Source organism: Hymenobacter seoulensis (assembly GCF_054780535.1).
The window spans coordinates 56,593-114,263 of record NZ_BAAGWD010000005.1; the positions used below are offsets into that span (position 1 = coordinate 56,593).

Annotated in this window: 37 protein-coding genes (2 of these 37 only partly in view); 20 read left to right on the forward strand and 17 right to left on the reverse strand. The window is 61.0% G+C overall.

What is annotated here, in order from left to right:
- From ACYVHC_RS18225 to ACYVHC_RS18250, 6 genes are all read left to right on the forward strand, one after another.
- Nucleotides 1–722 carry the 3' end of a polynucleotide kinase-phosphatase gene (locus ACYVHC_RS18225; protein WP_460615225.1) on the forward strand. The gene continues 1,879 nt to the left of window position 1, outside the view, so the window shows 722 of its 2,601 coding nt (coding positions 1,880–2,601); its start codon lies off the left edge, out of view; its stop codon occupies nucleotides 720–722.
- The gene (locus ACYVHC_RS18230) at nucleotides 722–1,504 is read left to right on the forward strand and encodes a nucleotidyltransferase domain-containing protein (protein ID WP_460615226.1); all 783 of its coding nucleotides are present in this window, start codon (nucleotides 722–724) and stop codon (nucleotides 1,502–1,504) included. The genes ACYVHC_RS18225 and ACYVHC_RS18230 overlap by 1 nt, the downstream gene beginning before the upstream one ends.
- A 35-nt stretch (nucleotides 1,505–1,539) precedes the next feature.
- The gene (locus tag ACYVHC_RS18235) at nucleotides 1,540–2,649 is read left to right on the forward strand and encodes a DNA polymerase beta superfamily protein (RefSeq protein ID WP_460615227.1); all 1,110 of its coding nucleotides are present in this window, start codon (nucleotides 1,540–1,542) and stop codon (nucleotides 2,647–2,649) included.
- A gap of 436 nt (nucleotides 2,650–3,085) precedes the next feature.
- Nucleotides 3,086–5,530: an SBBP repeat-containing protein gene (locus tag ACYVHC_RS18240; protein ID WP_460615228.1), complete on the forward strand. Its 2,445-nt coding sequence runs from the start codon at nucleotides 3,086–3,088 to the stop codon at nucleotides 5,528–5,530.
- A gap of 978 nt (nucleotides 5,531–6,508) precedes the next feature.
- The gene (locus ACYVHC_RS18245; protein ID WP_460615229.1) at nucleotides 6,509–7,333 is read left to right on the forward strand and encodes a hypothetical protein; all 825 of its coding nucleotides are present in this window, start codon (nucleotides 6,509–6,511) and stop codon (nucleotides 7,331–7,333) included.
- A 27-nt stretch (nucleotides 7,334–7,360) separates the two neighbouring features.
- Nucleotides 7,361–8,938, forward strand: coding sequence for a hypothetical protein (locus ACYVHC_RS18250; protein WP_460615230.1), 1,578 nt, complete (start codon nucleotides 7,361–7,363; stop codon nucleotides 8,936–8,938).
- Nucleotides 8,939–9,035: 97 nt separating this feature from the next.
- Here ACYVHC_RS18250 and ACYVHC_RS18255 read toward each other — a convergent pair whose 3' ends face one another.
- Together ACYVHC_RS18255 and ACYVHC_RS18260 are read right to left on the reverse strand one after the other, a co-directional pair.
- The gene (locus ACYVHC_RS18255) at nucleotides 9,036–12,647 is read right to left on the reverse strand and encodes an ABC transporter permease/M1 family aminopeptidase (protein WP_460615231.1); all 3,612 of its coding nucleotides are present in this window, start codon (nucleotides 12,645–12,647) and stop codon (nucleotides 9,036–9,038) included.
- A complete protein-coding gene (locus tag ACYVHC_RS18260; protein ID WP_460615232.1) occupies nucleotides 12,644–13,573 on the reverse strand; it encodes an ABC transporter ATP-binding protein in 930 nt (309 codons plus the stop codon). Before ACYVHC_RS18260 ends, ACYVHC_RS18255 begins: the two co-directional genes overlap by 4 nt.
- A gap of 265 nt (nucleotides 13,574–13,838) precedes the next feature.
- On the opposite strand from ACYVHC_RS18260, the gene ACYVHC_RS18265 reads away from it, so the two are divergent.
- Nucleotides 13,839–14,864, forward strand: a complete 1,026-nt coding sequence (locus ACYVHC_RS18265) for a sensor histidine kinase (protein WP_460615233.1) — start codon at nucleotides 13,839–13,841, stop codon at nucleotides 14,862–14,864.
- On the forward strand, nucleotides 14,833–15,558 hold the full coding sequence (locus ACYVHC_RS18270) for a LytR/AlgR family response regulator transcription factor (protein ID WP_460615234.1): 726 nt from the start codon (nucleotides 14,833–14,835) through the stop codon (nucleotides 15,556–15,558). The genes ACYVHC_RS18265 and ACYVHC_RS18270 overlap by 32 nt, the downstream gene beginning before the upstream one ends.
- Nucleotides 15,559–15,736: 178 nt before the next feature.
- Here the strand turns inward: ACYVHC_RS18270 and pstB are convergent, their stop codons facing one another.
- The 5 genes from pstB to ACYVHC_RS18295 all read right to left on the reverse strand — a co-directional run bounded on the left by pstB (nucleotide 15,737) and on the right by ACYVHC_RS18295 (nucleotide 20,174).
- Nucleotides 15,737–16,489, reverse strand: a complete 753-nt coding sequence (gene pstB / locus ACYVHC_RS18275) for a phosphate ABC transporter ATP-binding protein (RefSeq protein ID WP_460615235.1) — start codon at nucleotides 16,487–16,489, stop codon at nucleotides 15,737–15,739.
- A gap of 44 nt (nucleotides 16,490–16,533) precedes the next feature.
- Nucleotides 16,534–17,403, reverse strand: a complete 870-nt coding sequence (gene pstA / locus ACYVHC_RS18280) for a phosphate ABC transporter permease PstA (protein ID WP_460615236.1) — start codon at nucleotides 17,401–17,403, stop codon at nucleotides 16,534–16,536.
- A complete protein-coding gene (gene pstC, locus ACYVHC_RS18285) occupies nucleotides 17,396–18,283 on the reverse strand; it encodes a PstC family ABC transporter permease (protein ID WP_460615237.1) in 888 nt (295 codons plus the stop codon). Before pstC ends, pstA begins: the two co-directional genes overlap by 8 nt.
- Nucleotides 18,280–19,266 (reverse strand): PstS family phosphate ABC transporter substrate-binding protein, encoded by a 987-nt coding sequence (locus ACYVHC_RS18290; protein ID WP_460615238.1) that lies wholly within the window; start codon nucleotides 19,264–19,266, stop codon nucleotides 18,280–18,282. The genes pstC and ACYVHC_RS18290 overlap by 4 nt, the downstream gene beginning before the upstream one ends.
- 89 nt (nucleotides 19,267–19,355) lie before the next feature.
- Entirely contained in the window at nucleotides 19,356–20,174 is an 819-nt protein-coding gene (locus tag ACYVHC_RS18295; RefSeq protein WP_460615239.1) for a universal stress protein, read from the reverse strand.
- A gap of 1,218 nt (nucleotides 20,175–21,392) precedes the next feature.
- Between ACYVHC_RS18295 and ACYVHC_RS18300 the strand changes: the two genes are divergently transcribed.
- The 4 genes from ACYVHC_RS18300 (at nucleotide 21,393) to ACYVHC_RS18315 (ending at nucleotide 28,984) form a co-directional block, all read left to right on the forward strand.
- Nucleotides 21,393–24,584, forward strand: a complete 3,192-nt coding sequence (locus ACYVHC_RS18300) for a SusC/RagA family TonB-linked outer membrane protein (protein ID WP_460615240.1) — start codon at nucleotides 21,393–21,395, stop codon at nucleotides 24,582–24,584.
- A gap of 24 nt (nucleotides 24,585–24,608) precedes the next feature.
- Entirely contained in the window at nucleotides 24,609–26,288 is a 1,680-nt protein-coding gene (locus tag ACYVHC_RS18305) for a RagB/SusD family nutrient uptake outer membrane protein (RefSeq protein WP_460615241.1), read from the forward strand.
- Nucleotides 26,289–26,411: 123 nt separating this feature from the next.
- Nucleotides 26,412–27,536, forward strand: coding sequence for a glycan-binding surface protein (locus tag ACYVHC_RS18310; protein ID WP_460615242.1), 1,125 nt, complete (start codon nucleotides 26,412–26,414; stop codon nucleotides 27,534–27,536).
- Between the two features lie 218 nt (nucleotides 27,537–27,754).
- Nucleotides 27,755–28,984, forward strand: a complete 1,230-nt coding sequence (locus ACYVHC_RS18315; protein ID WP_460615243.1) for a glycoside hydrolase family 27 protein — start codon at nucleotides 27,755–27,757, stop codon at nucleotides 28,982–28,984.
- Nucleotides 28,985–29,234: 250 nt separating this feature from the next.
- On the opposite strand, the gene galA is transcribed toward ACYVHC_RS18315, so the two are convergent.
- From galA to ACYVHC_RS18350, 7 genes are all read right to left on the reverse strand, one after another.
- Nucleotides 29,235–32,054: a beta-galactosidase GalA gene (gene galA / locus ACYVHC_RS18320; RefSeq protein WP_460615244.1), complete on the reverse strand. Its 2,820-nt coding sequence runs from the start codon at nucleotides 32,052–32,054 to the stop codon at nucleotides 29,235–29,237.
- Between the two features lie 94 nt (nucleotides 32,055–32,148).
- Nucleotides 32,149–34,143: a glycoside hydrolase gene (locus ACYVHC_RS18325; RefSeq protein WP_460615245.1), complete on the reverse strand. Its 1,995-nt coding sequence runs from the start codon at nucleotides 34,141–34,143 to the stop codon at nucleotides 32,149–32,151.
- A gap of 80 nt (nucleotides 34,144–34,223) precedes the next feature.
- Nucleotides 34,224–34,727 carry a cupin domain-containing protein gene (locus ACYVHC_RS18330; RefSeq protein WP_460615246.1) on the reverse strand — a complete coding sequence of 168 codons (504 nt, stop codon included), beginning with the start codon at nucleotides 34,725–34,727 and terminating at the stop codon, nucleotides 34,224–34,226.
- An 89-nt stretch (nucleotides 34,728–34,816) separates the two neighbouring features.
- A complete protein-coding gene (locus ACYVHC_RS18335; RefSeq protein WP_460615247.1) occupies nucleotides 34,817–35,872 on the reverse strand; it encodes a LacI family DNA-binding transcriptional regulator in 1,056 nt (351 codons plus the stop codon).
- Nucleotides 35,873–35,949: 77 nt separating this feature from the next.
- Nucleotides 35,950–37,242 (reverse strand): sugar MFS transporter, encoded by a 1,293-nt coding sequence (locus ACYVHC_RS18340; RefSeq protein ID WP_460615248.1) that lies wholly within the window; start codon nucleotides 37,240–37,242, stop codon nucleotides 35,950–35,952.
- Between the two features lie 54 nt (nucleotides 37,243–37,296).
- The gene (locus ACYVHC_RS18345) at nucleotides 37,297–39,717 is read right to left on the reverse strand and encodes a glycoside hydrolase family 3 protein (RefSeq protein ID WP_460615249.1); all 2,421 of its coding nucleotides are present in this window, start codon (nucleotides 39,715–39,717) and stop codon (nucleotides 37,297–37,299) included.
- A gap of 93 nt (nucleotides 39,718–39,810) precedes the next feature.
- Nucleotides 39,811–42,432, reverse strand: coding sequence for a beta-mannosidase (locus ACYVHC_RS18350; protein WP_460615250.1), 2,622 nt, complete (start codon nucleotides 42,430–42,432; stop codon nucleotides 39,811–39,813).
- Between the two features lie 804 nt (nucleotides 42,433–43,236).
- On the opposite strand from ACYVHC_RS18350, the gene ACYVHC_RS18355 reads away from it, so the two are divergent.
- The 4 genes from ACYVHC_RS18355 to ACYVHC_RS18370 all read left to right on the forward strand — a co-directional run bounded on the left by ACYVHC_RS18355 (nucleotide 43,237) and on the right by ACYVHC_RS18370 (nucleotide 47,129).
- Nucleotides 43,237–44,685 carry a sialate O-acetylesterase gene (locus ACYVHC_RS18355; RefSeq protein ID WP_460615251.1) on the forward strand — a complete coding sequence of 483 codons (1,449 nt, stop codon included), beginning with the start codon at nucleotides 43,237–43,239 and terminating at the stop codon, nucleotides 44,683–44,685.
- On the forward strand, nucleotides 44,685–44,834 hold the full coding sequence (locus tag ACYVHC_RS18360) for a hypothetical protein (protein ID WP_460615252.1): 150 nt from the start codon (nucleotides 44,685–44,687) through the stop codon (nucleotides 44,832–44,834). Before ACYVHC_RS18355 ends, ACYVHC_RS18360 begins: the two co-directional genes overlap by 1 nt.
- A gap of 63 nt (nucleotides 44,835–44,897) precedes the next feature.
- Nucleotides 44,898–45,902, forward strand: coding sequence for an ROK family protein (locus ACYVHC_RS18365; protein WP_460615253.1), 1,005 nt, complete (start codon nucleotides 44,898–44,900; stop codon nucleotides 45,900–45,902).
- 147 nt (nucleotides 45,903–46,049) lie between these two features.
- Nucleotides 46,050–47,129 (forward strand): LacI family DNA-binding transcriptional regulator, encoded by a 1,080-nt coding sequence (locus ACYVHC_RS18370; protein WP_460615254.1) that lies wholly within the window; start codon nucleotides 46,050–46,052, stop codon nucleotides 47,127–47,129.
- An 84-nt stretch (nucleotides 47,130–47,213) separates the two neighbouring features.
- Here ACYVHC_RS18370 and ACYVHC_RS18375 read toward each other — a convergent pair whose 3' ends face one another.
- Nucleotides 47,214–48,389, reverse strand: coding sequence for a glycoside hydrolase family 26 protein (locus tag ACYVHC_RS18375; protein ID WP_460615255.1), 1,176 nt, complete (start codon nucleotides 48,387–48,389; stop codon nucleotides 47,214–47,216).
- A 33-nt stretch (nucleotides 48,390–48,422) separates the two neighbouring features.
- Nucleotides 48,423–50,576 (reverse strand): glycosyl hydrolase, encoded by a 2,154-nt coding sequence (locus tag ACYVHC_RS18380; protein ID WP_460615256.1) that lies wholly within the window; start codon nucleotides 50,574–50,576, stop codon nucleotides 48,423–48,425.
- A gap of 395 nt (nucleotides 50,577–50,971) precedes the next feature.
- On the opposite strand from ACYVHC_RS18380, the gene ACYVHC_RS18385 reads away from it, so the two are divergent.
- Complete coding sequence (locus tag ACYVHC_RS18385) at nucleotides 50,972–52,771, forward strand: glycoside hydrolase family 9 protein (RefSeq protein ID WP_460615257.1); 1,800 nt, start codon at nucleotides 50,972–50,974, stop codon at nucleotides 52,769–52,771.
- A 15-nt stretch (nucleotides 52,772–52,786) separates the two neighbouring features.
- Here ACYVHC_RS18385 and ACYVHC_RS18390 read toward each other — a convergent pair whose 3' ends face one another.
- Nucleotides 52,787–53,908: an SGNH/GDSL hydrolase family protein gene (locus tag ACYVHC_RS18390; protein ID WP_460615258.1), complete on the reverse strand. Its 1,122-nt coding sequence runs from the start codon at nucleotides 53,906–53,908 to the stop codon at nucleotides 52,787–52,789.
- An 849-nt stretch (nucleotides 53,909–54,757) separates the two neighbouring features.
- Between ACYVHC_RS18390 and ACYVHC_RS18395 the strand changes: the two genes are divergently transcribed.
- The 3 genes from ACYVHC_RS18395 to ACYVHC_RS18405 all read left to right on the forward strand — a co-directional run.
- On the forward strand, nucleotides 54,758–56,419 hold the full coding sequence (locus ACYVHC_RS18395; RefSeq protein WP_460615373.1) for a GH39 family glycosyl hydrolase: 1,662 nt from the start codon (nucleotides 54,758–54,760) through the stop codon (nucleotides 56,417–56,419).
- Nucleotides 56,420–56,490: 71 nt separating this feature from the next.
- Nucleotides 56,491–57,369, forward strand: a complete 879-nt coding sequence (locus ACYVHC_RS18400) for an alpha/beta hydrolase (protein ID WP_460615259.1) — start codon at nucleotides 56,491–56,493, stop codon at nucleotides 57,367–57,369.
- Nucleotides 57,366–57,671 carry the beginning of an alpha/beta hydrolase fold domain-containing protein gene (locus ACYVHC_RS18405; RefSeq protein ID WP_460615260.1) on the forward strand. 564 nt of this gene lie beyond the right edge of the window, so only the first 306 of its 870 coding nucleotides appear in the window; the start codon lies at nucleotides 57,366–57,368; its stop codon lies beyond the right edge, outside the window. Before ACYVHC_RS18400 ends, ACYVHC_RS18405 begins: the two co-directional genes overlap by 4 nt.

The following is a 57,671-nucleotide window of genomic DNA, read 5'->3' on the forward strand; positions in this document are numbered from 1 at the left end:
TGATCAAAAACCAGTACGCCGCCGTCGCCGCGGCTGCCACGGCCGCCCTGCCCGTGGCGGCGGCCGTGCTGGCCCAGGCCGCTACGCGGGGCCTCGATGGCGTGGAGGCGCTACTGGCCCGCACCACGGCCCGGCAAGCCGCCGCCGAGCACTATGCCGAGGCCTACCGCCGCTACTGCTGGCCGGTGGAAAGCCTCGCGGATCTGCGCCTGGCTCCCTTCCATCTGCTGGCCACCGAGGGCCGCACCTACTTTGATAAGGACCACGCCTGGCACATGGAAACCCTGCGGGCTCTCTGCCTGGCCGATGAAGGCCTGCTGCGCGCTACCCCCTACCGGGTGGTAAACCTGACCGATATTCCCGAGGTGGAGGCGGCCACCCAGTGGTGGACCGACCTGACGGCCGGCGGCGGGGAAGGCATGGTGGTGAAGCCCTACGACTTTATTCCCGCCGGCCGCAAGCACCTGGTGCAGCCCGCCCTCAAGTGCCGGGGCCGCGAATACCTGCGCATCATCTACGGCCCCGACTACCTGCTGCCGGGCAACCTGGAGCGCCTGCGCGAGCGGGCCGTCAAAACCAAGCGCAACCTGGCCCTGCGGGAATTTGCCCTGGGCGTGGAAGGCCTGGAGCGCTTCGTGGCGGGAGCCCCCCTGCGCGAGGTACACCAGTGCGTGTTTGGCGTGCTGGCCCTGGAAAGTGAAGCCATTGACCCCCGCCTCTGATGCACGACGCCCTATATACCCGCATTCAGATCGCTCTGCAGGAAGTAGAAGACACCCACGGAGTGCGGGTACTCTACGCCTGCGAGTCGGGGAGCCGGGCCTGGGGCTTTCCTTCTCCCGACTCGGATTATGATGTGCGCTTCATCTACTGCCATCCCACCAGCTGGTACCTAACCCTGGAAGAAGGCCCCGATACGCTCAACTTCCCGGTGGATGAACTGTTGGACCTGGGCGGCTGGGAGCTGCGCAAGGCGCTGAAACTGCTGCGAAGCTCTAATGCATCCTTGTTTGAATGGCTGCAGTCCCCGATAGTGTATCAGGAAGCACTGGACTTTCGCGCCCTACTTCAACCGCTGCTGCCCCGCACCTTCAACCTGCGGGCGGGCTTGCATCATTACCTAGGCCTAGTGCGGCGGGGGCTAGAGGCTGACTTTACTACCCCAGAAGTTCGAATCAAGCGTCTGTTTTATGCCCTGCGCTCAGGGCTGTCAGCACGCTGGATTCGGGAACGGCAGACCGTGCCGCCTATGCAATTTGCGGAGCTACTCGCGGTACTACCCCCATCTTTGCACGCAGAGGTAACCCAACTGCTGATAGAAAAAGCCCAGGCCGCCGAAAAGGCTACCGTGCTTCTTTCCCCGACCTTGCTGAGCTTTCTGCAGGAGGAGTACGCCGCCTGCCAGCAAGCCCGCGATACGCTGCCCGTGCTGGCGGGCTCCGACCCGGTGGCCGACCTGAACCAGCTGTTTCAGTACTGGCTGGCGGCCGCCTTTCCGGCCTGAGTTCCGCGCTTCCCACTTACTACTTCTTTTGTTTCGTGCTAGACATTGCCTACCTGCGTCGCCACAACCTGATTTTGCTGGAAGCCGTCAGTGGCAGCCGGGCCTACGGCACGGATTTGCCCCATTCCGATCTGGATCTGAAAGGCGTGTTTATCCTGCCGGAGCGGGACTTCTATGGCCTCGACTACGTGCCCCAGGTTGCCAATGAAACCAACGATGAGGTGTTCTATGAGCTGCGCCGGTTTGTGGAGCTGCTGCTGAAAAGCAACCCCACGGCGCTGGAAATCCTGGGAACCCCGCCAGACTGCATTCGCTACCAGCACCCGTTGTTTGCCGCGTTTCGGGTTGAGGATTTCCTCTCCAAGCTTTGCCGCCAGACGTTTGCTGAATACGCCGTGGCCCAGATCCGCAAGGCCCGGGGGCTTAATAAGAAGATCAACAACCCCGAGCCGCCGGCCCGCAAGTCAGTCCTGGATTTTTGCTACGTCACCGTGGGGGCCGGCGCCCAGCCCGTGGAGCAGTGGCTGGCCCGTCGGGGCCTAGAGGCCGCGCAGTGTGGCCTGGCCAAGGTTACGCACCTTACCGACCTTTACGCCCTGTTCGTAGACACTGACCCTGCGGCGATGAAAGGCTACCGGGGCTTGCTGCGCGACGCGGAAACATCGAATGATGTGCTGCTTTCGGCCGTGCCGAAGGGGGAGGTGCCAGCAGCCTACCTGTCCTTTAACCGCAACGGCTACTCCACCTACTGCCGCGTGTACAAGGAGTACTGGGACTGGGTGGCGCGGCGCAACACCGAGCGCTACGAAAACACGGTGCAGCACGGCAAAAACTACGATGCCAAAAACATGCTGCACGTCTTCCGCCTGCTGCGCACAGCCCTGGAAATTGCTACCACCGGCCAGCTGCACGTCCGCCGCCCCGACCGGGACTACCTGCTGCGCATCCGCCAGGGGGAGTTTGAGTACGCCGCGCTGGTAGCCGAGGCCGAGGAGCTCGTGCAGCAAGTGGATGCTGCGTTTGCCGCCTGCTCCCTGCCGGAGGCCCCGGATCGGGAGCAGGCGGAAAAACTACTGATGGAAGTGCGGCACCGCTTTTATGAGCAGCAGGGTGTGATGGCCCGGTCATTACCCCGGCCCGAGTAAGCCAGCAGGGAATTGAGACGGTCTGCTTGGTCTGTCATGGGCTAAAGTAAACCCGGGGCTACGAGGTAGACCAGGAGTTGCCGCGGGCTTCCTCCGCAGCTGTTCCCGGTAGCTGGGTTCCGCCGCGGTCAGCCAAAAAGTTGATCGCGCCAGATGACGGCAATCAACCTGTTTTTAGAAAAATAAGCATATTTTATATAAATAAATTAATTTAAGAACTACCTTCAGCCGCATAATTGGCTGGGGTTCAAGGATTGAGCTGTAGCCCGATACCGCTGGGGCACCTTATCCTTTTAACCTACCTTGGAGGTCTAACTGATCATTTTTCCCGGTGTTGGGGCGCTTTAGTGCAAAGCCGGCCCCTTCCTTCCCGCTGTAGGATGCCTGCAGTGCGCTTATGGCCCATGATACAAGTACGCCTTATTCCCCGCTGTTTATGTCCTATTGGTACGCAATTTCCCATTTATTTCCCTCCTCTATTACGCGCTGCCTGCTACTGATTGGCTGCTGCACCGGCTTGATTTACAGCGTCCAAGCCCAACAAGTTACGGAAGCCTGGGCCGTGCGGTATGCGGGCAGCAGCCCCACTACCAGTTCCGTTGAGCGGGCCGTCGCGGTAGCACTTGACAAGGCTGGCAATAGCTACGTTACGGGCATGAGCACCCCCGCGGGAAGCCAAGGCGCGGGCATGGTTACTATAAAGTATTCCCCGGCCGGCCAGCGGGTCTGGGTGGTGGAGTCAGCGTTGGTTACGCCCACCTCCCTTGCGTTGGATAACACGGGGGGCGTGTTTATTACGGGCCACGGCCCCACGGGCTTCACGACGCTGCGCCTGGACGCGGCCACGGGCCAGCAAAGCTGGCTGAGCACCCACAGCAGCACCGGTGAGGCTAACTGGCCCGTGCGCATCGCCGTCGACAACCAGGGCGGGGTCTACGTCCTGGGAACGGGGCAAAGTGTAACCGGCTATAGCCCCAACTATGAAACCATTCGATACAATGCGGCGACCGGGGCGCAAACCTGGGTTAGCTTGTTTAGCGGCGGGGAAGGCGCAACCGTGGCCAGCGCGATTGCCGTGGACAACGCCGGCGGCGTGTACGTCACGGGAACCAACAGCTACTTCCGCGGAGGTTCGGCCGTGACGGTGCGCTACGCCGCCACCACCGGGGCCCAAAGCTGGGTTAGCCGCTATAACGACAGCTATGATACCAGTGGCAGCGCGATTGCCGTGGACAACGCCGGCGGCGTGTACGTCACGGGGACCAGCGCCGTCCGGTTCTCGGGCAGCACCTACGCTACGGTACGCTACGATGCCGCCACCGGCACCCAAAGCTGGGCGAGCAGCAGCTTCGATGTTACGACAAGTCAGGCCGACGCCCGGGCGCTGGCAGTTGATCAAACCGGCTTGTACGTCACGGGAACGCACCGCGTCTTAAGCTCCGGATTAATCAGTCTGGGCACAGTACGCCTCGACGCCGCGACGGGAAACCAGAAGTGGGTGACGCTGTTTCCGGGGTCGGGCACCGGCAATGCCGTGGCGGCCGCCATTGCTGCGGATGGGCAGGGCGGCGTTTACGTAACCGGGACCAGTGACCAGGGCAGCACCAGGGAATACGTTACCCTGCGCTACCAGGCCAAGGACGGCTCCACCGTCTGGACCCAGCGGAAAGCCGGCACCAGTAACGAAGCTGCCGGGCTAGCCGTGGACGCCCAGCAAAACGTGTGGGTCACGGGCACCAGCCAGGATCCGGTTTCGGGCCTCGACCTTCTGACCGTAAAGTATACCCAGCCCTCCTGCCTGCCCGTTACCGAGCGCCCCATCACCGGGGCCTCCACGGTACCGGCGGGCACCACCCAAGCCCTGTTTGCCCTCGCGGGCAGCGGCGCCGCAACTTTTCAGTGGAGTATTACGGGCCCTCAGCCCGTTGCCTTCACCGGGCAGGGAACCGCCCAGATTACGGCCGGCTGGCCGGCGACGGGGGTGTATAAAATCCGCGTGGTGTACGGGGGGGGGGCGGGGTGCCCTCCCCAGGCCAGCGTAAAGTACGTTGCCGTCTACAATCTGAACGCGGGCTTTATCACCGGCTCCGGGGCATTTCAGTCCCCGGCAGTGGCGGGCTACGAGCTCATGAAGCAGGGGGGGGCGGCCGAGTTTGAAACCGTAGCCAAGTACTTGCCGCGTGCCACCACCGTTACCGGCACCACGAGGCTGCACGTGAAAGGTGCCTTTAGGTTCACGAGCACCGCCACCACTTCCGCCCGGCTGGTGGTCGGCGGCAACCAAGCCAGCTACGCCGGCGTGGGCACCGTGGCCGTGTACCGCGGCCTGCAAGTGGTGGCGGACCCCCGGCAGTTTAACTTCCTGGTTTCCGCCACTGATGGCCAGCACCAGCGAGCCGCCAGTGGCCCCGACCAACTGCGCCTGCAAGTGTGGGTGCGCAACCCCGACGGTAGCCCCGGCCTAGTGGTGTATGACAGCCAGGTGGGGTGTACCGGCGCCAGCCTGGACGAGAATGCGGCAGCGTGCCGCCCGATCAGCCAGGGTAACCTGGTTATTCATACCCCCGGCGGCAAGGGAAATGGCAACGGAGGAAAAGAAGCCGCCAGCCTGGGCAGCTCGGCCGGGAGTTTATCGGCCTTCCCTACGGTAGTAAGTGAGCTGGCTTCGGTCTCGTTTGTTGCTGAGCAGCAGGGCGCCTATGAACTGGCCTGCTACGATGCCCAGGGTACTCTGGTGCGCACGCTAGGCCGCGGTCAGGCCGAAATCGGCAGCGCGCAGCAGGCCGTCTTCAATGCCGCGGGGTTACGAGAGGGAGTCTATATCATTCGGCTTCAAACCAGCACCTACTCCCATATTGTACGCGTATCGGTGCAGCGGTAAAGTAAGTAAGAGCAAGGCTTGCCCCTGCGCTGCCCGGCTTGGGTAGGGCAGGGGCAAGCTGCGTTTCACCGCGGCCTGAAACTGGCTCTGCGCCAGCCCGTCAGAGCTGAAACCGCCGAGAGTCGATACGCGCTCCGCATCAGGGATCCCTGTTACGCACTGCCCCTGCTCCTCAACCCTAGACTAGGGTCGCCTCCTGATGGCCAGTTTTAAATTAAGTGGGCCCAGGCTGATGAACCTACTGATAACTCACCCGCCAGAAACCCGGGCGCGGTGACCCTACCCGTTCATCGATGCTTTTAGACAAGGTCTTCACCAGCCTCGTGCCCGGTGAGCCCTGGATAAGCCCATTGCCCCAGCGCGGTCCCGCGCTGAAAACAGCTGAAAAAAGTTGTTGCGGGCAGCACAACCGCAGTCGGCTGCGATAACCGGGGAGGTACTGGTGGCCAGGTAGTGCTCTTCGCCCGGGTTCTTCTGCGAGCCTTCGTGGGGCATAGCCTTCGTGAGCGAGGCACTACCAGCTTGGGTGCGTCGGCTTGCTTGAACTGCTCACATGCATCCTGGGCTTTTAGGCCGGGGAGGCGCTGGTACCCATTATGGGAATAAGCACGCACGAGAAGTTGTAATTTCCAGTGCTGCCACTGATGCAGCATCGGCTTGCTTGCCGCACCTTTACGTACCTCACCCGCAGTTCTACCGGCTCATCTCTCCCGCCGCATCCTACTCTGCCCGCCCCGGCAGACTCCGTACTGCACACCTATTTTTTTGGCGAACTCTGCCCCCGTGAATGTACCGCGGGCCGGGAAAGCAATTGCCTTTCCCACACCAGGCTACCCGGTAGCCCCCGCAGGGCAAGTGCGGGGTGCTTTCATCCGGGCGGGAGCGGCCCGGCTGCGCCGGGCGCCTTTTCCGCCCGCTGACCCCGCGTGACAGCGGTAATTGAAGCTATGAAGATGCTTTCCTGTAACTCTTACCGTTATGGCAGTAGAACTGGAAATTCAAGACGGAAATCCCTGGTGGATGAGCCCCGATTTGTGGGTGGTGCCCGGCCCGGATCCCGAGGGCGCTCCCGGCAGCCCGATTGTGGGGCAGCCCTGCTTTCTCTGGGCCCGCGTCCGCAACGGCGGCTCCAGCGGGGCCACGAATGCCACCGTCCGCTATTACTGGGCCAACCCCGCCGTCGGGTTTAACCGCACGAGCGCCCACCTGGTCGGCAGCTCCTTTGTCACCCTGGCGCCGGGGGAGGCGCGGGAGGTGCTGTGCCTGACTCCGTGGCACCCGGAGTTTGTCAACAACGGGCATGAATGCATTTTAGGCGAAGTATTTCTGCCGGGCGGGGACCCACTGCCCAACAGCCCGGCCTTCAACGTGCCGACCGACCGGCACGTGGCCCAGCGAAACCTGAGCGTGATTACCACCGCCCAGAGGCTGTTTTCGTTTTCATTTGCCATCCACAACACCCAGCGCCAGCCGGGCTCCTTTGGGCTAAAGCTGTCCACCGGTACCCTGGACCAGCTCAAGCCCCTGCTCCCGCAGTTGGACCGTCGGTTTCACGTCGCCGAGCTGCCGGGAAAACTGGTCCGGCACGCCTTTACTTCCTCGCCCTGTGCATCCTCCCCCCTGGAAGAGCAGCTCCGTCAGGCGTTTTCGCCCGAGTCCATCCCAGTGGCAGCGGGCCAGCGAGTAGGCCTAACCCTGGTGGGGGAGATTGCCGATGGGGCAACCCTTATTCACGTCGAGCAGCTGGCGGATAATATTCCGGTAGGGGGGCTCAGCGTGCTGGTCATCCCGGACGTCAGCTAGTGAAAACCACCCTAACCGAGCCTCGTCATGATTACTATTCCCAATCGTCCCTTTTCCACGGAAAGGATTACGGGCTTGATGTTGCCCGACGGTATTTTCGAAACTACCCTGGGCAAGCAACGCATCAACGCGCATTTCACGAACTCCGGCGCTACGGCCCTCGCGTCCTCCGAAATCTACTTGGAAAGTGTCTCCCACCCCGGGATTGTGATAACCCCCCGCACCCACTTTATCGCCAGCCTGAACGCCAACGCCTCCCGGGTACTGGCCTGGGACGCCAACTTCACGGGGGTGCCGCCCGGCACGTACTACGTAAGCTTTATCGTAAAATCGGCCGCGGGGGAAAGGCGCATTATCAAGAAAATATTCGTTACCCAGGTTCAGTTTGATCCGGCAACGGGCACGATTTCCGCCGTGGTGCCCGAAGGCACGTTGCAGGTGAAGTTCACTGATTTAGTGCAGTCCCGGGGCACCTGTTGCGGCGGGGCAAAGCGGCGCCCGGAGCCCGACCACGAGACGGCGACCCCGAATACGCCGCGAAACAACGCCAAAGAATCACTGCAGGAGTTTGCCCGCGCCTTTAACCGGTTTGGGGAGCTGTTTACCGGGCACACCCCGGACTTCACTTTCTGCCCCGTTGGCTACCTGCCCCTGCGCGTGGATGCCTCCCTGACCCCCAACCCGGCTTTTTCGGGTCAGTACGGGGACCTGCCGTTTCAGGATCCCTGGTGGAAAGCGGTCCTGGCCATCGTGGCCGCGCTGCTGCTGATCGGGGCCGCGATTGCCGAGGCCGCGGGCGGGAGTGGGGACGTGTCCCCGGGGGCGGGGGGCACCTTCGATGAGACAAGCGGTGATGTGGACTGCTGCGGCGTAGCCGCCTCCGGGGGAGGATCCAGCTACGTGGCGGCGGGGCTGGTGGCGGCGGCGGCCACCGTGGCTACGATCGCCGCCGCGTCCGACGTGCGCGACCCTTTCCGGCGCGGGCAGGATAATACCGTGCCGGCTCCCGGGGAAATGACCCTCACCGAGTCAGTGAACATGCTGTTTAAGTACCCGGAGCCGGTCGCCCTGGGCCGCCCGTTCACCACGGGCCTTGACTGGACTTACACCCGGGTAACGACGGGTAGTACCTACACCTTCAGTGCCAGCGACAGCAACCAGAACCTGCACGTCCTGTCCGAGTACAAAATCTCAGCGCCGGAAGTCGTGCGCACCTACAAGCGTGAGCCCTTTCGGGTGGAAGCCCGGTTTTTTGATCAGGGGGGAGAGCAGCTGCGAGGCAGTGCCCTGCTTGTTCAGTGCTTTCTGATCGGCCCGCAGGGGCAGTACGAAAGCTTTGTGTTGCAGGATGACGGCGCCAGTCCCGACTCCGCTTCCTCGGATGGAGTCTATACCGGGGAGTTTTACTTTACCCGAAAACAGGAGCCCCAAGGCCTGTGGACCTATTTTGTGATTGCCCAGGACGTGAACAACGCCCAACCGGACCTGGCTCCGGAAGACGCCGCCCAAATTATCGGGGGCCTGGTGGTAACCCATCAGCTTACCCTGACTTTTACCAATGAAGAGTGTGCGTTCGTGCCCGATGGGCACGTGCAAGTTATCTGATGATGGCAGTTGCTGGGTTCCCCAGCCGGGCTGCCGCCGGGCTCCTGGGGCAGCTATGGCGCCAAAAGGGCGCCATAGCTGCCTCCGCGTTAGGAGTTTACTTTACCGCCTGGTAATTATCCTCGGTTTTCCAGTCGATCAGCAAATGCCGGGGATCCACCCCCGCGGTAGCAGGCCGGGTGGCTACCGTGACGACGATCGTCTGCTGGCTGGCGGTCAGCCGGTGCATCTGCCGGTACAGGGTCCGGCCAGCTTGCTTTCCCGCGGCAGCCGGGGCGAAGACGCCGATTTCCACCCATTCCTGCAGGGGCAGTTTCGTTTCGGTACCGGCGCTGTCCACTGCCTGCTTGCTGGCCTGCACGCGGAGCGTCACCTGCCACTGGCCGCCGGGAAGGCGCTGGGCGGAGGCGGCTTTGGTCGTCAGCTCCCAAAAGGTGTTGACCTCAAACAAGTCGCGGAGCAGGGGGTGGAGTGAGTCCGGCGTGGCAGCCTTCAGCTCCCGGTAGAGGTCCAGCGACGTGGGCCGGGGCAGGGTGCCAGGGCGGTGGTGGGCCAGCAGCTGCCGGAGCGCCCCGTTTACCCGGTCGCGGCCCATGTACTGGCTGAGCGCGTACAGGGCAAAGGGCCCTTTGCGGTAGTTCTGGTAAAAGTCGTCGGCCTGCAGCAGGGGCTTGGCGGCCCGGCTGCGCGGGATTTCGTTTTCTTCCCGCAGAAATCGCAGCAGCGCCGGCAGGTGCTCCGGGCCGTAGTACTCTTCCAGCACCCCCATGGCCGAGTACCAGGCCAGGCTTTCGGTTATCAGGCCGGCGCCCTCCACGTAGGCTTGCTTGAGCTGGTTGCCCCACCACTGGTGGGCTACTTCGTGGGCCACCACGGCCGTCACCAAATCAAAGCCCCGCTCGTCCGCCGCGGGGTTCAAGAGGAAAAAGCCCTCCTCCGCCGTAATGTTGCTGGGGGCGGCGTGGTGACCGAAGGCGTAGCTGGGATGGGCCACAAAACGGAGCTGCCGGTGGGGATAAGGCCTAAACTGCTGGGAGTAGTAAGCCAGCGACGCCCGGGCACTGCGGACCATGCGTTCCGGGTTTAAGGACTGCCCCGGGGGATAGTACACCTGAATGGCCACGTCCTGGCCCGGGCCGGTGGACGGGTGGTGCCAGGTGCCTTCCTGCACGGCGTAGCGGGCCGAGAAAAAGGTGTATTCATTGCGGATGGGCGCCTCCGTGGTGTACTGAAAGTAGCGGCGGCCGCCCTTAATCCAGGTCCGGCGCAGGGTGCCGGGGGCCACTACGGTCTGGCCGGCGTCGGTGCCCACGACGGCCTCGAAGCGGATTTGCTCAGGAAACGGGGCGTAGCGACGGGCCGCACTGTCGTAGAGCGAATAGGTGGCGGGCCGGGCGGGCAGGCCATGGGCTTTGCGGGCGCCGGCCTCGTCCAGCTCCCGGTAGGGCTGGTAGCCTAATACGGGCAGCCATTCCATATTCCGGAAGCTGGTGCCGTTGGCCAGCACCGACGCGGCGGCCCCGTGGTTGGCAAACCCCCGCGCCTGGTGGTTTACTTGAAAGCGCAGGCGCACGGAGTCGCCCGGTGGCAGGGGCCGGGCCAGGGCGTACATGTGGTAGCCGTGCTCCTCGTTTTGATGCACCTGCCGGAAGGGGACGTCAAAGCTTACCGCGGTGGTTTCCACGCCCGCCCCCGTGGCCAGGTGAATGGTGTCAATGGGAACCGGGCTGTTGTTTACCAGCCGGTACGTGCCCTGAATCTCTACCGCCCGCTGCTGGGGATAGATTTCCACCTGCAGATTCACGGCGGTCAGTAGGGGCTGGGGGGCGTCATGGTACCGGCGGTAGCGCTGCTCGTAGGCGGCCCGTTGGGCCGTGGCCCCGGCGGGGCTCAGGTACCAATTCAACACGTTGGTGTTGTAAAAGATAAAACCGCCCAGGATGAAAATGCCTCCCGCGGCCACCACCGCAATCAGGGCCGTGGAACGGGTGAAGCGCCGGCGGGCTAGCTGCAGCCGGGCGGCCGGGCTGCCCTCCCGGCCCCGGACCCAGAACAGCCGCGCCCCCACCGCCAGCAGCAGTGCCCAGGCCATCCAATATCCTTTAAACCACAACCAGGGGCCCAGCGTGGGCCCAAAGCCCGCCATGTCGGTATACGTCCAGCCCGGGCTGCCGCCAAAGATGAGCAGCTGGTGCTCGATGCCGAGAGTGGAAGCGAAGGCGATGCCGCCATAGGCTACCAGCGCTACCAGGTGCCCCAGGAATTTCTGATTCACCAGCACGTGCACCACCAGGGCCAGCAGGGCAAACAGCAGGCCGTCCACCAATTGCAGTCCGAAGAGGGTTTGCAGGTACAGCCCCAGGTCCGGGGTAGCCCCACCCAGGGCCACCTGCGCCCCCAGGCCGGCCGTCATCAGAAAACCTAGCCACACCACCAGCACCAGGCTCAAGGCCAGAAACCGGCTCAGCAGCAGCACCCATTCCGGCACCGGCGCCGCGCCCCCGATTTCGCTTAGACCCGCTTCCCGCTCCCGCCAGACCAGCTCGCCGGCGTAGAAAATGGTGAGCAGGGCGATGAGAAGCCAAAAACGCTCCGGCTGGGTTAGGGGTCCGGTCAGGTAATCCACCACAAAGTCGGTGCGGGGCAGCAGCGGCACGCCGCGGCCCTTCAGGTTGCCGGGGATGGTGAAGCCCACCACGATGGCCAGCACCGCAAGCAGGGGCAGCCCGGCTTTGCTTGTGGCCAGCTGAACGAACAATTCCCCGGTGATGCGGCGCAGCTGGTGCAGGTGGGTAACCAGGCCATACCTCCCCCGGGCGGGCGGCAGCGCTTTTCCGGTTCCCCAGCGGAGCTTCTCCCCGGCCGCCTTTGCGGCGGGTAGCGGTTTCCTGAACGGCGGTTGTTGGCCGGTTCCGGGCAGCACCAACTCAAACCGGAAGTAAGTAAAGGCGAGCAGGCCCAGGGAAAGGCCCAGCCACAGGAGGCGGTTGGCAAGAAAGGAGCCCTCCAGCAGCAGAAAGCGCGTGCTTTTTTCCTGCGGACTCCAGTCAATGGACAGGTGGCTCAGCACCGGCCCAAAACTCATGGGGTCGGCCAGATTGCCCCATTCGCTTCCTTTTTCCAGCAGCGGCCAGATTGTGTAGGACGCCGCGAACAGGGCCGCTCCCACCAGATAACTGGCCAGGGCCCGGCGGCTGAGCGCCGCCGCCGAAAATTGCATGGCCGTGGCGAAAAAAGCATTGGGCAGCGCGATAAAGAAAAAGGTAGTCAGGTAGGGCGCCACCCGAAACGGCCCCAGAATCTCGGCTTCTACCCCGGCACAGTGCATGGCCAGCAGCATCCCCACCGGGATGGCCAGCAGCTGAAAGACGCTGAGAGCCAGGGCGGCCAGGTAGCGCCCGCCCAGGTATGCCGCCTTGCTGGCGGGGGCCGCGTAGGTAAGCAAATGCATGCGGGTCTGCACATCGCGGGCCGCCGCCTCCCCCGCCACGGAGGCGCCGATCACCAGCCAGAACACGCAGCAGATAACCGTGACGGCGGCCATGACGATGGGCGAATTAAGTAACATGTACCCGTCCCGCGCATCGGAGGCATAGTTGGCAATGACCACCAGAAAGGTAATAACCAAGATTACCCCGAAATAAAGCCAGGTAGCGGCCTGGCGCAGCTGGTAGGTGAATTCCAGCGCAAAAATCCGTTGGAGCTTCATAGCGCTACTTTCTCCGCTTTTGCCTGCGCCCGGGCCGCGTCAAGGCAGCCCGTCATGGCACTGAAATACACATCCTCCAGGTCCGGTTCCACTAACTCAAACCCGTTGCCGGGCCTGTCAGGGCTGTACACGTGCACCATGGTGCGGCCCGAGAGCAGTTTGGCGGAAATAACCTGATGCTCCTGCTCCAGCGCGGGCAGAGCGCTTTTATCAGTCAGCTTGCGCCAGATGCGCCCGCGGAGGTAGGCCACTGCCGCCAGGGGTTCGGCTTCGAGCAGAATTTGGCCTTTATTGATGATGGCCATATTGGTGCACAGCTCCGAAACATCGGCCACGATGTGGGTGGAGAGAATTACGACGCTGTTTTCCCCCAACTCACTGAGCAGATTCAGGAAGCGCACCCGCTCGGCGGGGTCCAGGCCCGCGGTGGGCTCATCGACAATGAGCAGGCGGGGGTTGCCCAGCAGGGCCACGGCCACGCCAAAGCGCTGCTTCATGCCGCCGGAAAAGCCCCCCAGCTTCTGCCTGCGCTTATCCCAGAGGTTGGTTTGACGGAGCAAGGCCTCAGTCGTGGCGCAGCGCTCCGCCCGATTAGTAATGCCTTTCAGCACCGCGAAGTAGTCCAGCAATTCTTCCGCGCTGGCCTTGGGGTACACCCCGAACTCCTGGGGCAGGTAGCCCAGGGTCTGGCGCACCGCTTCCTTCTGGTGCACCACGTCGAGGTCGCCTAACAAGAGGTGTCCCGCATCGGGCTCCTGCAGGGTGGCCAGGGTGCGCATCAGCGTGGACTTACCGGCGCCGTTGGGGCCGAGCAGCCCGAACATGCCCGGCGGAATGTCCAGCGATACATTCTGCAGGGCCTGCACGCCATTCGCATACCGTTTGGAGACGTTGCGGATGGTCAGGCCCAAGGGTTGCTTTTCCATTCTATCTGATTTGCTTTGGTGAATCGGTTACCCTGCGGGAAGGCCAGCATCGGAACCTAGGCCGGCTTTCACTATTGCAGGACGAAGCAACTGGTAGCAACTCGGATAACGAAACTGGATATGCGGCTGGGGAGAAGCGCTCGACCAAGCGGGGCTTTGCGTCCGCGAAAGCACTGGCAGGCTCCTTTTCCTCTTCCGTAGATTAGCCCTTGACGCTGGTCGAAACGCTAAAGTGGGCCAGCGCCGAATACCCCACCTTTGTGCCATGGAGCGCGTCAAAAAAATCTTCTGGCTGATTCACCTGGTCGTCTGGGTATTGTTTGCCTTGCTGGCCTTCCTGCAGCTGAGCAATGAAACCGATGTGCAGTGGCGTAGCACAACGGTAGGATTTTTAGCGACCTGCCTGTACGTTTTTTATAGTAATTTCTACCTGCTGACGCAGCATGCCGGTCAGCGGAAAGGACGGGACTATTGGCTTAGAGTAGCGGCCATCGTGCTGACCGGGCCGATTCCCTTCTCGCTTTTCTACCAGAAACCGTTTGATTTTGGGCACTACTCCATGCACCTGATTACGACGGTACCCATCTTTCTCTTCCTGAGCTGGCTGGCCTGGGTTACCGAGACGCTGGTGCTGAATACCATCCGGAAAGAGCAGCTGGAAAAGCAGGCCGTGGAGGCCGAACTCACCTACCTAAAATCGCAGATCAACCCCCATTTCCTGTTTAACACCCTCAACAACATCCACACGCTGGTCTACAAGCAGTCACCCGCCGCCCCGGAGGCGGTCCAGCACTTGGCTTCGTTGATGCGCTACATGATTTATGAGTCCAATGCGGCCACGGTGCCGCTAACCCGGGAGCTGGACTATTTGCGGGACTACGTGAGCTTGCAGCAGCTCCGCTACAAGAACAGCCCGGTGGTTGACCTGAAGATAGGGGGAGAAACCGAATCCTGCTTTATTCCCCCCTTGCTGTTTATCCACCTGCTGGAAAACGCCTATAAGCACAGCCCCGCCCGCCTGAAACCCGGCGACCTGCAGGTCAGGGTAGCGCTGCAAGAAGGTACGCTGGCATTCAGCGTACAAAACCCTATCGCCAAAAAAACTGCTAATTCGCTGGAAGAACCCGGCGGCATCGGGTTGCCCAATGTCCGGAAAAGGCTGGCGTTATTGTACCCGGGTCAGCACACACTCACCATTCACAGCACCGGCGATAAGTTTACGGTTTATCTTACCATCCACGGTCTACCCGTCCAGGCGCATGAAAGACAAGCTCACCTGCTACATCATTGAGGACGAGCACCTGGCCCAGGAAATACTGGAAGAGTACATCGCCAAGGTGCCATTCCTGGAGCTGAAAGGCACCTTCATGAGCCCGCTGGAAGCGGCGGCTGAAATGGCGGTTGACAAACCGGACCTGCTGTTTCTGGACATTAACATGCCGGATCTGGATGGGCTCAGCTTTATCCCGATGCTCAGCCCCAAGCCGATGATAATCCTGACCACCGCCTACGACCAGTATGCGCTCAAAGCGTATGACCTGGAGGTAAGGGACTACCTGCTCAAGCCCTTTACCTTCGAGCGGTTTTACAAAGGGGTCTTGCGCCTCTACCAGGAGCAGAGCGCCCGGCCAGCCGTGGCCAAAAAGGAAGACAAAGCCGAAGCCAGGAATGAGCAGGAGTTCATTTTTCTTAAGGTAGGCCACCGCATCCAGAAAGTAGCAACCCGCGATATTCTCTTTGTGGAGGGCATGAAGGACTATTTGCGGCTGCATACCCGGGAGGAAAAGATTATGACCCTGCTCAGCTTTGCCAAGCTGGAAGAGCTGCTGCCCGCCCAGGACTTTGTTCGCGTGCACCGGTCCTTTCTGGTGGCGCTAAACAAAATTGACCACATCGAGAGAAACCGGATCCAGATAGCCGACCAAATCATCCCCATCAGTGACACCTATGCCGAAGCATTTTATAAGCTGCTGAAGGGGTGTTAAGCAGGGGGGTGCCGGGGGCAGCCCAAAACAACTCTCCGCTAGTTGCCACCGGGGAAATGCGGCTACCAGCCAGCCGCTGGATTGCTTGGTTAAGGTAACCGGGGGCCTACTAGCTTGATGGGGAATGTGCCCTGGCCGGTGATGCCCTCCTGAAAGCATGCCGGTTGACCGGGGGCTGTCAGCCGAATTTCCCCGCTACGTAGCGCTTGGTCAGCTCGTGGGTCGGGGCCTGAAATATGGCCGGCGTCGGCGCATACTCGATCAGCTGTCCAAAGTTGAAAAATGCCGTGTGGTCACTCACGCGCGCGGCCTGGGCCAGGTTGTGGGTGACGATAACGATGGTGTAGCGCTGCTTTAGCTCGGCGATCAGCTCCTCAATTTTGGCAGTGGAAATCGGATCCAGCGCGGAGGCCGGCTCGTCCATCAAAATGATGGCCGGGGCCACGGCCAGGGTTCTGGCCAGGCACAGGCGCTGCTGCTGCCCGCCGGAGAGGGCCAGGGCCGACTTGCCTAAATCCTGCTTGACTTCGTCCCACAGGGCCGCCTGTTTCAGGGCCGTTTCGGTGGCCTCGGCCAGCTCGTGCCGGCTGGTGATGCCCTGCAGCTTAAGGCCGTAGACCACATTCTCGGCAATGCTTTTGGGAAACGGGTTCGGTTTCTGAAACACCATGCCCACCCGCTGGCGCAGCTCTTCCACCCGCAGCCCGGGGCTGTAGATGTCGGTGCCATCCACCAGCACCTGCCCCTCGTGGCGGAAGCCGGCAATGAAGTCGTTCATGCGGTTAAACAGCCGCAGCAGCGTGGACTTGCCACAGCCCGAAGGCCCGATAAACGCCGTTACGGTCCGGGGCGCCAGGGCCAGGTTTACGTCGCGCAGCACGGGCAGGGCCCCGTAGTAAGCGTGAACCTTTCTGGCTTCCAGAGCATACATAAGCAGCAAGTAAAGGGAGAAAGAATAGGCAGCGGGAAGGGGGCTTAGCGTACTTCCTTCTGCCAGCGGTTTCGCAGCAGGATGGCGGTTCCGTTCAGCAGGAAGGTAATTGCCAGCAGCACGAGGATGGCCGCCGCCGCATTGGTGGCAAAGCCCGCCTGGGGCCGGGAAATCCAATTGAAAATCTGCACCGGCAACGCAGAATACTCGTCCCGGGGGCTGGTAGGCGCAAAGGGCACGTAGGCCAGCACCCCAATCACGATGAGCGGGGCAGTTTCGCCCACTGCCCGGGCCAGGGCCAGAATGATGCCCGTCATGATGCCGGCGGCGGCGGCCGGCAGCACCTGGTAGCGGGTGGTCTGCCACTGCGTCGCCCCCAGCCCGTAGGAGGCATCGCGGTAGGAGCTGGGCACGGCCCGCAAGGCTTCGCGGGTGGCCACGATAATGACGGGCAAAATCAGCAGCGCCAGCGTCACGGCCGCCGTGAGCACGCTTTCGCCCCAGTGCAGCAGCCGCACGAAAATGTCCAGGCCCATCAGCCCGTAGATGATGGAAGGTACCCCGGCCAGGTTGCTGATGTTGATTTCCAGCCCGTAGGCCCAGCGCGACTTGCGGGCATATTCTTCCAGGTATATACCCGCCCCGACCCCCACCGGGATGGCCACCACGGCCGTGAGCCCCAGAATCCATAGGGTGCCCAGCAGGGCGGTGTAAATGCCGGCCTTGGCCGGAAAACGCGAGGGCAGGCTGGTGAAGAACGCCGGCGAAAGCCGGCCCAGCCCGTCCTGCAGGATGCCCAGCAGAAAGATGGCCAGCAGCCCCAGCCCCAGCAGCGTGGTGCCCAGGCCCAGGGCTTGAAACACGCGGTCTTGGCGGGCATTACGGCGGGAGTGATTAACAGCGGGCTTATTCATAGCGTTCCTGGTATTTCCGGCGAAGCCAGAAGCCCAAGTTGTTGAGCAGGAAGGTGAACACAAACAGGGTGATGCCCGCCGCGTAGATGGTGCGGAACTCCAGCGAGTCCAGCGGCACGTCCCCCTGGCTGACTTGCACAATATAGGTGGTTATGGTTTCCACGGGCACCAGCGGGTTAAGGGTAAGCCGCGGCTCCTGGCCGGCGGCTACGGCCACAATCATCGTTTCCCCCACGGCCCGCGACACGGCCAGGATAACCGAGACGGTGATGCCCGAAAAGGCGGCGGGCACCATGACTCGGAGGGCCGTCTGCAGGCGGGTGGCGCCCAGCCCGTAGGAGGCTTCCCACAGCGAGCGGGGAACGGCGAAAAGTGCGTCTTCGCTTAGCGAGGTTATCAGCGGAATAATCATCACCCCCATCACCAGCCCGGCCGATAGGGCGTTGAAACCGGCCAGCCCGGGGATAAAGCCCTGCAGAAAGGGTGTGACTACCACCAGGGCGAAAAAGCCGTAAACTACCGTCGGTACGGCGGCCAGCAGTTCCAGCAGGGGCTTGACCACGCGCCGAAAGCCGGGGGCGGCGTACTCGCTCAGGTAAATGGCTATCGTCAGCCCTACGGGCAGGGCCACGGCAATGGCGATACAGGTGGTAAGCAGCGTGCCAGCCAGCAGGGGCAGAATACCGAAGTGCTTGTCGGCGAAGAGCGGGGTCCATTGCGTATCGGTCAGAAAGTCGCCCAGGGGTACTTCCCGGAAGAAGGCCAGGGCCTGGCTGACCAGAATCCACAGAATGCTGGCGGTGGTGAGAATTGTCAAGCCGGCGCAGGCGCCCAGCCCCAGCTCTATCAACTTCTCGCGCCGGCGTTGGGCAGGTCTCATGGGCGGGCGGGGAATGGCGTGGAAGCCAGGGTGGAATCGGCAGCGAAGCGGTCAAACTCCGCCCGTTGCTGGCGGTATTCGTCCCGGGTCAGGGCCACGTAGCCCACTTCCCGGGCCAGGGCTCCGGCGTGGGCCAGGTAAAAGCGCACCAGCGTTTGCACCGGCGCGCGCCGGGCCGCCGCCTGCGACACGTACAGGAACAGGGGCCGGGCCAGGGGGGCGTACGTCTTGTTTGTAATGGTGGCCGGGGAAGGCAGAATAGGCCCCGCGCCGTTATCAGCCCGTTCGTCATCCACGGGCACGAGGTGGAGCCGGGCTTTGTTTTCCTCGTAGTAGGCCAGGCCGAAAAACCCCAGGGCCAGCTGGTCGGTGGCAATGCCCTGGACCAGTACGTTGTCGTCTTCACTGGCGGTGTAGTCGCCCCGGCTCGCGTGGGCCGTACCGACAATAGCCTGGGTGAAATAATCATACGTGCCAGAGGCCGTGCCCGCCCCGAACAAGTGGATTTCCTTGTCGGGCCAGCCGGCGCGCACCTGGCTCCAGCGTTTGATGCGCCCCTGGGCGGCGGGTTCCCACAGCTTCTTCAACTCGGCGACGGTAATGCTGGTGGCCCAGGTGTTGCGCGGGTTCACCACCACGGCCAGCCCATCGTAGGCCACGGCCATTTCGTCGTAGCGGATTCCCTGCCGGGCACAGGCCACCGCTTCCGAAGGGGTAATGGGGCGCGAGGCATTGGCCAGGTCGATGTCCCCCCGACTGAATTTCTTGAAGCCGCCGCCCGTGCCCGACAACCCCACGGTTACCTTGATGCCGGGATGGGTGCGGGCAAATTCCTCCACCACCGCCTCGGTAATCGGAAACACCGTGCTCGAACCGTCAAAACGGATTTTGTTGGGGTCCGGAGCAGCCGGGCGGCAGCCGGCCGCAAAACCGCTCAGCGCGCAACTCAGCACTCCAAGCAGGGAAGACAGGTGGAAGTACATAGACGGGAAGCGCGTGAGAAAGGCAAGCGGTTCGCCCGCTAGCGGGCAAGCAAAATCACCCGCCGCGGGCCAACGCGACGGGACGAGGCCTAGGGCTCGGCGACGATTAGCAGCGGCACTTTCAGGTGCAGGACCATGGCGGCAGTCACGCTGTGATGAAACAGGCTACCCAGCCGGCTGTGGTGCCGGGCCACGAGCAGCAGCCAGGCGTTCTGGTCCGCGGGGACGCTGGCTAGCAGCCCCGCTACCGGGTCAGCCGCCACGGGGAAAAGGGTCGGCGCGGTGGCCAGGCCTTCGAGCAAGGCGGATCCAGCCGCCAGGAATGCTTCCTCCCGGCCGGTGGCTGCTTCCTGCTCCACCACTTCCACGGGTTGCATCGTGGGCTGCCAGGTGCGCAGCAGGGCATTTATTGGCCGGGCCGTGGCGTCGAGGGCCGCCGGTTGTCCGTCCGTGGCCAGGAGCACCGTGGCCGGCAGCTGCTGGCCGGCAAACGAGTGGGGCACGATGAGCAGGGGGCAGGGCGCGTGCCGCAGCAAGCTCAGGGAGGTGCTGTCCACCATCTCATCCGGCACGTACTCCGTATCGCGCTGGCCGGCTACGGCCAGCCCAGCCGCCTGCGCGCGGGCCGTGGCGACCAAGGCGTCCGCCACGTCCCCGCGGGCGACCGTACCGGTGCAGGCAACTCCCTGGGCCTCCACCCGGGCATAACGCTCGCCCAGCAGCGCTTGCAGCTGGGCATCCGAGCGCTCCACTAGCTTGCCGGTGAAGGCCTCGGGCTCAAGCAAGGAATCCCGCCGCACGTGCAACACGACAATGCGGGCCGCAAGACGGGCCGCTACCACGGCCGCGTAACGCAGGGCGTTGTCGGCGGTGGCGGAAAAGTCGGTTAACACCACTATACATTCCATAGAAGCAGAAACGAGATGGGTGAGGGAGAAGCGGCCCGGAGCAACGGTTATTTCATACTGTCAGCAACGTAAAAATTAAAAGCCACCGGGCTTAGCCACCACTTACCCGGCTTCTGGAGAAGCGCGTTACGAAAGCCCGCACGTGCAGGCCCGGCCTGCAGCAGCAATCTTCCCTTGGCTACGGCAATGCCCCGGTAGAAGTTGTTGCGCAGCGGTAGCCGGCGGCTTAAGAAGCACAGCGCCCCGCATAGCTCGGGGCCGACGGTAGGCTGCCAAGCTGTGGCGCATGACTCCGAGCTGCGCCTTGCTCCCCAATAGTAAGCGGTTAGCCCGGGAGCTTGGCAGTGTACAGCCCCCGGTCCACTGCATGTGAATTGGCTTCAGAAGCATAATACATATTCACCGGTATGAATTTAAATATGAATTAGTAACTACCATGGCAGGCCTCCCCAAAAGGATTTTGGATTACCCCTTACTCCGAACGCTCTTCCCAGCAAAGAGTATGCATTACTCAAGTATAATTATACAGGTATTTGTTCGGCAAGAACCTGCTCCCGGAAATATTACATGGGTAACGGTAGGTGCGACGGATTACAGCAGTATTGCCATAAATGTCAGTAGGGTCCGTCCCCGGTATTTTCCTGCCCGACTAATAACTACTGTTTTCCTCCTTCTTAAGTAGTGGGAGATTCCATCATTATTTAGGAAGCATCACAGAGGATTATCTGTGGGTTCAAGTAGGAGGAGCTTTTATTTGAAAAGAGTGATTACTCACTACAGATTTTTCAAAAAGAAGAACGGGGTGAAAATTATTTTTGCTAAAACCTTTTAGTTTGCTAAATTCCCACCGCAAACGATTACAGGCACTCCCATAATAGGCTCCCACTGACGTGGCTTTTCCCTGTAGTTTCCCTAGCAAACCCCTCAAAATCCCACCAGTATGCCATTGACCTGCTTTGAGCTACTTAAACGTTTTAGTGCCCCAGGCACCTAAGCCGCCTATCGTTGGCGCCAGGGTTTATGTTCTTGCTGGCGCCCCAGAGATTCTCGCAGTGCTGATTTACGCTCAGCCGCCCGATAAATTTCTGCTTACTCCCACTGGCCTGAATGGATGAAAAATGTAACAATTCCTATTCCATATCTGTCGGGCTACCTCCACTTATTCGAGAAGGCTTCCTGAGTATTCTCACCTCAACTCCCATCTCATTCTCACCCTGTATGAAGAAGCTTTTATTCATGATGGTTCCGGTTGCCTTGGCAGCAAGGCCGGCGGAAGTTCTTGCTCAGGTAGCTATCAAAGGAACCGTTACCGATGCGGCCAACGGGGAGCCGCTACCGGGGGTAAGCGTAGTAGTAAAAGGCACCAGCACGGGTGCCTCCACCGGCAACGATGGTACGTTTGCCCTTTCTGTGCCCAGTGACAATGCCATTTTGGTATTTTCCTACGTAGGCTTTCAGCCGCAGGAGGTAGCCTTAAAAGGCCAGACAACCATCAACGTCGGCCTGAAGACGGACCAGAAAGCCCTGGACGAAGTAGTGGTTATCGGCTACGGCTCAGTAAAGAAGAGCGATGTGACCGGCGCCGTTGCCTCGGTGAAGACCGACGATTTGCTGAAAACGATTCCGACCAGCATTAATCAGGGCCTGCAGGGCCAGGTAGCGGGCGTAAACGTCAACCGCAGCGACGGAGCTCCCGGCGCAGGCATCAGCCTCACGATCCGGGGTGCCAACTCCTTTAGCGGCGGCACTGAGCCATTGTATGTTATTGATGGCATCCCCTTTACTTCACCGGCGCCCACCGGGTCTTCCTCGGAGGCCCAACGCCAGACAACCAATGCCCTTTCCTACATCAACCCCCAGGACATTGAGTCCATCGAGGTGTTGAAGGATGCTTCTGCCACGGCCATCTACGGCTCGCGGGGAGCAAATGGGGTAGTGCTGATTACTACCAAGAAAGGCAAAGCCGGCCAGGACCGCATTGAGCTGATTGCCAACACAAGCATCTCGGAGATATCCAAGCGAGTGAAGGTACTGGATGCGTATAACTACGCCTTGTTCCAGAACGAGGCGTATGAGAATGCCATAACCTATAACGGCGTAGCACCTACCATTGCTCCTTTTCCCGGAGTAGTGGCGCTGGATCAGGTAACGGGGCAGATGATGCGCCAGCCGGCTCCCGAAGACTTTCTGACCGGGTTGCAGGGCACGTCTTTCCCGGATGGCTTTAAGGGTACCGATTGGCAGGATGAGATTTTCCAGCGGGCAGTAACCAAAGATTACACCCTGCGAATGTCGGGGGGTAATGACAAGGGAACGTACTCCGTGTCGGGCAACATGCTGGACCAGCAAGGTATCATCTATAACTCGGGCTTTAAGCGCTACGGTCTGCAGGCTAACATTGCCCGCAAGGTGCATAAGTGGATTGAAATCGGCTCGAACAACAACGTCACGTTCAGTAACTATAACCTGGGCAAAACCAACTCGGCCGGCAACGAAGCCAGCCTGGTGAGCTCAGCGTTGACTTTCCCACCGACCTACCCTCGGGAAGATCCCAACCAGCAGGCCCGCGAAAACTCTATTTCGTGGTATGCGGCAGCTAACCCGTATCTGTATACCCGCACGGCCAAGGACAAAACCAGCTCGACCAGCATCTACTCGGCCTCCTACGCCCAGCTTAACTTCACTGACTACCTGAGCTTCCGCCAGAACCTGGGCGTAAACTACAACGTGAACAACCGGGAGGTATACTACAACCGCCGCCTGCAGGAAGGCCGCAGTCCCCGCAATGGCTACGCGGCCGTGAATGACGACACGTGGCGTGGTATTACGCTGGAATCCATCCTGAACTTCAACAAAACGTTTGCGCAAAACCACAGCATCAATGCCGTAGTGGCGGCTACGCGGGAAACGGGCTACTCCTACTACCGGGGGGTTTCGGTGCAGAATTTCCCCGATGATTTGCTGGAAAACAACAACATCGCCGCGGGCCTCGATCAGAAAAACCTGTTAAGCGGTAAAGGTGAGAACAGCCTGGCCTCGTTCCTGGGTCGGGTAAACTACGGCTACAAAGGCAAATACCTGGCAACCGCGTCCTTCCGCCGGGATGGGTCCAGCCGCTTTACTACTGCCAATAAGTGGGCGAACTTCGCCTCGTTTGCCCTGGCCTGGAATGCTTCGGATGAAGTTTTCATCCAGAACCTTAACCTGTTCAGCAACCTGAAGTTCCGGGTGGGCTACGGCCAAACGGGTAACCAGGGCATTGGCTCGTACGAAACGCTGAACATACTTTCTACGGCCAACTCACCGGTAGGAGGGGTGCTGCAAAGTGGCTATGCGAACCCGCAGTACCGTGGCTACCCCGATCCGAATTTGCGGTGGGAAACCACAGACCAGTACAACGCCGGGGTGGACATGGGCTTTATGCAGAACCGGTTCAGCGTAACCATCGACGTGTACAAGAAGCGCACGTTCGACTTGCTGCAGCGCATCACGACGCCGGGCAGCTCCGGCTTCGGCGCGACCCGCACCAACTTTGGAGCCATCGAAAACAAGGGCCTGGAAATTTCCGGTATCGGAGCCCTGCTGACCACCCCCCAGTTTAAGTGGGATGTGAACGCCAACATTTCCTTTAACCGCAACCGGATTGCCGAACTGCCCGGTGACCAGTTTGCCGAGCGCCTCTATTTCAACGCTGACCAGTTTTTCCTGCAGCGGAACGGCCAGCCCATCGGCGTGATTTACGGCTACCAGGAAGACGGCTTCTACGATAACCTGGCCGAGGTAATTGCTGACCCGCAGTATGCCAGCCAGTCGGAAGCAGTGCAGCGGTCCATGATCGGGGAGATCAAGTACAAAAATCTGGACGACGACCCTTCCAGCATCAGCCTCAACGACCGCACCATCATCGGCAATACCAACCCCGACTACACCTTCGGTATCACCAACAACTTTACCTTCAAGAACTTCAACCTGAGCGTGTTCGTGCAGGGGGTGCAGGGCAATGACATTGTCAACACCAACCTCTACCAGATCCGGATGGGCAAGGTGGCCAACATTCCCCAGTTCGTATATGACGGCCGCTGGACCCCGGAAAATGCGGCCAACGCCACGTGGCCCAAGTCCCTGGCAGCGGATACGCGCCTGATGCGCCTGTCCGACCGCCTGGTGGAAGACGGCTCCTATGTGCGGCTCAAGAACATCAACGTGGGCTACGTCTTTAAAAACCCCGCCAAGTTCATTGAAGCCATTAATGTGTACGCCAGTGTGAGCAACGTGCTGACCTTCACAAATTACAAGTGGTTTGACCCGGACGTGAATGCCTTCGGCAGTGACGCGTCCCGTCGGGGAGTTGATATGAACTCCTATCCTAATAGCCGCACCTTCACGGTAGGCGTGCGCGCCGGATTCTAACCTTCCAAAAGAGTACTCTCTTTTATGAAAAAAATAAAACTTTTCGCCCTTCTCTTTGCCGCTTCGCTTGCCACTACGGCCTGCAAAGACTTCCTGGAAGAGAAACCCCTGGACTTTGTGGGCCCCACCCAGGTGACAGATGCCAACACCTACGTGAATGGCGCTCTGAATGCGCTGGTGTCAGACCCCATGTTTCGCTACGGCCCCTTCCCAAACCTGTGGGACTACGACTCGGATGACTCCACCGGCCCCAGCTGGGCGTATGGGGACGTGGGCTCGGGTAACTTTCAGGCTTATTGGGGAATTGACTACGCCTGGAACGGCCCTTACACCCTGATTCACCGCTGCAACTTCGGCATCGCGCGTATTGAGGAGATGACGATGGATGAGGCGACCAAGAAAAACGCCCTCGGCCAACTGCATTTCCTGCGGGGGTGGGCCTATTTCATGCTGGTGCGCGCTTATGGCGCGGTTCCACTGCTGCCCAAGGCGGTGACCGATGGCACCTCGCCGCAAAACCCGCGCACCCCGGTAAAAGACGTCTACAGCTTTGTTATCGAGGATCTAAAGCTGGCCGAAACCAGCCTGCCGTCAACTAAAGGGGCTGGCTACCAGGCGGGCCGCATCAGCAAAGGTACCGCCAGCAGCCTGCTGGCTAAGGTCTACCTGACCATGGCCTCCGGCTCCTTGAGCGGTGGCCAGGTAACGGTACTGGGGGGGCGCGCAACCCAAATGGTGAATGGCAAGCCGGTGCTGCTGAAGCCCCAGCCTATTACCCACCCTAAAACAGTAGTAGCGGGCCTGGAAGGGCTGAACTCGGCCGAGTACTTTAAGCTGGCCCGGGACAAGGCGCAGGAAGTAATGCAAAGCGGCGAGTATGAGTTGTTTGCCAGTCACGCGGACGTATGGAAGGTAAGCAACCAAAACACGGGCGAGCATATCTGGTCCCTGCAAACGCTGTCCAACCACCCCGAGTTTGGCAATGAGATGTCGCTTTTCCGCATTGGGCGAATTCAAACCAATGGTGAAATTGAGGGCGGCTGGATTGGCGCTTCCGACCACTGGTATAACCTGTTCGAGGAAAACGACCAGCGCATCACCGAGGGAGTGCTGCACCGCTGGAAAATGTGGGGCGGCACGCACTACTACCCCCTGCGCGACAGCTCCGTGGTGGACGGCACTGACACCAGCCCCCTGGCCCAGGCCAAGCGGGCCCGGTACGGCTACCAGCCCACCGACCAGTCGGGCCTGGATGATGCGCACATTGCCCGGTTGCGCAAGTTTGAGGCGGTGTCGGACCGCACCGTAACCCGCTCCAATTTCAACTTCCCCTTGCTGCGCTACGCCGATGTGCTGCTGATCTTTGCTGAGGCTGACAACGAAGTTAGCGGCTCGCCTACGGCGGAGGCCAAAGAGGCGGTAAACAAAGTGCGTCGTCGGAATAGTGCTTCGGAAGTAGGATCCTTGAATCAGCAGGAATTCCGCTCGTTTGTGCTGGAAGAGCGCCGGCGGGAGCTGGCCCTGGAAGGCGACCGGCGCTGGGATTTGCTGCGCTGGGGCATCTACCTGCCCGTCATGAATGCTATTGACATCGACGAAAACAACGTGATCAAGCGCCGGCAGCAAAAGCACCTGCTGTTCCCGATTCCGGTGGCTGAGCTTAACGCCAACAAACTGATTACCGGCAACAACCCCGGCTGGTAAGGGAACGGACACCCGAATGAGGGGAGGTAGGTAGGGCCGTCAAGCTCACTGCCTCCCCAGGGGCGCCGCTTACCTGAAAGCTGCCAAACGCAGCGTCACGCAAATTCCCACAAGGCACTAGCAATGAACGTACATCCGCATTTAACCAAACTAGGTACCCTGGCTCTTTTCGTAAGTGCCTTCTCCTTCACCTCCTGTGAAAAGGAAAGTGATGATGTGTGTGGTGGCACCCCGAGCATTTCGCAGGTAACGCTCCCAACTGACCGTACCGCCGCGACCACTACCGGCAACCTGGCCGACTGGATCATTATCCGGGGCAACAACTTCTGCAACGTCAGCAAAGTCGTGTTCAACGATGTAGAGGCTAATCTGGCGGATGCTTACGTGACGCCCACCGAAATCACGTTGCGCATTCCGCGGGTGGCCCCCAAGGAAATCACCAATAAAATCACGGTTGTATCGGCTGGTGGCTCGGCGGAAACCAGCTATTCCATTTCCATTCCGCCCCTCTCCATTGCCGGTATGAGCAATGAGTACACCCCGGCCGGGAAAATGATGGCTATTGTCGGGCAGAATTTCGACCTGTATGAGATTACCCCCGAAAAGGGCAAGATTGAATGGGCCGGCACGCAGGTTCCCATCACCCGCGCCACCGCTGACTCCCTGTACTTTGTGGTGCCCGCCTCAGCCTCTAAAGGCGCTACCGTGAAAGTGCTGGACGCCAACCAGGTAGCGCGCCCGGTGCCCGGCCAGTATATGGATGATCGCAACATGCTCTTCAGCTACGATGCCGGGGGCAGCGTATGGGGCGGCGATACCTACATCACCGACGCGGCCACGCCCGGCGCCATCAACGGCAAATACCTGCGCATCAACCAGCCCATCGGAAGCTGGGCCTGGACGGAGTTCTCGGCCAACAACCTGGTCATCTCTAATGACATTGTGGCGAACCCCGCTAACTACGTGCTCAAATTTGAGGTCAACACGCTGAAGCCGTTCAGCACCAACGTCATCAAATTTTTGATTGATGGCGACGCCGGCAGCACCAACACCTACCAGTGGAAACCGCTGGTGCCGTTCAACACGCGGGGCAAGTGGAGCACCAAGTCCATCAAGCTCAGCGACATCATCAATACGCCGTTGCTGTCCTCGAAGGCGCAGCATGAGTTTAAATTCCTGTTTCACGGCGACGGTAACCTCGATGCTGACATCTCCTTCGACAACTTCCGGATTGTGCCCAAAGAGTAGACCCTGAAGGGAAAGGGAAGGGGCTAGCCCAAAATACCGCTGCAACGGCCAGGGGCCCCGGCGTGAAGCCCCCATTGGTAGTAGCCCGTTTGCTTTCCTGTTCACGGCCGCCCCGGACCTAGCCGTTCGGGGCGGTTTACTGTACAACTCTTTATCACGCGGCCAGGCCTGGGGTGCTACGGGCCCCGAAGTGGTTGCGCATATACATAATAAGCTGAATGAAAACTTTTTCCCTTTTGGCAGGTGGCTTGCTCGCCTCTTTTACGGCGTTAAGCCAGGGCAACAACTACGTGCAGAACTACAAGAAGTACGAAAACCTGGCCCTGACCCCGCCCATGGGCTGGAACAGCTGGAACAAGTTTGCCTGCAACGTGGATGAAAAGCTGATTCGGGAAGTGGCCGACGCCATGGTCAGCTCCGGCATGAAGGACGCGGGCTACACTTACATCAACATCGATGACTGCTGGCACGGCGACCGGGACGCCCAGGGCTTTATCCAGCCCGATCCCAAGCGCTTTCCCTCGGGCATGAAGGCCCTGGCCGACTACATTCACAGCAAAGGCCTTAAAATGGGGGTGTACTCTGATGCCGGCTCCCAGACCTGCGGGGGCCGGCCCGGCAGCCGGGGCTACGAATTTCAGGATGCCCAGATGTACGCCAGCTGGGGCGTGGATTACCTGAAGTATGACTGGTGCAACACGGAAGGCCTGAAAGCCGAGGGCGCCTATAAAACCATTACCGCGGCCCTGCGCAAGGCCGGCCGGCCCATGGTCCTGAGCATATGCGAGTGGGGCAATGACAAGCCCTGGGAGTGGGGACCCGCCGTGGGCCACCTCTGGCGCACCACCGGCGACATCTACAACTGCTTTGACTGCATCGAAGACCACGGCACCTGGAAGTCCTTCGGGGTTATGGCCATCCTGGACAAGCAGGAGGGCCTGCGCCAGTACGCCGGCCCCGGCCACTGGAACGACCCCGACATGCTGGAAGTCGGCAACGGCATGGTTGTCAACGAGGATCGCGCCCACTTTGCCATGTGGGCCATGCTGGCCGCCCCGCTGATTACGGGCAACGACATCCGCTCCATGAAAAAGGAAACGGTAGACATCCTCACCAACCGCGAGGTGCTGGCCATCAACCAGGATAAGCTGGGCGTGCAGGGCTTCCGCCACAGCGTAAAGGACAGCCTGGAAACCTGGCTTAAGCCCCTGGATGGGGGCAAGTGGGCGGTAACATTCCTGAACCGCAGCCGCCGCCCCCAGCCGGTTTCCCTGGACTGGAAAGCTACGCCCGTGGTGGATGAGCTGTCAAAAGCCGAGCTGAACGCCGCTAAAACCACCTATAAGGTGCGCAACGCGTGGGCCAAAAAGGATGCGGGCACCACCAAGAAACCGTTTCAGGCCATTATCCCGGCCCACGACGTGGTAACGCTGGTGCTCAACAAGTAAACCCTGCCCCCACCAACAAGTAAGCCGCCCCTACACCGGTGTAGGGGCGGCTTACTTGTTGGTGGGGCGCATAGCAGGGGGATTGCCCGTCGGCCCACCCTAATGGGCCGAGAACCGGAACGCGGCGGGGGCTATGCAAACCCAGGCTTCTGCAACACCAAGCGCGCCGCCTGCCCGCTCCGGTTAAAGCAGAAAAAGTCCCTGGCTTCGCAACCCGCGAAGCCAGGGACTATCCAGGACTATCCCGCTACTAGGGGGCCGGTGGCTGCGAGCGAAGTTTGAGGACGGCTTTCTTTAGCCCGGGGCCGGTCGCCGTAAGGGTTACCTCGCCCGCTTCGGCGGTGGACTGGAGAAGTACCTGGGCCAGCCCGTTAAAGGTATTGCGCTTCCAGGCCCCGGCCGGGGTGCGCAGCTGAATGGTGCCCGGATCGGTGTTGACCACATCCCAGTCGCGCTGCTTGCGAAGGGGAGTGGCGACGATATCGAGGGTGTTGACGCCCGGTTTCAGCATGGTCGCGCTGAGCTTAAACACGTTGCCCTCCGTGCTGACCGGCAGGTCCCGCGCTAGTTCGTGGCCGTTAAGGTAAATGGTTTGCTGCTGGCCAATGCTGCGGTAGAAAAACGTGACCTCCGTGCCCGGTACGCTGGCGGGCAGCTCAAAGGTGCCCCGGTGGAGGTAGGCGGCGGCCAGCTGCTGGTAGTTGCGGCCCACGAACGCCGCCTGCCACGGACTTGCGCCAGGCTGGGAGACGGCGGCCACGCCTTCGGCCAAGCTGGAAAACGCTTTTTCCTGGAGCTGAGAAAGGCCGACCACTCGGATGTCCTCCACAAACTTCTCTTTTTCCCGGGAGGTCGGGTCGCCATTTCCCACCCCAATGAGGGTGGCCGGCCCGGTTACCGAAAAGGTTATTTGCTCCTTGGCCGTGGGTACCGTGCGCTTGGTTTTATCGGTTACCGCGACGGTGACGACTGCAATATCCTGCCCTCCGGCGTGCAGGGTGGCTTTATGAGAAGTCAGCTGAATTGCGGCCGCGGCCCCGGTGGTGGTAACTTTCTCCGTCAGGATGTGGCGGCCTTTCCGGTACCCTCGGGCTTCCAGGGTGCCGGGCGCGTACCGGACCTTCCACTCCAGGTGGGAGTTCAGCGCTACGGGTTGCCGGCCCAAGCTGTGGTTGTTGAGCCGCAGCTCGACCTCATCGCAGTTGGAGTAGGCCCACACGGCTACCTCCTGGCCTTCTTGGCCCGGCCAGTTCCAGTGGGGCAGCAGGTGCAGGGTAGGCTCCGGGCGCCACCAGGATTTCAGGTAATACACGTTGTCTTTGGGAAAGCCGCACAAATCCATCATCCCGAAGTAGGACGTGACCGAGGGCCACTGGTAGGGCGTGGCTTCCCCGCGGTAGTCAAAGCCGGTCCAGATAAAGATGCCGGCCAGATTAGGACGGGTAGCATAAAAGGTCCAGCCTTCCTCGATGGAGTAAAAGGATGGTCGCGGCTTGCGGTCGTAAGCGGCCTGGTAGTGTTTCTGCGGATCCGTGACGTAGATACCACGGGTAGTAAAGGTCGAGCCTTCCTCCGTGCCCATGCCGGGCTGAGTAGGGAAGCGGCGGTAGTGGGCCGCAATGTCCCCGTTGCCCAGGTAGTTGTAGCCCATTACCTGCAGCACGTCGGAAATGCCGCTGCCAAAGCCCCCGCTGATACCTGCCGTCGTGGTACGCGTGGAGTCGAGGCTGTGGGCATAGGCCTGCATGGCGGTGGCAATGCGGGCCCCGGTGGGGCTGTTTTCGATGGCCCACTCCTCGTTGCCAATGGACCAGCTGATAATGCTTGGATGGTTGCGGTCGCGCAGGATCATGTTTCTGAGCTCCTGCTGCAGCTGGTAGCCGGTGCCCATCAGCCGGTTTTCGTCGATCACCAGCATGCCCAGCTCGTCGCAGGCCCTCAGCAGCTCAGGGGTAGGCGGGTGGTGGGAGCAGCGGTAGGCATTTGAGCCCATGGCTTTCAGGGCCTTGATGCGAAAGTACTGCAGCTCATCGGGCAGGGCCGTGCCCACCCCGGCGTGGTCCTGGTGGTTGTTGGTGCCCTTGAGCTTTACCGGCTTATCATTAAGGAAAAAGCCCTGCTGGGCATCAAACCGGATTGTTCGGATGCCGAAGGGCGTGTCGTAGCGATCTACTTCCTGCTGGCCGACGAGCAGCGTGGTGCGGAGCTGGTAGAGGTAGGGCGAGTCCAGATCCCAGCGCCGGGCCTCGGCTATGGGCAAGGCCAGCGCTATTTCCTGCTGCTGATAGGAAGCCAGCACCACGTTATCCTGCCGTTTGCTGGCGACCGGGCGGCCCTGGGCATCCAGCACCGTGTGCACCACGGAAAAGGTTTGCGGCCCCAGGCCTTCGTTGACGATGCTGGCGCGGGCGTGCACCGTCGCGCCCGTCCCGGCCACTTGGGTGGTGACGAAGGTGCCGTTGGGCGCCACGTGCAGGGGCGCGGTTTTGGTGAGCCACACGTGGCGGTAAATGCCGGCTCCTTCGTAATACCAGCCTTCGGGCATGGTTGCATCCACCCGCACGGCGACTACATTGGCTCCTCCATAATTCAGGTACTCGGTTAGATCATACCGGAAGCTGCTGTAGCCGCTGGGCTCCGTGCCCAGGTAATGGCCATTGATCCAAACCTTGGAGTTGCGGAACACCCCATCAAACTCCAGTGAAATCCGGCGGCCCAGGTCGGCGGCGGGAACCGCAAAGGTTTTGCGGTACCACCCCACGCTGGTAGTCGGAAAATTGCGACCGATGGCTTTGTAGCCGTGGCTGTGCTGGGCCGTGCTGTCAAAGGGCAGCTCCACGGCCCAGTCGTGGGGGAGGTTGAGCTCGCGCCAGGCCCGGTCGTCAAACTGCGCGCTGGCGGCCCCGTCCCCGTAGCCGGCTTTGGCCAGGTAGGAGAAGTAGCTCGTACCAGTAGCGAAATCCTTGGTGGCATCATACGGGTGCCCCAGCGCAAACCGCCACTGAGTATCGAGTGAGAGCCGTTCTCTGCTTTTACTACCCGCGGTTTGGGCCCAAACCGCGGAAGACAAGCACCAGAGGAGTAGGGCCAGAAAGTGCTTTTGTACCTGCATAGCGTCGCTAGTATCCTGATTATAGGCTTACCTAGTGGTAAAGTGGGCCGCCTTACTGCAGCTTTTCCGTCGTCAGGGTGAGGTAGCTACGCGTATCCAGGGTAAAGCGGGCTTCCCCGTTCTTGGAAACTTTCACTTTCCGGCCTTGCTTGGCGTGGCGCTGGCGGTCAGTAGTGTAGGTGGACAGCTTTCTAATGTTCTGGGGCAAGCCCCTCAGGGTTACTTCGCGAGTGGCCCCATTATTTACCACATGAAAGGCGTACTGCCCCTTGGCCGAGTTGCCGAGCGCCGCCACTGACACGTTTGGCTGGCTGGCAGCAACCGGTAACGCCGCCATGCCGCTTGGCGTGGCCGCTAGCTGCTTCAGGTTCCAAAACCGCTGGGTGGGGTGCAGGGGCGCGTTGTTGCCAAAAATACCGCCCCCCGCCAGCGGCGAGTAATCGGAGGTGAGCTGCCACTGCAGAATGGTCGCGGGCTGGCAGATGTTGAGCAGGCGTGTGTACAGGTTGATTTCCTCCAGGGCGTAGGACTCTTCCTCGAACACGTCGGGGTAGCCCCAGGCCTGGGCATCAATGCTGCCCTCGCCCACAATCAGGGGCAGCTGCAGCTGGGTGGCTGCCTCGGCCCACTTCTGCAGGGTTTCGATATCCCAGCCCCGCCAGGAGTGAAACGACACGGCCCCGATGTAGGGGCGCGCGGCCGCGTCCTGCATCGCCGGGTAAATAAACTGGTAGGTGGTGGCATCGGAGTTGTCGCCGAGCAGCAGCTTGGTTTTCAGGCCCCGCGAGGCCAGGTAGGCACCCAGTCCTTTGATCAGCTCGGCGTGCTCCTGGCCGGTTTGCCGGATGTTGATGCCCAGGTCCGACTCGTTAAAGGAAAACATCGCCGCCTCCACCCCATACTGCTCTTTCAGGTACACCAGATAGTCGGCAATGGACTGGTAGCTGGCCTGCATAGTGGCCGGATTAAGCGGGTTGCCCCAGATGCCGTCGGGCCCGGGACCGTTACCCGATGCCGGCGGCCCCACAATGGCCCAGGCCGGCCCCGACCACGCCGTGACAATCACGGGCATGCCCAGCTTACTGAGCCGCTGGGCCATTTCCATGGATTCGCGCACGTGCTGGTCCAATTGGCCGGCTTTGGCGGCGGCAATGGGGTTGGTGGCCTGACTAGGCTGCCAGAGCTGCCAGGGCATTTCTACCCGTCCCCATTTCACCCGCAGGTTTTTCAGGGCGTAGTCAATGACGACCGGATCGTGGGTGGGGTTCTGCAGGCGGAAGTTGCCGCCAAAGCCCTCAAACGGGCGGCCGGGCTTGCTCGGGTCCAGGGTAAGCTGAACCGGCGTGCGGTCCACTTCCCCGCTTGCCGTCAGGTGAAAGGTTTTGGTGGCCGTCTGGCCCCGGCGCAGGCTGCCCAGCTGGATGGGTAGGTAGAGCTGAAAGGTTTTAGCTCCCCGGGCATCCTGCCGCAGGGTGATGGGGGCGGGCTCGGGCAGGCTCACCTCGACTTGCCGGGTAGGGGCGGTGATGCGCAGGCGGCTGGCCACGATGGGCTCGGCCGGGGCGGAACCGACCAGGGGCTGCTGGGCCAGGGGCTGACCGGCGGCATCCAGAAACTCCACGGTGCCGGCGGCAAAGGCTTCCTGGGGCAGGGAAAAGGTGAAGTACGTGCCCTGCAACTCGCGGTTAGCCAGCGCCTGCAGGGCCACCGTCACGTCGGCCTGCCCGGGTTGGGTGTTGACCACCGTTTCCGTAAAAGCCACGCTGTCGACCATGGTGGTAACGACTTGCTGCGGGCCCCGGCGGGTGTATTTGGGGCGCTGCATCTCCTTGCCGGTCATGGCCACGCGCGACCAGTTCGGGCCGACGGTGCGGAGGCTGGTAGTGAACTCGAGCAGGTGCCCCTGCAGGCGCATGCCCGCCAGGTTGCCCCAGGGCGCCAGCTCGGCCTGACCATGGGCATGGGGTAGAAAGGCGCCGGAAAGCAGCGTGCCAGCTGCAAGCAGCCGCAAGCCCTGTTTCCAGGGGAGGGATTGGAAAGCAAGCATAGAAATGTAGTGTAGCGCGAAAAAGGTGGGGTCACTGGCCCGGCAGCCCGGTAGCAGACCCCGAAGGGATAGGATGCGGGTTAGCGGCCAAAGTCGTCCTGGACCCGCACGATGTCGTCTTCGTCGGAGGGCTGGCTAGCATCCGTGTGCTGCCAGATTTCAGCAATCGTGCCCCAGTCGTCCAGGCCAATGAGGCGGTGGCGCTCGCCCTGCCGCAGGGTGATCTGCTCACCCGGGCCGTAGGTGTGCAGCTCGCCTTCCGCGTCGGTAGGGCTAATAATCACACCAACCGTGCCGCTGACCACGCGCCAGATTTCGGCCCGGCGGTGGTGGTACTGCCAGGACAGGCGCTGGTGGGGGGCTACCAGCAAGAGCTTGGGGCTGAGCTGGCCGGCAATGCGCAGGCTCTCGACGGACAGGCCCGCAAAGTAGCGGTCGGCAAACGCCTGGGCCTGGGATTCAGCCAGCACAAAGAATCCGCCCCAGGGGCGCGTCTGGTCCTGGCGCTCAATGCGGAAGCCTTGCTCTTGCAGCTGCAACTCAACTTGCTGGAACAGCTGGGGTTTTGATAACGCTACGCTCATACGGAAAAAGGAAACAAGGAAGGGAAAGCAATTGAAAAAGGTAAAGAGCACCAAACGAAGGGGCGATCCGGGAACAGACGGTCCCGCCGCTACCGGGGCCCGCGCGCCTCCTGGGACTGGTGCAGGGAGGAGTCGCGGATGATGAGCTCGGGCTTGAGAATCAGGTGGGGAGGCTGGTAGGCCGGGCCGCGCTTCAGCAGCTGCAGAAACAGGCGCACGGCCGTTTCCCCCATCTGCTCGGCCCGCTGGTCAACTACCGTCAGCTGGGGCTGGGTCATGGTGGTAAAGGGCTCGTTGCTAAAGCAGGCCAGGGCAATATCCTGCGGCACCCGAAGTTTTTTCTCGCGCAGCACTTCCAGGGCCCCCACTGAAGGGATGGCATAGGCGGCAAAGACGCCATCCAGGGTGGGCTCCAGGGCCAGCAGGTGCTGCATGCCCAGGCGGCCGGCCTCGTGGGTCAGGGCGGGCAGGGCATACACCGCCTGCTCCTCAACCGGCAGCGCGTACGCCTCCAGGGCCGCTTTATAGCCCAGAAACCGGTTGCGGCTGGTGTTCAGGTGCTGCGGGCCGGCCAGGTGGACAATGCGGGTGCAGCCCTGCTCAATCAGATGCCGTACCGCCTGATAGGCTCCCTGGAAGTCATCCAGAATCACGGCCATGCTCTGGGGCAGATCCGGTACCCGGTCGAAAAAGACCAGGGGCGTGCCTTGCTCGCGCACCTGCACCAGGTGCTGCAGCTCGGTCATGGTAGTGGCCGACACCGACATCAGGATGCCCTCCACCTGCGCCGCCAGCAGGGTCTCGATGTTTTGCCGCTCCCGCCGCACATCCTCGTTGGACTGGCACAGCAGCACGCTGAAGCCCTCGCCGGTGGCTACTTTCTCAATCCCGTTCATCACGGCCGGAAAGAAGTAGCCCTTGATGTGGGGCACGATTACGCCGAGAGTTTGGCTGTGGCCTTTGCGCAGGGCGGCCGCCAGCTGGTTGGGGCGGTAATGCAGCTCCTGAGCCGCCTGTCGGACCCGCTCCTTCGTGGCTTCGCTGATGTCCCGGTGGTTGGCCAGGGCCCGCGATACCGTGGAGGCCGACAGATTAAGCTGCTGAGCCAGGTCGCGAAGAGAAGTTTGATGCTTACGTACAGCCATAACAGCAGGGAAGTGAAAAGGCGGGCGCTCGCCCACGAAGTGTGGTACACCGGGAGCCGTGCCCAGGAGCTAGGTAGCTAGGCCTGTGCTACGGCCGCCCGGCGGCTGCCGCGCAGCCCGTACCACATGATGTAGAGGTAGCAGGCGGCGGGCACCAACAGGGCCAGACGCAAGGTGCTGTGGTCGGCGATGACGCCGAACAGCAGCGGAATCACCGCCCCGCCCACAATGGCCGTGCACAAGAGCCCGGAGGCTTGCTCCGTATGCCGACCCAGGCCGGCCACAGCCAGCGTGAAGATGGTCGGGTACATCAGCGAGTTCATCAGGCCCACGGCCAGCAGGCTCCACATGGCCACGGCGCCGGTGGTGTTGATCGAAATCAGCACCAGGACAATGGCGCCCACGGCATTAAAGGCCAACAGTTTGCCGGGGGAAATTTTGCCCAGCAGATACGCGCCCGCAAAGCGGCCCACCATGGCCGCAAACCAGTAGTTGGCCACCTGACTGCCGGCTTGCTCTTCGGTTAAGCCCAGCACGTCGGGCAGGCCGAGGTAGTTGACAATGTGCGAGCCAATGGCGACTTCGGCGCCAACATAGGCGAAAATGCCCACCACCCCGAACACCAGGTGCTGGTAGTTCCAGGCACTGCCCGGGCCGCTGACGGTGCCGCTGCCCGTCGCAACGGTGTCTTCGGCCACGTGTGCAATCTGGGGCAGGTGCACGCGGCTCAGCAGCAGGCTGATCACTAGCAGCACGGTGCCAATCACCAGGTAAGGCGTCTGCACGGCCGTCACATCGATGCCAGCGGCGCTGGCCGCGTCCACATTCTTCGGCAGCTTGCTCAAAATGAGGGCGCTGCCCAGTAACGGGGCCAGGTAGGTGCCCAGCGAGTTGAAGGCCTGCGTCAGCGTCAGCCGCGACGAAGCCGACTCGGGCGGACCCAGAATAGCGACATACGGGTTGGCGGCTACCTGCAGAATGGTGATGCCCGAGGCCAGCACAAAGAGCGCGCCCAGAAACAGGCCGTAGGCCCGTTGGGCGGCCGCCGGGTAAAACAAATACGCCCCCAGAGCGGCCACGCCAAAGCCGATGAGCATACCGCGCTTATAGCCTACTTTGGCCACCAGCCGGCCGGCCGGAATGCTCACCAGAAAGTAGGCCCCGAAAAAGCAGAGATTAATTAAGTTGGCCTGGGTATAGCTCAGCTGAAAAATTGCCTTCAGATACGGAATCAGAATATCGTTGAGGCAGGTGATGAAGCCCCAGAGAAAAAACAGGGTAGTAACGGCCGCCAGTGCCGAGGTGAAGCGCTGCGAAGCGCCCGGACCGGCTACGGCGGGACGAGGTAAAGTGGGAGCGGGGGACGCCATAACAGGACTGTTGAATGAAGCGGAAGGAGAAGGAAAGGTTGGCAGGTAACGGCCCTAGTTGGTGCCGGCACGCCGGGTAGCGGTGCCGGTGGCAGTGGGGGCCGGAGCGCCGGCCAGGCGGAAACGCTTGGTCTGGTCGCCGACCCGCAGCGTGAAATAGCCATCTTCCAAACGGGTCTGGCCATCGGGACCGGGGTAACTTAAGTCCGGCTGGGGCTGAATGGTAAAGGTCAGCTCCCGGCTTTCGCCGGGGTTGAAGCGCTGCTTTTCGAAGTGTTTGAGCAGTTTAACGGGCCGCGTAATCCTGCCTACCTCATCGGTCAGATACCACAGCACTGCTTCCTGGCCTGCTTTCTGGCCAGTGTTGGTGACGCGCACCGTCGCTTTTACGAAACCAGTGGGGCTGAGCACCGAGTCGGAGAGCTGCAGGTTGCTGTACTGGAAACTGGTGTAGCTCAGGCCCTCCCCAAACTCCGTCAGCATGGGGGCTTGGTACTTGGCCCCGCGGTTCTCGAAGCCGGCCCCGAAGTCGCTTAGCTCCAGGGAGTTTTCGTTGTTGTCGTGGTGGTAGTTGGAAATGTGGCCGGCAAACTGCGGATACGTGAAGGGCAGCTTGCCACTAGGGTTTACTTTACCGCTTAGCACTTCGGCAATAGCTTGTCCACCCCCAAAGCCGGGCAGGCCGGCCCACACAATGGCGCCGGTTTTTTCGGCTACGGCCCGGATAATGTTGGGCCGGCCGCCAATCATAATCATAATGGTGGGCTTGCCGCTGCTTTGGGCCAAGCGCACCAGCTGCAGCTGGTCTTCGGGCAAGGTCAGGTCACTGGTGTTGCCAATGCCTTCGGTATAGGGCCGCTCGCCCAGGGCCAGCACCACGGCGTCGGCGCGCTTGGCAGCGGCCAGCACCTGGCTAAGTTGGGGTTTGCCTTTCGCATCCTGATAGGGCACCGTTTCTACCAGCGCATTCGGGAATTCCTTTTTCAGGCCCGAGAAAACCGTGGAAACCTCTCGGGGGTAGGCTTCTTCGGCGCGGCCCTGCCAGGCCAGGGTCCAGCCGCCGGACAGGTTAGCCCGGGAATCGGCCGAGGGGCCGATAACCAGAATGCGCTTGGTTTGGGCCGCCGAAAGGGGGAGGATATTTCTCTCGTTCTTGAGTAGCACAATCGACTCGCGGGCGGCTTCCAACGACTGCTGCCTAAATTCCGGGGAGCCGATGCGGCTGAGGCGGTCAGTGCGGGGCATGGGGTTCTCGAACAAGCCGATTTCGTCCTTCATTTGCAGCACGCGACCCGCCGAGAGGGTTATGCGCTCCTCGGTGAGGCGTCCTTCCTGCACCAGCTCCTTTACCAGGCGGCAGAAGTTGGTGTTGTAGGGCGTCATGGCCATATCCACCCCCGCATCAATGGCCATAAAGGTGGCTTCTTTTTCGTTCGGAGCCGTTTTCTGGATGGTTACCAGCCGAATAATATCCTGCCAGTCGGTTACGGCCACGCCTTTAAAGCCCATTTGGGTGCGCAGTAAATCGGTGAGGATGGCCTTGGAGGCGTGAACCGGCTCGCCGTTAATTTCGCCGGAGTTAATCATGATGCTCTTTAGGCCGGCATCCATAGCGGCCTGGAAAGAGGGTCGAAAAAACTCCTGCAGGCGCTGATCGGGAATCAGGGCATTGGTCCGGTCCCAGCCGTTGCGGGGGTCCGAATACCCCAGGAAGTGTTTGCCGCAGGCCGCAACCTTATACGGCGCTATGTCTTGGTTTTCCTGCAGTTCGCGCACAAAGGCGGCCCCCATCACGGAAGCCACGTGCGGGTCTTCGCCGTAGGTTTCGTATACGCGGGGCCAGTACACGTTCAGGCCCAGGTCCAGGACCGGGGCAAACACCCAGGCGTGGCCCAGATCAGCTGATTCTACCACCGTGGCGCGGGCGGTCTGGCGGGCAAACTCAGCGTTGAAGGTAGCGCCCAGGTTCAGGTTATGCGGGAAAATAGCGGCCCCCGAGACGTAACTGGCCCCGTGCATGTGGTCGATGCCGTAGATGATGGGGATGTGCAGCCTCGACTCCCGCAGGGCAATGCGCTGCAGGGCCGAGAGATAGGTAATCCACTGCTTCGGCGGCACAGCTTCTCCGTTCAGGAAAGAGCCCACGTGAAAGTCCCGGATGAACGGCACCAGCTTAGCCGAGTCCAGGGTTACATCTTTCTGTTCGCCGGTGTGGTTGATGGTGGCATTGGTGAGCTGGGTCATCTGCCCGATTTTCTCCTCCAGCGTCATCTGCTGCAGCAGCTGTGCCACCCTCGTGCTCCACTGAGGTGCCACCGCCGCTGTAGGGATGGAGGTGGAAGTAACGGCAGGGTTGGTGGCAGCAGTGCCAGGAATGCCGGCGCGTTGGCAGGCACCGGCTACCAACAGGGCACTCAGGGCCCAGGGGGCTACCCGCTTGGTGGGGTTAGCCTGGAAAGGAAGGGTAGTAGACATGAGTAGTAACCGTAAGAATCGGTAATCCGCAGCGGGGCTAAGCTAAAGGCCGGTCAGGGAGGTTGGAGGTAGTAGCGGGCCTAGTCGGGGCGGTTAAAATGCGTCGGCAAGAGAGCGAACCGTGAGCTGTCGGCGCAGCTCGGCCAGCGTGATGGGGCCGTTGCTGGTAAACGTCAGCGTCTTTTTCTCACCGGGCAGCAAGTCGAAATAGTTGTCTTCGAAGAAGCCGTCTTTTTCCGTGAGCAGCAGGTGCACTTGGCGGGCCAGGGTTTTGCTCTGGAGCGTTACCTGGAAGGTGCTGTCGGTGGTTTGTTTCCAGTCGGTTCGGACGCTGGTAGGGGGTAGCGTCATTTCTTTGGGCAAAGCAAAGTAGTAGGTGTTGGTGCTCACGACTTGGCCGGCCTGCTGCACCTCACAGCTGAGCACTACCTTCTTGGGATCTTGCTTGCCGAGCAGCTTAGCCCGTGGGATGTCAAGGTACACTTTGCTGGTGAGCGGCTCGATTTGCAGGTTTTCGGTTTGCTTGAACAGCGTGCGGCCGTTGAAATCCTGGAGGCGCACCTGCAGCCGGCCAGGCAGTGCCGTGGTTTTATCTGACACCACATAGAAGCGCACGTTGTCGCCTTCTTCGTGGGGGCTTACCAGCACATCGGAATAAAAGCGCTTGGCGGCATACTGCAGGGCTTTCCAGCGGCCGTAGTAGTCGATCGATGACCACGACGCTACCCCCCAGCAGTCCTCTAACTGCCAGTACATGGAGCCCATGGTGCGCGGCCGGCTGCGACGCAAGTGCTCGGCCGCCAGCTTGATGGCATTGGCCTGCAGCACCTGGCTTACGTACAGAAACGACTCGAAATTCTTGGGCTCCTTGTAATCCCGCAGCAGGTAATCCTTCAGGCGCGGGTTGCCTACCATACTGCGCTGGTGCTCATTCATCACCGGCGACATAATGTCGCGGTCTGATTCGATGGTAAACTCCTTGACCGATTTCAGCTCCGGAAACGACTGGAAGCCGTACTCGCTCATAAAGCGGGGGATCTGCTTTTCGTAATCAGATAGTGGGGCAGTGCCCCCCCATACCTCCCAGTAGTGCATGTCGCCATTGGTCTGGGAGCCCGCCATATCTTCAAACTCCGCCGAAGGGCTGGAGGACATGTAGGGGCGCTGCGGGTCCTGCTCTTTTAGCACGGTGGGCAGCAGGTCGCGGTAGAGCTTGAGGTAGTTGCTCCACACTTCCAGCTTGTGGCTGCCCATTTTTTCGGGGACGCCCCACTGCTGCCAGGCCACTTCGTTTTCGTTGTTGCCCACCCAGATGGAAAGGCTCGGGTGGTTGCGCAGGCGCCGCACCTGGTAGGTGGCTTCGGCCCGCACATTGTCCATGAACTCCTGGTTGCCGGGGTAAAAGGAGCACGCAAACAGAAAATCCTGCCATACCAGCAAGCCCATTTCATCGCAGGTGTTGTAGAAGTACTCGCTTTCGTAAATGCCGCCCCCCCACACGCGAATCATGTTCATGTTCACATCTTTCGCCGCTTTCAGCAGCTTATGATACTTGGCATTGGTCACGCGGGTCGGGAAAATGTCGGCCGGAATCCAGTTCACGCCTTTAACAAAAACGGGAATGCCATTGACCACAAACTCAAACGACTTGCCGTACTGGTCCTTTTCGCGGCGCAGCTGCAGGGTGCGCAGGCCAATGCGGGTGGTGGCCTCATCCAGCAGCTGTCCGTTCTGCAGCAGTTGGGCCCGCATCCGGTACAGCGGCTGCGCCCCGTAGCCGGCCGGATACCAGAGTTGGGGGTTGTCCAGGCGTAGCTCGGCGGTCAGGGTGTGGCGGTTGGGCTGCAGGGTTACTTTCTGCTCCAGGCGCGGGCCTACCGCTTTGCCATCGGGGCCGGTAGTTTCAATAAGGAGCGTTGCCTCCCCGGGGGTAGCGGCAGCTGCTTCGTATTCAACCTCCAAGCCGAGCTGGGCCGTTTGCGGGCTGAGCTGGCGCTGAATCACGTGGAAGTCCGTCACCTTGGCGTTGTCCCAGGCTTCCAGCTGCACCGGCTGCCAAATCCCGGAAGTTACGAAGCGCGGACCCCAGTCCCAGCCGTACTGGTAGGGCGCTTTTCGCGTGTAGGGACTCAGCACCGGGCCTTTGTCGCCCACAAAGCCCATTGCCTGCTCATCGTTGACGGCAAACAGGTTGTACCCAAACTTGGCGGGGAGCCCGGCTACCTCGTTGAGCGGCGAGCGAAACCGGATGTGCAGGCGGTTGCCCTCAGCTTTTAGCTGGGACTTTGCGTTGGCGCGCCACTCCCGGAACATGTTGTCGGTGTGCAGAATGGCCGTGCCATTGAGCGTCACATCCGCGTACGTATCAAGGCCCTTGAACACCAGCTCCAGGTTTGCGCGCTGCAGCGTGGTAGTCGGCACCGAGAACGTGGTTTCGTACTCCCAATCCGTCTTGCCGATCCACTGCTGCTTTAGTTCGTTGTCGCGGTACAGCGGGTCTTCAATCTGCTTGCTGGCCAGCAAATCGGTGTGCACCGTGCCGGGCACGGTCGCCGGGGCCCAGTTGTCTTTGCCTAGCTGCTTAAACCGCCAGCCCGAAGTGAGAAGAGTAGTAGTTTTGCCGGTGCCGGCAGATTGGGCTACCGCCTGCGTGGTGAGTAGCAGCGCAAACAGCCAGCCAAGGAGGGCACACTGGGAAAGGGAGGGTGAAAGCATGGGACGGGATTTCTGCGGAAAAAGGTACGAAGGTCAGAATGGCGGTTTAAAGGAATACAGGGCCTGGTACTCGGTTGATTGCGGTTAGAACCGCAACAGTTGCGCCCAGGTGGAAGGTGCCTAGGGTTGGGGCTGTCTTGTTTGCAAAGCTAAAAGGTTTTAGCAATTACAAACGTTTGCGGGAAAAGTATTCGGTCGGGCCCAGAAATTTATTTAACCATCTGAGGGCGTACCGAAAGGTGGGAACAGTAGCGGTACTCAGCCGCCGGGGGCCAAATGTTGTCCGTTTGAGTTGTTATTCTTAGAGCAGCTATCGCCCGGGTTTACTGATGCTGCAACCCTTGCGGTAGCCGGGCTACCTAACTAAAAGCGCGCGGCAGTACGAAGCTGCTAAGGCCTTTAAACCAAGACTGAAAGCAAGCCCTAAGTGGGTACCAGCTGACTGGGGATACGCCGGCACCCGCTGCATATAGCGTTTCTAGTATTTATATAAAAACGTAAATACGCTTGTGGATAGAAATAAATCTGCCATATTAGTTTGCAAATACGTTTTAGCAAACACAAAACGCGCTTTCTGAGTACCGCAATCAGTCACGCCGGAAAGCGGGTTAACCAGGAAAATCCTACCATCAGCAACCACCAGTAACCACCAGTAACCACCAGCGCCTGCCGGCAGAAGCTTACTACCGCCGGCAGCAATGCAAAAGCTGCTGCAAACGATTGTCGGGCTGGCCAGACCCGTAACCTTGCGCTTTTTCTTCCGACTGGCAGTTCCTCCTCCCTGCTTAGCTGCATCCTGTTTCTATGAAGCTTCCGGTTCTCTTTACCTTTGTTCTGATAAGTAGCAGCCTGGCGGCCCAGGCCACCGTCCGGCTTCCGGCCTTGGTAAGTGACCATATGGTGCTGCAACGAGAACAGGTGCTTCCTATCTGGGGGTGGGCCGATGCCGGCGAGCAGGTAACCATCAGCTTTCAGGGCAAAACCTACTCGGCTGCCGCTTCCGCGACCGGCAAGTGGCAAGTGCTGCTGCCGGCTCTGCCCGCCGGTGGCCCTTTCCAGATGACCATCAGCGGGCATAACACGCTCCGGATCCAGGATATCCTGGTGGGCGACGTGTGGCTGGCCTCGGGGCAATCAAACATGGAGTTACCGCTGCGCGACCCGAATGCGCCGAAGCCCGGAGCCTATCCGCTCATCAAGAACGCCGAGCAGGAGCTGGCCCAAGCCAATTTCCCGCAGATTCGGCAGTTCACGGTGCAGAAAACGCCGGCCTCCCGGCCCCAGGCCGAAATGCAGGGCTATACCTGGACCGTGTGCAGTCCGCAAACAGCGGCAGGTTTTTCCGCGGTGGCCTACTTCTTTGCCCGAGACCTGCATCAGCAGTATCACGTGCCGGTAGGCATTATCAGCAGCCCCTGGGGCGGTACGGTGGCCGAAGCCTGGGTAAGCCAGGAAAAGCTGCAGGAGCTGCCCGATTTTCGGCAGAAAGCGGTTCCGGCCGCCAGTTTTTCCACGCCGGGCTTACACGAAAAAGAGCCGCAGAACACCCCGGCCGCCCTGTTCAATGGCATGATTGCGCCCCTGATTCCGTATGCGCTCAAAGGCGTTATCTGGTATCAGGGAGAAAGCAACGTGGGACGGGCGGCGCAATACCGCACCCTTTTTCCGGCCCTGATTCAGGACTGGCGCCGGCGCTGGAATGCGCAATTGCCCTTTTTGTTTGTGCAGCTGGCCAACTGGACGCCGGTGCTGCCGCAACCCGAAGACTCTGACTGGGCCCGCCTGCGCGAAGCCCAGACGGCGGCGCTGGCCCTGCCGCGCACCGGCATGGCCGTTGCCATTGACCTGGGCGAAGCAGAAGACATTCATCCGGCCAACAAGCAGGACGTTGGCCACCGCTTAGCCCTGGTAGCCCGCCAGGTGGTGTATGGCGATAACAAGGTAGTAGCCGCCGGTCCGGTTTTGAAAAACGTGCGCTTCCAGGACCGCGCTGTGTATCTGCGGTTCACGCAAACCGGTTCGGGGCTCGAAGTAAACAACCCACATGCCGCGCTGCGGGGCTTTGCGGTGGCCGGGGTTGATAAGAAGTTCTATTGGGCGCAGGCAACCGTAAAAAACAACCAGGTGGTGCTTCGCTGCCCCGAAGTGCCCAAGCCAGTGGCCGTGCGCTATAACTGGGCCAACAACCCCGCCGGCAACCTCTACAACCGGGAAGGCTTACCGGCCGCCCCCTTCCGCACCGATACCTGGTGATGAAGTCCTTCAACCGTCTGCCGCTTGCTTTCTTTCTTCCTTTTCGCCGGCGCTACGCCATTGGCTGCGACAGTCACCCGAGCCGGCCCGAGCACCCGCTGATTGCGCAGGAGCGGCCGGCCTACCGGGCATCCATTACCGGCTGGTAGGGCTGGTTTTTACCCTACAACCCGCCCCAGCGGACACCCTTAACTATAACAAGCATACGCAGCATGAGTGATTTTACCGCACTAGTTTCCGCGCCGAGCACCAGGCCTGAGTTGAGTATAACGCCTAGTGAGCTTACGGAAGCGGGCTTTGACCAGAGCCTCAACCTGTGGGGGCTCGACTTGGGCGGCACCAAGATTGAAGGCGTTATTTTGAAATCAGCCCAGGATCCCCAGGTACTGTTCCGCGACCGGGTGCCCACCCAGGCCAGTCACGGCTACGACCACATGCTGGGGCAGATTGAGCAGCTGGTAGAGCGCATGGAGCAGGCCGCCGGCTACCGCGCCAAGAAACTGGGCCTGGGCACCCCCGGTACCATGATTCCACAGTCGGGCCTGATGAAGAACTGCAACACCACCGCCCTCAACGGCCGCCCCCTAAAGTCCGACCTGGAACAGCTGCTGGGCCGGCCGGTAGCACTGGCCAATGATGCCAACTGCTTTGCCCTTTCCGAGGCCCGGCTCGGGATTGTGAAAGATCAGTTCCCCGAGGCCAAAGTAGTGTTTGGTATCATTCTGGGCACCGGCGTGGGCGGCGGCATCGTCGTGAACGGGCAGGTGCTGGAAGGCTTTCATGGCCTGGCGGGGGAGTGGGGCCACAACTACCTGAGCGAAACAGCCGGCAAACCCTGTTTCTGCGGCAAAACCGGCTGCATCGAAAGCATTTTGTCGGGTCCCGCGCTGGAGCAGTTCTACTCCGAGCAAAGCGGGCAGCACCGGGAGCTTAAGGACATTATGGCCCGTGCTACCGAAGGCACGGATGCGGCCGCCGTAAATACGCTTAACCGCCTGACGCATTTTTTCGGCCTGGCGTTGGCCGCGGTAGTGAATATGCTCGATCCGGATGTCATTGTAATTGGCGGCGGCGTGGGCAACATTTCGGAGCTGTATACGGCTGGGGTGGCCAGTATTGCGCCCCATATCTTCGACCATCACTTTGCCGCTCCGGTGGTGAAACCGATGTTGGGCGATAGTGCCGGCGTGTTTGGCGCCGCGTACCTGGTGGCCTAGCCGGAACACCGCCGGTACGACCAGCCCGCCCTGCCTTTCTGGCCCGCGGCCCGGTCTAAGGGAGCATGGGCGGGTTGGTAAAGCGGGCACTTACGGTTTTAGGGCTTTATCCTACCTTTGATGGGTGAGTACCTAGCAGATCCAACCATGAGTAGTAAGGTAAAAAAGCGGACGTTGATCAATGACATTGCCAGCCACCTGGAAGTGTCGATTGCCACGGTGTCGTTGGTGTTGAACGGCAAAGCCAAGCAAAGCCGCATCAGTGATGCCGTAGCGCAGCGCGTTTTGGCTTATGTTGACGAGGTTGGCTATAAACCAAACCACCTGGCCAAAAGCCTGCGCACCGGCAAAACCCACGTTATCGGGCTGGTGGTAGAGGATATTTCCAACCCGTTTTTTGCTACCGTCGCCTGGCTGATTGAAAAGCAGGCCTTTGAGCGGGGCTACCGCATCATTTACTGCAGCACCGATAACAATCCGGAAAAAACCAAGGAGCTTATCTCCATGTTCCAGGAGCGGCATGTGGATGGCTACATTATTGTGCCCTCCGAAGGAATTGAAGAGCAGATAAGCGCCATTTTGCGCGAGCAGACGCCAATCGTGCTTTTCGACCGGTACCTGCCCAGCCTGGCGACCAACTTTATTGTGGTGGATGGGGCCCGCGGGACCTACGAGGCCACGCAGCACCTGCTCGAGCAGGGCTTTCGCCACGTGGCCTTCGTCACGACCGACTCCACCCAGACCCAGATGGAAGCCCGCCTTGCTGGCTACGTGAGGGCCATGGACGAACACGAGCTGCCGCTAAAGGTGCACCGCGTAAAAATGACCAAGGAGGCCGAACATGCCACTGCCGATATCCAGGCATTTATTCAAAGCAATCGGGACTGCGACGCCATCCTGTTCTCAACCAACTACCTGAGCATCTACGGGCTGGAAGCCATTTCCCGGCTGGGGCTGCGGATTCCGAATGATCTGGCCGTTATTTCCTACGACGACCACGACCTATTTCGGCTGTACACGCCCGCCATTACCGTAATCGCGCAGCCCGTAGAAAGCATTGCCAAAAACGTAATTGACATTCTGCTGGATGAGCTGCAGCACGCCGGCGAGCAGGAGCAGGAGCCCAAGAGCGTGGTGCTGGCCAACTCCCTGATCATCCGCAAATCATCACTCCGGCAGCAGGAAGCGCCCCCCGTGAAGATCAGAAAGAAAGCGGTTAAACCCTAGGCTCTTTTTCAACGCAACGCGGCCGGCCAGATGGAAATCTGGCCGGCCGCGTTGTAGGCTACTGCTGGCAATCAGAGTCTGGGCTTAACCCGGGGGCGTAGTGCGCTTGCGCGGCGGCTTGGGTACTGTATAGAGCCTGGGCTTATCGCTTTCGAAGGTAGTAAGGGAATCCTGGTAAAACTGCCTAAAGCCCGGCACGCTGCTGTGGCCGGGGTAGGGCGCGTAGAAATGGCCTTCGTGGGCATTGCGCCACACCATCAGGTAGGCAATCTGCCGGGCCTTGGGGCTGCTTTTAATCTGGCCGAGCAGGTTTTCCGGATACCAGTTGGGGTTCTCGATTTTTTCGAGGCCGGTTTCGGTGAGGGCGGCAACTTTACCGCGCGCCTGGGCTTCGTCTACTAGGGTTTCGAGGGTTGTGACGCCGGGGTTGGGAGAAGTCAGGGCGTTAAAATCCCAGTAATTATCATGGCCGAGCACGTCTACGTAGGCGTCGCCGGGGTAGCGCTCAAAGTAGGCAGCCGGAGTGGGAGTGCGGTCGGGGGAGTAGGCGTACAGCAGGTTGTGCACTTTCTTTTGGTCGCGGAGGTAGTGCACCGTAAACTGCCACAGCTGCACAAACTCCGCCTGAGTGCAATGTCGCTTTCCCCACCAGAACCACGAGCCCGTGTGCTCGTGCAGGGGTCGAAACACGACCGGCACCAGGGTACCATCCTTGGCTTTCAGGTTTCGGAAATAGGTTGCAAGTACATCAAGGCTGCGCGTGTAAGCGGCGTGCCGGGCACCGCCGGGCAGAATGGCCGCCATGGCCGCCGTGGTGTCATAGAAGCTTTTACTAGTCACGAAGTTGTGCATGTGCCAGCAAAACGTGTTCATGCCGCCCCGCTGGTAGGCCTCAATCACTAGCTTACGGTTGCGCTCTAAGGCCTCGTTGCCTTTCACATTGGCTTGCAGATCGGCCCGCACTATGTCTGCTACATCCCAGCCATACACGGCCGGGTGAGAGCCCACCACGCTTTTTACATCACTACGCCCGGGGTCGTTTTTCCACCCCACGCCGTATTGGGTGGCATCCTGCTGCCCAAACAAAATGCCGTTTTGGGCGGGGTGTTGCAGATTATAGAATAAAGCCTTCGTCTGATAGGTTGCCCGGGGGTCAACCAGCTGAATGGGGTAAGGAAACGCCTTGCGGGCGCCGGTGCAGCCTACTAGCCCCACCGGGGCCAGCAAGAGCAGACGCAGCAGTAAAAAACGGATAGGCATAAGGCCGGGAAGTTGAGCAGAAGGCCCGCTAAGTTAGTTTTCAATTAAAACCCGGCGGGAGAGCAAGGGCATAGTGGGGCCTTGTACCGTGAGCAGGTACAGCCCGCCGCTGAGGTTGGAAATGGGTAGCTGGAAAAAGTTGGGGCCACTGGGCAGGGTAGTACGCAGGTGGTGCACGGGCTGCCCCAGGCTATTGCTGAGCGTAATCAGGACCTGTTGCGGGGCGGGCAGCGTAAGGCTGGCGTTCAGGCTGAGGCCCGAGGCGGGGTTGGGATACACGGCCAACGCCTCGGGCCCGAGGTTGCCTTTAGTTGCCGTGACGGTGCCTTTCCAGTTGGGCAGCTCATCCAGCGTAATAATATCCGGGTCGTTATACACGCGCTTAAGCAGCGCCTCAGGCTGGTGCTGAATCCAGTCTTTGCCTTGCCAGATAGTAAACCACGACCACCAGGTAGCATAGCCCCGAATGTTGTCTGGATCGGGGAGGTTGCCGCTTTCAGCCAGCGCGACCAGCTTCTTACCTCCCAACTGCACTTGCTGGCCCGCCCAGTCGCTGCTCATGTTGGCAGAGGCATCCAGGTAGAGATCCAGGCCGGCAATGTCCACGTAGGCATCGCCGGGGTACCAGCCGGGGCTGGCGCTTTGGGTGCAGGCGTACACCCAAATCAGGTTGTGCAGCTGATGATGGGTAGTAAGCCGCTCATAGAGGAGATGCCACAGCTCCTTGTAAGGCGCAGCACCCTGGGCGCCCCACCAGAACCAGGCGCCTTCGGCCTCGTGCAGGGGCCGCCAGAGTACCGGAATATTGGCCTCCTGGAACTTCTTCAGCTCCGCGGCAATAGTGTCAATATCGCGCAGCAGCAGCTGGTAGCGGCTGCCGCTTTTATCGGCCAGCACGGCAGCTATATCAAAAGTGCTGGCATCCGTGTAAAAGCCGCGCCACCACGGGTTGGTTGGGCTGTTAATGAGGTCCGTGGGGGCGTTCCAGTGCCACATTAAACTTACAATGCCCCGCCCTTGCCCTTTCCGGGCCCAGGCCAGAAACTGCTCCGAATAGCCCGCAGGACGGGAGCCATTCTCCACCCGCGAAGGCGAGTATTCAATTAAGTCGAAACTGGCCAGCGCCGGCTCTTTGCCGGTTTTGGTAAGGATGTAGTGTAGGTCGGCCAGCTTGTCTTCGGGCCCGGCATGCTGGCCCGCCAATACCTTGGTTCCGTACTGGCCGCGCAAAAAGGTAAGTAACGCCTGCGCCGAGGCGCTGGCATTGGCATTGGTAAGCGGGCCGGGTACCGGCGCCGGCAACGCGGCAGTGGCCGGAGTTAGCTGCAGGAAATCGATGCCGAAATAACCCCAGCCCCGACGGATGGTTATCGTATTCAGGCCTTTGGGCAGCAGATACAGGCCGGCTTCCGCCGTGCGAAAATCGGCCCCGGTTTGGGCAAACAGGCCACTGCTTTTGGTGCCGTTTACTTGCAGATCGTAGCCTTTCTCGCCAAAAGGCGAAGTATACCCGATGCCCAGCTGGTAGAGGCCAGCCTTGGGGTTATCAATCTGGATGCTGACCTGGTCGGTAGCAGCATCAAATTCTGACACAAAGCCGGTGCCTGAAAAGCCGGCGGGCGTGGTAACCGTCTGGACGCCCGTGAGCGTCCCAAGCTCGGCCTCGGCGCGGCCGTTTACCAGGGGTACAATGGCCGCGGGGCGGTTGGCCGGGTCCGGCGTCAGCTCCAGGTAATCGAGGCCAAAATAGCCCCAGCCGCGGCGGATGGTAATGGTGTTTTCACCAGCCTGAAGCTTAAATCGGCCCACTTCACTATCCTGAAAACCTGCTGCCGGCCCCGGCAGCGTATACCCGCTTTCCTCCCCATTTACGGCCAGCTGGTATTCTTTCGGGCCGAAAGGAGAGGTATAGCGAAGCGTAAGCCGGTAGGAGCCTGCAGCAGCAGGGAAGCGGAAGGTAAGCTGGGCATCGGACTGCTCAAAGTTGCCGGCGTACCCGGTGCCGGTAAAGCCGGGCGTTGAGCTAAGTGGGCGTAGGTTGCGCAGCAGGCCACTTTCTGCCTCCAGCCTGATGGCCGGCGCAGCCTGCAAGGAAAGCGGCAGCAATGCCCACACTCCCAGCAAAGCGAAGCGCCGCAGCCCCCGGCACCAGCCAGGTTTCTGCCCTAACGAATAGAGGTAGTTCATAAAAACGGAGGATGGGATGGTGGAAAACAGGAGCGGGGAAGGCAAGTGCCGAGGCAGCCGGCAATGGAGCCCTCCGGATAAGTAAGAAGCAAAGTAAATTCGCTAAATCGATTTAGCAAACTTTTTATATCTTGCACCAGCTACTAGGGTTTAAACTGCTTGGCAACGCCGGGGGTACGGAAGGAGAAACACTCCGTATTCACAGGGGAATGGGCTAACCAGGCAGCCGGCGGATGCGTGCATTGACGCCAAACCTGCGTAGCGGCAACCGGATCAGACGTTGTGTGGGAATTACGTTTGATATCGGTTCTGATAAAAAAGCCGTTCCGGTAAGGGCGGCTTTTTTTACGTTTACTGCCTTCTTTGTTTTCTGCAACCCCGTTACCATCTGCGTTGTGCGGCACCCTTCCAGCCTTCAGTCCATTTCCCGAACCTGGTTGGGCGGTAGCCTGGCCTGGCTGCTGGTAGCAGGCCTGGTCCGGCCGCTGCCGGCCCAATCCGTTACCGACAGCATCCGGCTCAACCAAGTCGGCTACTACCCCGGCGCCCCCAAGCTGGCCGTAGTCACGGGGGCAGCAGGGGAGGCGTTTGCGCTGAAAACCCCCGACCGCCGGACAACTGTGTTTACCGGCACGCTAGGTGCTCCAGCCTCCGGAACCGCCCGCGCATCCTCTCTGCGGATTGCGGATTTCTCCGGCTGCACCACCCCGGGTACCTATGTGCTGGAGGTGCCGGGTCTCGGCGTTTCCTATCCATTCCAGATTCGGGCGCGGGTGCATGAGCCCGCGGCGCGCGCCGCCCTGAAAAGCTATTACTACCAGCGGGCGTCGGTGGCTTTGCCGGCAAGGTATGCCAGAGCCTGGAACCGTCCGGCCGGCCATCCCGATTCTCGCGTGCTGGTGCATAGCTCGGCGGCTACGGCCCAGCGCCCGGCCGGCACCGTTATTTCCGCTTCCCGGGGCTGGTACGATGCCGGGGACTACAACAAATACGTGGTGAACTCGGGCATTACGCTGGGTACGCTGCTTTCTCTCTACGAAGATTTCCCGGCCTACTCCGCCCAACTGAAAACCGATATTCCGGAAAGCGCCAACGGCCTGCCCGATCTCCTGGACGAGTCACTCTGGAACGTGCGCTGGCTGCTGGCCATGCAGGATCCTCAGGACGGGGGCGTGTACCATAAGCTCACTAATGCGGGCTTTGATGGGATGGTAATGCCCACGCAAGCCACCAGCCCGCGGTACGTGGTGCAGAAAAGTACCGCCGCCACGCTCGATTTTGCGGCCGTGTTAGCGCAGGCCAGCCGAATTATGCGGCGATTTGAGCGGCAGCTGCCGGGCCTTTCCGATTCCTGCCTGCAAGCCTCCATGCGGGCCTGGCACTGGGCCCAGCAGCACCCAGCCGTCACCTATCAGCAGGAAAAGCTTAACCGCCAGTTTACTCCGGCCATCAGCACCGGCGCCTACGGCGACGAAGAGCTGCAGGACGAGCTGGCGTGGGCGGCGGCCGAGCTTTACCTAACCACACGCCAGCCGCAGTATTATGCGGTGCTACAACCCACCCTGGCCCAGCCTGGGCCGGCTACCGTGCCGAGCTGGAGCCAGGTCCAGACCTTGGGGCTGTATTCATTGCTGCGCTTCCGGAGCCAGCTGCCGGCGGCCGTGCAGCAGGACCTGGTGCCCGTGCGCACCCGCCTGCTGGATTTGGCCGAGGCCTTGGTGAAGGCTGGCGAAAGGCAGCCCTACCGCACCATCATGGGCGGAGAGGTGTCGGACTACAACTGGGGTAGTAATGCCAACGCCGCCAACCAGGGCCTAGTGCTGGTAGCCGCCTACCAGCTCAGCCGCGACAAGAACTACCTGCGCTACGCCCTTGCTAACCTGGATTACCTGCTGGGACGTAATGCTACGGGCTACTGCTTCCTGACGGGATTTGGCACCAAAACCCCGCAGCACCCGCACCAGCGGCTGGCCGAGGCCGACGGGGTTGCGGCGCCCCTGCCCGGCTTTCTGGTGGGCGGCCCCAACGCCGGCCGGCAGGACAGCTGCCAGTACCCATCCCGGCAGCCGGCCCGGGCCTACGTCGATGACGTGTGCTCTTACGCCTCCAATGAGGTTGCCATCAACTGGAATGCTCCATTGGTGTACTTACTGGTCGCCTTAGAGGCCACCCAGCATGCGCTTCGCACTCCCTAGCCCCGGGCGGGCCGGCTAGCGGGCCCGGGGTAGCTGCCCCCGCTTCCCGGCCGGGGGGTAGAGCAGGGTGCGGAAGAAAGGGGCTAGCTCCTGTGCCAGCACGGCATGGTCTTCCACGCTCGGGTGGCCCCCGCAGCCCCGGGCCTGCATGGGCTGGAAGAAATACACGGCGACGGGTTTGTCGGCCGGGAATGCCGCGTTGGTTTGCTGCTGGACGGCCGTAAGGCAGTGTTGCAGCAGGGTGCGGTTTTTTCCGTTGATCATGGGACTGCTCAGTAACACGAGCTGCGCTCTGGGGTACTTGGTTTTAATTAGCTGGATAAACTGCAGGTAGCGCTGGGTATAGCTGGTGCTGTCAAACGGCAGGCGCTCTTTAATGCCGTCCCCTGTGCTTAAGTCATTGGTGCCCAAGGCGATGCTGACCACGTCAGGGGAGTAGGCCGCGAAGTTCCAGCGCTGCGGGGTTTGCTCCTGAAAATCAAGCTTCTCGTAGACCTGGGGCATGGTCGGACCCAGGCTGTTCCAGTTGCGGTACATGCCAATCCCGCTGACGCTGCTAACCAGAAAGTTGCTGTTCAGGGCCCGCGCTACCCTGGGGCCGTAGGCTTGGTAGGCGTTGTGCTGGTCGTGGTACTGGCCACTGCCGCAGGGTACTTCGGAGGGGTCGGCCGCCGCCCCGCACGTGATGCTGTTGCCGATAAATTCAATGAGGGGAGCCCGGGGCCGGGTTAACGCCCGGAGCTTGTGCCCGGTAACCTTCTCTATGGCAATTGCCCCGGTGTGGGCTTCGGTGGCTTTGTAGAGCCAGACCGTGTGCTTGCCCGCCCGGGGCGCGGTTATCGTGAGGCGGACCGGTGCCGGCCCCGTGATTTTAAGGCGCTTTTGATACACCCCGTCGAGCTCGTACTGCAAGTAGTTATGGTCCTGCCCGGGTGGTAGGGCGGCATACACCTGGCACTCCGTGCCCTGGAAGCGAAAGCCCACGTGCGAGGCCGAGCTGATCAGCTCCAGCTGTTGCTGCTTTAGCTGGGACCGGCCGAAGGCCTGCAGGGCCGAGGCCAGGAGGGTAGTTGGCTGGGGCGGGGCGGGCCGCAGGGAGAAAAGGCCGGCAGATAAGGTGCTAAAACCTATTAGCAAAAGGTGAAGCGGGAATCGCATAAAAAACACGGGACGTAACTAGAAATGGTAAAGGGGAGGGCAGGGCCGCTAACGCCTTGGCAAAAGCGGGCCCGGCGGGCTTACTGCCAGGGGCACCCGGGCTTTGGCCAGGCGGGTTCGCTTGCCGGGGCAATCTACTGCTTACCGCGCAGCTTTTCTTTCCCGGCGAAAAAATTGCCAGGTTAAACGGATCATGATTTCAGATGGCCTGTAAGTCTAGCCCTGCCCGACCCCTGCCCGTCTTATGCAGCCCCGTACGGGAAGTCTTTAGCTAGGTGGTAAGCTAGGGCCCTACCAAAAGATACCGTAACGGCTTTAGAAGTGCTTTGCCAGGCAGGCTTCCGATAAACGGGGTCGTCGGCCGTCCTTGGCTGTAAGAAAAGGCCGCTGCTGCTTTAGCCCTGAGAGAGTAAGCAGTATCCCGGCGCGTGACCCTGCGCTACAATGGATAGGCAAGCGCATAGCGCCAGATGGGGGTAAGGGTCAGATCGATTATTTGCAAACAAACGATTGTGAAAAGTAAGATCTATTAATTAGCGGGAGCGCCGGCTGGCTACTGCCAGGGAGAATGCCGGGTACGGCCATGTGGTGGCCTGCCAACGAAACCTAATGGTTCCAGCCACCAAGGAAAAAGGTTGCTGTTTCGGCGGGCTGGACCAGCTATTTACTCGGGTCAGGAAAAAGATATTCGCCAAAAGCATTATAAGCACAATCGTTTGTGTATAATTGACAATCCCTCCCACCAGCCCTGCCAGCACATTAGGGCCCCGTTCTTTTGGCTGCATGAAAATCACGCTGCGCTTTTTGTCCCTCTTGCCGGGGCTGCTGATGCTTTTGGGGTTACCGGCCGTGGGCCATGCGCCCGCCCCGGCCCCGGTTGTGATCACCGTAGACTTAACCAAGCCCACCAAACCCCTGCCGCCGCTGTGGGCCTACTTTGGGTATGACGAGCCCAACTACACCTACATGACGGACGGGCCCAAGCTCCTGAGCGAGCTCGCGGCCCTGAGCCCGGGGCCGGTGTACGTGCGGCCCCACAATCTGCTCACCTCGGGCGACGGCACGGCCGCCCTGAAATGGGGCTCAACTAACGTGTACACCGAGGACCGGAAGGGCCGCCCGGTGTACGACTGGACGATTGTGGACCGCATCTTTGATACCTACGTCAGTCGGGGCCTGAAGCCGATCGCCCAGTTCAGCTTCATGCCCGAAGCCCTCTCCACCCACCCCACGCCCTACCGGCACCACTGGGCTCCCGGCCAGCCCTACGAGTCCATCTACACGGGGTGGGCCTACCCGCCCAAGGACTACACCAAGTGGGGCGAGCTGGTGTACCAGTGGGTAAAGCACTGCGTGGCCCGCTACGGGGAGGCAGAAGTGAAAACCTGGCGCTGGGAGCTCTGGAATGAGCCCAACATCGGCTACTGGAAGGGCACCCCGGCCGAGTATAACAAGCTTTACGACTACACCGAGGCCGCCGTGCACCGGGCCTTGCCCGCTGCCTCCTTGGGGGGACCCGAAACCACGGGCCCGCGCTGGGATAAAGCGGCCGACTTTTTGAGGGGCTTTCTGCAGCACTGCGTCAGCGGCACCAACTACGTCACGGGCCAGACCGGCACCCGCCTGGACTACATTTCCTTTCACGCCAAGGGCGCCCCCAAAGTCGTGGACGGGCACGTGCGCATGAACATGGGCGTGCAGCTGGAGGACGTCGCCAAGGGCTTCGAGATTGTGGCCTCGTTTCCCACCCTGCGGCAGCTGCCCATCATTCTGGGGGAAAATGACCCGGAGGGGTGCGCCGCCTGCGGGGTGCAAACCAACCCCGAGAATGCCTACCGTAACGGCACGATGTACTCCAGCTACACGGCGGCCTCTTACGCCCGGCTCTACGAGCTGGCCGACCAGTACGAGGTCAACCTGGAGGGGGCCGTCAGCTGGTCGTTTGAGTTTGAAGACCAGCCCTGGTTTGCCGGCTTCCGCGACCTGGCCACTCATGGCGTGGACAAGCCCGTGCTGAACGTTTTCCGCATGCTCGGCCTCATGGGCGGGCAGCGCGTGCCCGTAGCCAACCCCACGGCCCTGACCCTGCCCGATATTTACGGCCAGGCCCAGACCCAGCGCCCGGATGTGGGCGGCCTGGCCAGCCTGGCGCCCGGGGGGCACTCGGCCGCCGTGCTGGTGTGGAACTACCACAACGATGACCTGCCCGCCGCCCCGGCCGAGGTAACCCTGACCCTGCGGGGCGTGGGCGCCCAGCAGGCGCTGCTGCAGCACTACCGCATCGATCAGGAGCACAGCAACTCCTACGTTGTGTGGCAGGCCCTGGGCTCCCCCCAGCAAGTGACCCCGGCCCAGCGCCGCACCCTCGAGCAGGCCGGGCAGCTGGCCCTGCTGACCTCCCCGGCGTGGATAAGCACGAAGAACGGAGAGACCACCCTGCACTTCTCCCTGCCCCGCCAGGGCGTTTCCCTGCTGCGACTAAGCTGGTAATACCCGGTTAGCCGCCGCCCGCCTGAAAAAACCGCTTCCTTCTTTTCTACTAACTCCCACATAGTCGTCCCATGCTAAAATATCTGTTGACGAGTTGGCTGCTGTGCGTAAGCACCCTGGTAGCCCTAAGCCAAGTGCTTGATTCCAAGGTGATCGATAACGGCAGCAGTGGCCCCTACAAAGCGATCGCCGCCACGGAGGCCACGCTGCCCGACTACGTGGTGTATCGGCCCCAGGACCTGAAAGCAGCCGCCCGGAAGGGGGGCCAGCTGCCGGTGCTGGTCTTCGGCAACGGGGGCTGCGCCAATACTTCCATTACCCACGAGAAGGTGCTGTCGGAAATTGCCTCCCACGGCTACCTCATCCTGGCCATCGGCGCCCTGGCCAAGGAGCCGCCTTCAGCCCCGGCCTCCACGCCCTCCGCCATGCTGGTAGGGGCCGTTGACTGGATCGTGGCCCAAAGCCAGAATAAGAAAAGCGAGTATTACCAGCGGGTAGACCCCACGAAAATCGCGGCCATGGGCCAATCCTGCGGCGGGGCCCAGGCGTTGTATGCCGCCGCTGATCCCCGCATCAAGACGGCAGTGATTTTCAACGCCGGCATGGGTAACATGAGCATGGCCGGGGCCGACCGGGAATCCCTGCGAAAGCTCCACGGTCCCCTCGTCTACATTATCGGTGGACCCTCGGACGTGGCCTACCCCAATGCCCAGCTGGATTACGACCGAATCGACCACGTGCCGGTGGCCTTTGCTGATCTGGGTACGGCGGGTCACATGGGCACTTTTGGGGAACCGTTCGGGGGCTCGTTCGCCCGCATGGCGCTGGCTTGGCTGGACTGGCAGCTGAAAGGCAAAACCGCCCCGGCTGCCGTGTTCCTGCAGCAGAACCTGGCCGCCTACCCCGGTTGGACGGTCAAGGCGAAACATCTGAACCCGCAAAAGCCATGAAAACGACGCTAGTATCAGCTGTTCTGCTCTCCTTGGCGGTTGCGGCGGCCTCCTGCAGCCGGGCAGGCAACCCCGGAAACAGCCCTCTCCCGACGGCCCGGGATGCCGGCTCCCACCCCATTACCATCGCCAAGGACGTCCGGTACCGGGCGGGCGCCAGCCCGGCCTGGACGCTGGATATGGCCATGCCCGCCCAGAAAAGCAAGCAGCGGCGGCCGGCCTTGGTAATCGTGCACGGGGGCGGGTGGAGCATGGGGTCCAAGTCCGACCCCGTGTACCAGAAAATGATGGTAGACTATGCC

Coding starts and splice junctions, on each gene's coding strand:
- ACYVHC_RS18240 (WP_460615228.1), top strand. CDS start 3,086: ATGTCCTATTGGTACGCAATTTCCCATTTATTTCCCTCCTCTATTACG.
- ACYVHC_RS18230 (WP_460615226.1), top strand. CDS start 722: ATGCACGACGCCCTATATACCCGCATTCAGATCGCTCTGCAGGAAGTA.
- ACYVHC_RS18245 (WP_460615229.1), top strand. CDS start 6,509: ATGGCAGTAGAACTGGAAATTCAAGACGGAAATCCCTGGTGGATGAGC.
- ACYVHC_RS18365 (WP_460615253.1), top strand. CDS start 44,898: ATGAGTGATTTTACCGCACTAGTTTCCGCGCCGAGCACCAGGCCTGAG.
- ACYVHC_RS18260 (WP_460615232.1), bottom strand. CDS start 13,573: ATGGAAAAGCAACCCTTGGGCCTGACCATCCGCAACGTCTCCAAACGG.
- ACYVHC_RS18330 (WP_460615246.1), bottom strand. CDS start 34,727: ATGAGCGTAGCGTTATCAAAACCCCAGCTGTTCCAGCAAGTTGAGTTG.
- ACYVHC_RS18350 (WP_460615250.1), bottom strand. CDS start 42,432: ATGCTTTCACCCTCCCTTTCCCAGTGTGCCCTCCTTGGCTGGCTGTTT.
- ACYVHC_RS18395 (WP_460615373.1), top strand. CDS start 54,758: ATGCTTTTGGGGTTACCGGCCGTGGGCCATGCGCCCGCCCCGGCCCCG.
- ACYVHC_RS18290 (WP_460615238.1), bottom strand. CDS start 19,266: ATGTACTTCCACCTGTCTTCCCTGCTTGGAGTGCTGAGTTGCGCGCTG.
- ACYVHC_RS18255 (WP_460615231.1), bottom strand. CDS start 12,647: ATGAAGCTCCAACGGATTTTTGCGCTGGAATTCACCTACCAGCTGCGC.
- ACYVHC_RS18305 (WP_460615241.1), top strand. CDS start 24,609: ATGAAAAAAATAAAACTTTTCGCCCTTCTCTTTGCCGCTTCGCTTGCC.
- ACYVHC_RS18380 (WP_460615256.1), bottom strand. CDS start 50,576: ATGAACTACCTCTATTCGTTAGGGCAGAAACCTGGCTGGTGCCGGGGG.
- ACYVHC_RS18310 (WP_460615242.1), top strand. CDS start 26,412: ATGAACGTACATCCGCATTTAACCAAACTAGGTACCCTGGCTCTTTTC.
- pstA (WP_460615236.1), bottom strand. CDS start 17,403: ATGAATAAGCCCGCTGTTAATCACTCCCGCCGTAATGCCCGCCAAGAC.
- pstC (WP_460615237.1), bottom strand. CDS start 18,283: ATGAGACCTGCCCAACGCCGGCGCGAGAAGTTGATAGAGCTGGGGCTG.
- ACYVHC_RS18360 (WP_460615252.1), top strand. CDS start 44,685: ATGAAGTCCTTCAACCGTCTGCCGCTTGCTTTCTTTCTTCCTTTTCGC.
- ACYVHC_RS18370 (WP_460615254.1), top strand. CDS start 46,050: ATGAGTAGTAAGGTAAAAAAGCGGACGTTGATCAATGACATTGCCAGC.
- ACYVHC_RS18375 (WP_460615255.1), bottom strand. CDS start 48,389: ATGCCTATCCGTTTTTTACTGCTGCGTCTGCTCTTGCTGGCCCCGGTG.
- ACYVHC_RS18345 (WP_460615249.1), bottom strand. CDS start 39,717: ATGTCTACTACCCTTCCTTTCCAGGCTAACCCCACCAAGCGGGTAGCC.
- ACYVHC_RS18355 (WP_460615251.1), top strand. CDS start 43,237: ATGAAGCTTCCGGTTCTCTTTACCTTTGTTCTGATAAGTAGCAGCCTG.
- ACYVHC_RS18295 (WP_460615239.1), bottom strand. CDS start 20,174: ATGGAATGTATAGTGGTGTTAACCGACTTTTCCGCCACCGCCGACAAC.
- ACYVHC_RS18265 (WP_460615233.1), top strand. CDS start 13,839: ATGGAGCGCGTCAAAAAAATCTTCTGGCTGATTCACCTGGTCGTCTGG.
- ACYVHC_RS18400 (WP_460615259.1), top strand. CDS start 56,491: ATGCTAAAATATCTGTTGACGAGTTGGCTGCTGTGCGTAAGCACCCTG.
- ACYVHC_RS18340 (WP_460615248.1), bottom strand. CDS start 37,242: ATGGCGTCCCCCGCTCCCACTTTACCTCGTCCCGCCGTAGCCGGTCCG.
- pstB (WP_460615235.1), bottom strand. CDS start 16,489: ATGTATGCTCTGGAAGCCAGAAAGGTTCACGCTTACTACGGGGCCCTG.
- ACYVHC_RS18250 (WP_460615230.1), top strand. CDS start 7,361: ATGATTACTATTCCCAATCGTCCCTTTTCCACGGAAAGGATTACGGGC.
- ACYVHC_RS18315 (WP_460615243.1), top strand. CDS start 27,755: ATGAAAACTTTTTCCCTTTTGGCAGGTGGCTTGCTCGCCTCTTTTACG.
- ACYVHC_RS18270 (WP_460615234.1), top strand. CDS start 14,833: ATGAAAGACAAGCTCACCTGCTACATCATTGAGGACGAGCACCTGGCC.
- ACYVHC_RS18335 (WP_460615247.1), bottom strand. CDS start 35,872: ATGGCTGTACGTAAGCATCAAACTTCTCTTCGCGACCTGGCTCAGCAG.
- ACYVHC_RS18300 (WP_460615240.1), top strand. CDS start 21,393: ATGAAGAAGCTTTTATTCATGATGGTTCCGGTTGCCTTGGCAGCAAGG.
- ACYVHC_RS18325 (WP_460615245.1), bottom strand. CDS start 34,143: ATGCTTGCTTTCCAATCCCTCCCCTGGAAACAGGGCTTGCGGCTGCTT.